The 57463-nt window shown below is 72.5% G+C and carries 51 protein-coding genes and 2 pseudogenes (1 of these 53 cut by a window edge); 25 read left to right on the plus strand and 28 right to left on the minus strand.

Going from position 1 to position 57463, the window contains the following annotated elements:
- Both LQ51_RS19760 and LQ51_RS19765 read left to right on the plus strand, forming a co-directional pair.
- Positions 1-356, plus strand: a pseudogene (locus tag LQ51_RS19760) (hypothetical protein); the annotation flags it as partial.
- A gap of 286 nt (positions 357-642) precedes the next feature.
- The gene (locus LQ51_RS19765) at positions 643-1119 is read left to right on the plus strand and encodes a hypothetical protein (RefSeq protein WP_046567940.1); all 477 of its coding nucleotides are present in this window, start codon (positions 643-645) and stop codon (positions 1117-1119) included.
- A gap of 25 nt (positions 1120-1144) precedes the next feature.
- Here LQ51_RS19765 and LQ51_RS19770 read toward each other — a convergent pair whose 3' ends face one another.
- Positions 1145-1651: a tetratricopeptide repeat protein gene (locus LQ51_RS19770; RefSeq protein ID WP_046567849.1), complete on the minus strand. Its 507-nt coding sequence runs from the start codon at positions 1649-1651 to the stop codon at positions 1145-1147.
- A 113-nt stretch (positions 1652-1764) separates the two neighbouring features.
- Between LQ51_RS19770 and LQ51_RS19775 the strand changes: the two genes are divergently transcribed.
- Positions 1765-2820, plus strand: coding sequence for an ArsR/SmtB family transcription factor (locus LQ51_RS19775; RefSeq protein WP_156313163.1), 1056 nt, complete (start codon positions 1765-1767; stop codon positions 2818-2820).
- On the opposite strand, the gene LQ51_RS19780 is transcribed toward LQ51_RS19775, so the two are convergent.
- Positions 2730-3758, minus strand: coding sequence for a GlxA family transcriptional regulator (locus LQ51_RS19780; RefSeq protein ID WP_052744982.1), 1029 nt, complete (start codon positions 3756-3758; stop codon positions 2730-2732). The two genes, LQ51_RS19775 and LQ51_RS19780, sit on opposite strands and share 91 nt — an antisense overlap.
- Before the next feature lie 71 nt (positions 3759-3829).
- Between LQ51_RS19780 and LQ51_RS19785 the strand changes: the two genes are divergently transcribed.
- Positions 3830-5128: an MFS transporter gene (locus tag LQ51_RS19785; RefSeq protein WP_046567850.1), complete on the plus strand. Its 1299-nt coding sequence runs from the start codon at positions 3830-3832 to the stop codon at positions 5126-5128.
- A 4-nt stretch (positions 5129-5132) separates the two neighbouring features.
- Here LQ51_RS19785 and LQ51_RS19790 read toward each other — a convergent pair whose 3' ends face one another.
- Both LQ51_RS19790 and LQ51_RS19795 read right to left on the minus strand, forming a co-directional pair.
- Positions 5133-5840 (minus strand): RICIN domain-containing protein, encoded by a 708-nt coding sequence (locus LQ51_RS19790; protein ID WP_046567851.1) that lies wholly within the window; start codon positions 5838-5840, stop codon positions 5133-5135.
- A gap of 139 nt (positions 5841-5979) precedes the next feature.
- A complete protein-coding gene (locus tag LQ51_RS19795) occupies positions 5980-6450 on the minus strand; it encodes an aminoacyl-tRNA deacylase (RefSeq protein ID WP_046567852.1) in 471 nt (156 codons plus the stop codon).
- Positions 6451-6542: 92 nt separating this feature from the next.
- Between LQ51_RS19795 and LQ51_RS19800 the strand changes: the two genes are divergently transcribed.
- The 4 genes from LQ51_RS19800 (at position 6543) to LQ51_RS19815 (ending at position 10763) form a co-directional block, all read left to right on the plus strand.
- Complete coding sequence (locus LQ51_RS19800; protein ID WP_046567854.1) at positions 6543-7928, plus strand: FAD-binding oxidoreductase; 1386 nt, start codon at positions 6543-6545, stop codon at positions 7926-7928.
- Positions 7925-9268, plus strand: a complete 1344-nt coding sequence (locus LQ51_RS19805) for a class I SAM-dependent methyltransferase (protein WP_046567856.1) — start codon at positions 7925-7927, stop codon at positions 9266-9268. The genes LQ51_RS19800 and LQ51_RS19805 overlap by 4 nt, the downstream gene beginning before the upstream one ends.
- A 93-nt stretch (positions 9269-9361) precedes the next feature.
- Positions 9362-9919 carry an ArsR/SmtB family transcription factor gene (locus LQ51_RS19810; RefSeq protein ID WP_046567858.1) on the plus strand — a complete coding sequence of 186 codons (558 nt, stop codon included), beginning with the start codon at positions 9362-9364 and terminating at the stop codon, positions 9917-9919.
- Positions 9912-10763, plus strand: coding sequence for an SRPBCC family protein (locus LQ51_RS19815; RefSeq protein ID WP_046567860.1), 852 nt, complete (start codon positions 9912-9914; stop codon positions 10761-10763). The genes LQ51_RS19810 and LQ51_RS19815 overlap by 8 nt, the downstream gene beginning before the upstream one ends.
- A gap of 251 nt (positions 10764-11014) precedes the next feature.
- Here the strand turns inward: LQ51_RS19815 and LQ51_RS19820 are convergent, their stop codons facing one another.
- The 4 genes from LQ51_RS19820 to LQ51_RS19835 form a co-directional block, all read right to left on the minus strand.
- Positions 11015-12247, minus strand: coding sequence for an RNA polymerase sigma factor (locus LQ51_RS19820; protein WP_046567863.1), 1233 nt, complete (start codon positions 12245-12247; stop codon positions 11015-11017).
- Between the two features lie 4 nt (positions 12248-12251).
- Positions 12252-12581, minus strand: a complete 330-nt coding sequence (locus LQ51_RS19825) for a YciI family protein (protein WP_046567865.1) — start codon at positions 12579-12581, stop codon at positions 12252-12254.
- Positions 12582-12689: 108 nt separating this feature from the next.
- Positions 12690-14147 (minus strand): hypothetical protein, encoded by a 1458-nt coding sequence (locus LQ51_RS19830; RefSeq protein ID WP_046567867.1) that lies wholly within the window; start codon positions 14145-14147, stop codon positions 12690-12692.
- Positions 14148-14169: 22 nt separating this feature from the next.
- Entirely contained in the window at positions 14170-14574 is a 405-nt protein-coding gene (locus LQ51_RS19835; protein WP_046567869.1) for an effector-associated constant component EACC1, read from the minus strand.
- 399 nt (positions 14575-14973) lie between these two features.
- Here LQ51_RS19835 and LQ51_RS19840 point away from each other — a divergent pair, with 399 nt between their 5' ends.
- The 6 genes from LQ51_RS19840 to LQ51_RS19865 all read left to right on the plus strand — a co-directional run bounded on the left by LQ51_RS19840 (position 14974) and on the right by LQ51_RS19865 (position 22202).
- Positions 14974-16053: a hypothetical protein gene (locus LQ51_RS19840; protein ID WP_046567871.1), complete on the plus strand. Its 1080-nt coding sequence runs from the start codon at positions 14974-14976 to the stop codon at positions 16051-16053.
- A complete protein-coding gene (locus tag LQ51_RS19845) occupies positions 16050-17555 on the plus strand; it encodes a hypothetical protein (protein WP_046567873.1) in 1506 nt (501 codons plus the stop codon). The genes LQ51_RS19840 and LQ51_RS19845 overlap by 4 nt, the downstream gene beginning before the upstream one ends.
- A 165-nt stretch (positions 17556-17720) precedes the next feature.
- On the plus strand, positions 17721-19997 hold the full coding sequence (locus LQ51_RS19850; RefSeq protein ID WP_082159537.1) for a putative bifunctional diguanylate cyclase/phosphodiesterase: 2277 nt from the start codon (positions 17721-17723) through the stop codon (positions 19995-19997).
- Between the two features lie 131 nt (positions 19998-20128).
- Complete coding sequence (locus LQ51_RS19855) at positions 20129-20761, plus strand: hypothetical protein (RefSeq protein WP_046567874.1); 633 nt, start codon at positions 20129-20131, stop codon at positions 20759-20761.
- 147 nt (positions 20762-20908) lie between these two features.
- Positions 20909-21667, plus strand: coding sequence for a MerR family transcriptional regulator (locus LQ51_RS19860; protein ID WP_046567876.1), 759 nt, complete (start codon positions 20909-20911; stop codon positions 21665-21667).
- Positions 21668-21722: 55 nt separating this feature from the next.
- A complete protein-coding gene (locus tag LQ51_RS19865) occupies positions 21723-22202 on the plus strand; it encodes a hypothetical protein (protein ID WP_046567878.1) in 480 nt (159 codons plus the stop codon).
- Here the strand turns inward: LQ51_RS19865 and LQ51_RS19870 are convergent.
- Positions 22092-23633 carry a gluconokinase gene (locus LQ51_RS19870; protein WP_046567881.1) on the minus strand — a complete coding sequence of 514 codons (1542 nt, stop codon included), beginning with the start codon at positions 23631-23633 and terminating at the stop codon, positions 22092-22094. The genes LQ51_RS19865 and LQ51_RS19870 overlap by 111 nt on opposite strands.
- 256 nt (positions 23634-23889) lie before the next feature.
- On the opposite strand from LQ51_RS19870, the gene LQ51_RS19875 reads away from it, so the two are divergent.
- A complete protein-coding gene (locus LQ51_RS19875; RefSeq protein WP_156313164.1) occupies positions 23890-25062 on the plus strand; it encodes a hypothetical protein in 1173 nt (390 codons plus the stop codon).
- A gap of 21 nt (positions 25063-25083) precedes the next feature.
- Here LQ51_RS19875 and LQ51_RS19880 read toward each other — a convergent pair whose 3' ends face one another.
- The 3 genes from LQ51_RS19880 to LQ51_RS19890 all read right to left on the minus strand — a co-directional run bounded on the left by LQ51_RS19880 (position 25084) and on the right by LQ51_RS19890 (position 27444).
- The gene (locus LQ51_RS19880) at positions 25084-25653 is read right to left on the minus strand and encodes a hypothetical protein (RefSeq protein WP_046567884.1); all 570 of its coding nucleotides are present in this window, start codon (positions 25651-25653) and stop codon (positions 25084-25086) included.
- Between the two features lie 232 nt (positions 25654-25885).
- Entirely contained in the window at positions 25886-27031 is a 1146-nt protein-coding gene (locus LQ51_RS19885) for an RNA polymerase sigma factor (RefSeq protein ID WP_046567946.1), read from the minus strand.
- Between the two features lie 5 nt (positions 27032-27036).
- Positions 27037-27444, minus strand: coding sequence for a YciI family protein (locus LQ51_RS19890; protein ID WP_046567886.1), 408 nt, complete (start codon positions 27442-27444; stop codon positions 27037-27039).
- A gap of 171 nt (positions 27445-27615) precedes the next feature.
- On the opposite strand from LQ51_RS19890, the gene LQ51_RS19895 reads away from it, so the two are divergent.
- A complete protein-coding gene (locus LQ51_RS19895) occupies positions 27616-28959 on the plus strand; it encodes a phosphotransferase family protein (protein ID WP_046567889.1) in 1344 nt (447 codons plus the stop codon).
- Positions 28960-28962: 3 nt separating this feature from the next.
- Here the strand turns inward: LQ51_RS19895 and LQ51_RS19900 are convergent, their stop codons facing one another.
- Positions 28963-29823 (minus strand): AraC family transcriptional regulator, encoded by an 861-nt coding sequence (locus LQ51_RS19900; protein ID WP_046567891.1) that lies wholly within the window; start codon positions 29821-29823, stop codon positions 28963-28965.
- Between the two features lie 111 nt (positions 29824-29934).
- On the opposite strand from LQ51_RS19900, the gene yidD reads away from it, so the two are divergent.
- Positions 29935-30318 carry a membrane protein insertion efficiency factor YidD gene (gene yidD, locus LQ51_RS19905; protein ID WP_231605802.1) on the plus strand — a complete coding sequence of 128 codons (384 nt, stop codon included), beginning with the start codon at positions 29935-29937 and terminating at the stop codon, positions 30316-30318.
- Between the two features lie 510 nt (positions 30319-30828).
- Here the strand turns inward: yidD and LQ51_RS19910 are convergent.
- The 4 genes and pseudogenes from LQ51_RS19910 to LQ51_RS19925 all read right to left on the minus strand — a co-directional run.
- Positions 30829-31557: pseudogene (locus LQ51_RS19910) on the minus strand (YqjF family protein); the annotation flags it as partial.
- Between the two features lie 74 nt (positions 31558-31631).
- A complete protein-coding gene (locus LQ51_RS19915) occupies positions 31632-32291 on the minus strand; it encodes a dihydrofolate reductase family protein (protein ID WP_046567895.1) in 660 nt (219 codons plus the stop codon).
- 58 nt (positions 32292-32349) lie between these two features.
- Positions 32350-33078 (minus strand): helix-turn-helix transcriptional regulator, encoded by a 729-nt coding sequence (locus LQ51_RS19920; RefSeq protein ID WP_046567897.1) that lies wholly within the window; start codon positions 33076-33078, stop codon positions 32350-32352.
- Positions 33079-33176: 98 nt separating this feature from the next.
- Positions 33177-33545 carry a VOC family protein gene (locus LQ51_RS19925; protein ID WP_046567900.1) on the minus strand — a complete coding sequence of 123 codons (369 nt, stop codon included), beginning with the start codon at positions 33543-33545 and terminating at the stop codon, positions 33177-33179.
- Between the two features lie 102 nt (positions 33546-33647).
- On the opposite strand from LQ51_RS19925, the gene LQ51_RS19930 reads away from it, so the two are divergent.
- The 3 genes from LQ51_RS19930 (at position 33648) to LQ51_RS19940 (ending at position 35995) form a co-directional block, all read left to right on the plus strand.
- Positions 33648-34904, plus strand: a complete 1257-nt coding sequence (locus LQ51_RS19930; protein ID WP_046567901.1) for an RNA polymerase sigma factor — start codon at positions 33648-33650, stop codon at positions 34902-34904.
- A gap of 67 nt (positions 34905-34971) precedes the next feature.
- Positions 34972-35622, plus strand: a complete 651-nt coding sequence (locus LQ51_RS19935) for a DUF998 domain-containing protein (protein WP_046567902.1) — start codon at positions 34972-34974, stop codon at positions 35620-35622.
- 1 nt (position 35623) lies between these two features.
- Entirely contained in the window at positions 35624-35995 is a 372-nt protein-coding gene (locus LQ51_RS19940) for a YciI family protein (RefSeq protein WP_046567905.1), read from the plus strand.
- A 134-nt stretch (positions 35996-36129) separates the two neighbouring features.
- On the opposite strand, the gene LQ51_RS19945 is transcribed toward LQ51_RS19940, so the two are convergent.
- A complete protein-coding gene (locus tag LQ51_RS19945) occupies positions 36130-36906 on the minus strand; it encodes a dienelactone hydrolase family protein (protein ID WP_046567910.1) in 777 nt (258 codons plus the stop codon).
- A 374-nt stretch (positions 36907-37280) separates the two neighbouring features.
- On the opposite strand from LQ51_RS19945, the gene LQ51_RS19950 reads away from it, so the two are divergent.
- Both LQ51_RS19950 and LQ51_RS19955 read left to right on the plus strand, forming a co-directional pair.
- Positions 37281-39434, plus strand: coding sequence for an MMPL family transporter (locus LQ51_RS19950; protein ID WP_046567912.1), 2154 nt, complete (start codon positions 37281-37283; stop codon positions 39432-39434).
- Between the two features lie 145 nt (positions 39435-39579).
- A complete protein-coding gene (locus LQ51_RS19955) occupies positions 39580-42021 on the plus strand; it encodes a M14 family zinc carboxypeptidase (protein ID WP_052744983.1) in 2442 nt (813 codons plus the stop codon).
- A 70-nt stretch (positions 42022-42091) separates the two neighbouring features.
- On the opposite strand, the gene LQ51_RS19960 is transcribed toward LQ51_RS19955, so the two are convergent.
- From LQ51_RS19960 to LQ51_RS19990, 7 genes are all read right to left on the minus strand, one after another.
- Positions 42092-42916, minus strand: a complete 825-nt coding sequence (locus tag LQ51_RS19960) for a hypothetical protein (RefSeq protein WP_231605803.1) — start codon at positions 42914-42916, stop codon at positions 42092-42094.
- Between the two features lie 11 nt (positions 42917-42927).
- A complete protein-coding gene (gene dgoD, locus LQ51_RS19965) occupies positions 42928-44073 on the minus strand; it encodes a galactonate dehydratase (RefSeq protein ID WP_046567915.1) in 1146 nt (381 codons plus the stop codon).
- A complete protein-coding gene (locus LQ51_RS19970) occupies positions 44070-44762 on the minus strand; it encodes a FadR/GntR family transcriptional regulator (protein ID WP_046567917.1) in 693 nt (230 codons plus the stop codon). Before LQ51_RS19970 ends, dgoD begins: the two co-directional genes overlap by 4 nt.
- Complete coding sequence (locus LQ51_RS19975) at positions 44759-45529, minus strand: SDR family NAD(P)-dependent oxidoreductase (protein WP_231605804.1); 771 nt, start codon at positions 45527-45529, stop codon at positions 44759-44761. The genes LQ51_RS19970 and LQ51_RS19975 overlap by 4 nt, the downstream gene beginning before the upstream one ends.
- Positions 45526-46572 carry an ABC transporter permease gene (locus LQ51_RS19980; RefSeq protein ID WP_082159539.1) on the minus strand — a complete coding sequence of 349 codons (1047 nt, stop codon included), beginning with the start codon at positions 46570-46572 and terminating at the stop codon, positions 45526-45528. Before LQ51_RS19980 ends, LQ51_RS19975 begins: the two co-directional genes overlap by 4 nt.
- Complete coding sequence (locus LQ51_RS19985) at positions 46572-48068, minus strand: sugar ABC transporter ATP-binding protein (RefSeq protein ID WP_197087842.1); 1497 nt, start codon at positions 48066-48068, stop codon at positions 46572-46574. Before LQ51_RS19985 ends, LQ51_RS19980 begins: the two co-directional genes overlap by 1 nt.
- Before the next feature lie 106 nt (positions 48069-48174).
- A complete protein-coding gene (locus tag LQ51_RS19990) occupies positions 48175-49197 on the minus strand; it encodes a substrate-binding domain-containing protein (protein WP_046567922.1) in 1023 nt (340 codons plus the stop codon).
- Positions 49198-49463: 266 nt separating this feature from the next.
- On the opposite strand from LQ51_RS19990, the gene LQ51_RS19995 reads away from it, so the two are divergent.
- Both LQ51_RS19995 and LQ51_RS20000 read left to right on the plus strand, forming a co-directional pair.
- Positions 49464-50333: an SMP-30/gluconolactonase/LRE family protein gene (locus LQ51_RS19995; protein WP_197087843.1), complete on the plus strand. Its 870-nt coding sequence runs from the start codon at positions 49464-49466 to the stop codon at positions 50331-50333.
- 127 nt (positions 50334-50460) lie between these two features.
- A complete protein-coding gene (locus LQ51_RS20000; protein ID WP_156313165.1) occupies positions 50461-51465 on the plus strand; it encodes a helix-turn-helix domain-containing protein in 1005 nt (334 codons plus the stop codon).
- A 471-nt stretch (positions 51466-51936) separates the two neighbouring features.
- Here LQ51_RS20000 and LQ51_RS20005 read toward each other — a convergent pair whose 3' ends face one another.
- Positions 51937-55005, minus strand: a complete 3069-nt coding sequence (locus LQ51_RS20005) for a DEAD/DEAH box helicase (RefSeq protein ID WP_046567924.1) — start codon at positions 55003-55005, stop codon at positions 51937-51939.
- Positions 55006-55253: 248 nt separating this feature from the next.
- Between LQ51_RS20005 and LQ51_RS32865 the strand changes: the two genes are divergently transcribed.
- On the plus strand, positions 55254-56471 hold the full coding sequence (locus tag LQ51_RS32865) for a hypothetical protein (protein WP_046567925.1): 1218 nt from the start codon (positions 55254-55256) through the stop codon (positions 56469-56471).
- A gap of 41 nt (positions 56472-56512) precedes the next feature.
- Here the strand turns inward: LQ51_RS32865 and LQ51_RS20015 are convergent, their stop codons facing one another.
- A complete protein-coding gene (locus LQ51_RS20015; protein ID WP_046567959.1) occupies positions 56513-57076 on the minus strand; it encodes a GNAT family N-acetyltransferase in 564 nt (187 codons plus the stop codon).
- Positions 57076-57463 carry the final stretch of a helix-turn-helix domain-containing protein gene (locus LQ51_RS34025; RefSeq protein ID WP_052744985.1) on the minus strand. 941 nt of this gene lie beyond the right edge of the window, so 388 of the gene's 1329 nt are visible here — the last part of the coding sequence; the start codon falls outside the window, past its right edge — the gene reads right to left on this strand; it ends in the stop codon at positions 57076-57078. The genes LQ51_RS20015 and LQ51_RS34025 overlap by 1 nt, the downstream gene beginning before the upstream one ends.

Genomic DNA, 57463 nt, shown 5'->3' on the forward strand with positions numbered 1-57463 from the left:
TCATCGCCGCCACGAAGAAGGCCGGGCTGCCGGAGCGGGCCGCGGTGATCTCGATCGCCACCGCGCTGCAGGAGTCGAAGCTGGAGAACCTGGGCCACCTCGGCGACCGCAATGACCACGACTCGCTGGGCCTGTTCCAGCAGCGCCCCTCCAGTGGTTGGGGCACGCCGGAGCAGATCACCGACCCCGAGTATTCGACCCTGGCGTTCGAGAAGGGTCTGAAGCAGGTCGACGGCTGGCAGGACATGCCGCTGACCGAGGCCGCCCAGACGGTGCAGGTCTCGGCCTACCCGGACGCCTACGCCCAGTGGGAGCAGCAGGCCGCCGACATCGTCGCCCACCACTGGAACAGCTGACCACCAGCACGAAGCGCAAAGCACCAGGCAGCAAGCACGCAACCGCTGGCCGGCACCCGACACCGGGTGCCGGCCAGCGGCGTCTCTCGACTTCGGCACCGTCGACCTCGGCGCCGCTTCATCCGGGCGGCAGGGGGTGGTCGGCGGCAGGGGGTGGTGGCCGGCGGCAGGGGGGTGGTCGGCGGCAGGGGGTGGTAGAGGGGGGGCGCGACTCGTCCGGGTGAACGGAGTCGGGTAGCTGCGGTGCGGCCGCCGGTGCCGGGGGTTGGATGCGGGAATGGACCAGGTGGACGCCGCGGCGCTGCGGCGGGCGTACGAGGCGGTGCTCGCGGAGGTGGACATGGGTGGGTTCGGTCCACCCGGGGACGGGGAACTCGATGCCGACCAGATCGTGGCGCACCTGGCCGCCAACGACGAGCTGATGAGCGAGGCGACCGAGGCGGTGCTGGCCGGCTCCCCGTTCGCCTACTACGACCTGGAGACGATCCACCGGCCGCAACTGGACGCGCTGGTCGCCGAGTGCGGTGGGCTGGACGGGCTGGGCACCCTGCTCCGGGCGACCAGCCAGAAGCTGTGCACCCTGGCCGAGCGGCTCGGCCCGGCCGCCGAGACGTCGGTCGACACCGTCCTGCGCGAGGGCTTCGACCTGGACGTGGACGAGTCGCTGCCCTGGGGCCGGGTGCTGGACCTGCACACCCGCGTCCACCTGCCCATGCACCTGGCCCAGCTTCGCGCCCTGCGCCGCCAGCCGCACCCCGCCTGAGCGCAGGCACCGACTGGTTGACGAATCAGTCGGGCTCGACCAGTAGCCGGGCGTAGTTGGCCATCGACCGCTGATAGCGCGGCAGGTGCTTCGCGAGCGCCCCGACGGCGATCGACACGGCCTCCAACTCCCGGCCGACGCTGGTGAGAGCCAGTGCGAGCGCCGCGCTGACCGCGTCGTCGAGCTCGTCGGAGCCACGCTCGCGTTCCTCGGTCAGCAGCCGGACGCTCTCCCCGGGCTGTCCGGTGTTCCGCAGCGAGCTGGACAGCTGGATCACCGAGCGCCGCCGGCGGATGCCGTCGATGCCCAGCTCCAGCGCGGTGCGGTAGAGCGGAACCGCCTTGTCCGAGTGACCGGTCGAGTCCCAGGCGCAGGCCCGCTCGAACGCCGCCACGGGATGATCCGGTCCCAATTCGTCGGCGAGGGCGCCAACCCGCTGGCGGAAGTCGGCTTCGTCCCAGTCGTCGGGCGCCGCGTCGAAGGCCGCCCACAGCTCCGCGCTGCGCTGCTCCCAGTCGGCGTTCGGGTTCATCGGTTCTCCTCATGATCCTCGGTTCGTCCGGGAGAACTCTGCGAGCCTCGGTATCGTGGTCGCCAGTGATTCGGCAGCCGCCGAATCTCTACCGGTCGAGGGAGGCGGCGCGAATGGCGGTCACGCTGCGGTTCAGCCCTGCCGACCTGCTGCGCTGCCGCTTCGCCATCTCGCCGATGCTCGAGACGCTGTCCGCGGTGCGCCTGCTCTCGCCGCGGGAGGGCGTCGGCCCGCACCGCCGCTGGCGCGACACCGTCGACCCGCGGGGCCTCGACCTGCGGCCGATCGCCCTGCTTCAGCCGCGTCGCGGCTACACCCCCGATTTCCTCTCGCCGCCTCCGGTCAGCCCGCATGCCCGGTTCGAGGACGAACTTGCGGCCGTGGCGGCCACTGACCACGATCGGGTACGCGCGGAGCTGCGACGGTCGCTGGCGGACACGCCGGGGGCGGCCGAGTCGGCGACCGGCCGGCTGCTGCTGGGCGACCCGGCCGGTGTTCTCCAGACGCTGGTCTCACTCGTGCGGCAGGCGTGGGAGGTCCTGGTCGAACCGGTCTGGCCGCAGGTACGCGGGCTGCTTGACGCCGATGTGAGCTTCCAGACCCGGCGTCTCGCCGAAGGCGGCCTGGACCGGTTGTTCGCCGAGTTGCATCCCCGTCTGCGCTGGAACAACGGCGTGCTGAGCCGCGAGTACGGCGACGACGAGCATCGCGAGCTGCGGGGCGAAGGGCTCGTCCTGGTGCCCAGCGCGTTCAAGTGGGATCAGGTTGTCGTCATCGTGGACCCGCCGTGGCAGCCCACGGTGATCTACCCGGCGCGCGGGCTCGGCACGCTCTGGCAGCCCCTTGCCGCCGATCGGCATGCGGCTCTGGGGCGGTTGATCGGCAAGACCCGGGCCGTGCTGCTGCTCAGCCTCGACGAGCCGGCCAGCACGACGACGTTGGCCCACCGGCACGCGCTGGCCACCGGGACGGTCTCCGAGCATCTGTCGGTGCTGCGCGACGCCGGATTCGTCACCGGGGAGCGACACCGGCACGAGATCCGCTATCGGCGTACGCCCGTCGGCGAGGCCGTGCTCGGTCAGGGCGAGCCGACCACGACCGATCCTGCGGCGGTTTCGCCGCCCGTCGACCCGGCAGGGTGCGGCGGCCGCCGGAAGGCGCGGCGGTAGGCCGTGGGAGCGACGCCGACCCGCGAGTGGAAGTGTTGGCGCAGGGCGGCGGTGGTGCCGAAGCCGGCGTGCCGGGCGACCCGGTCGACGGGCAGGTCGGTGGTCTCCAGCAGCAGCCGGGCGTGCTCGGTGCGCTGTTGCAGCAGCCACTGTGCCGGGCTGAGTCCGGTCTCGGAGCGGAAGTGCCGGGTGAAGGTCCGGACGCTCATCCGGGCGTGCGCGGCCAGGTCGCGCAGGGCGACCGGCTCGTGCAGCCGCTGCCGCGCCCACTCCCGGGTCGCCGCGGTGCCGGCCTCCACCGCCCGGGGCACCGGGCGCTCGATGTACTGGGCCTGGCCGCCCTCCCGCCAGGGCGGCACCACGCAGCGGCGGGCGGCCCGGTTGGCCACGTCGGTGCCGTGGTCGGTGCGGATGACGTGCAGGCAGAGGTCGATGCCGGCGGCCACGCCGGCCGAGGTGAGCACCCGGCCGCCGTCGACGAAGAGCACGTCGGGGTCGAGGTCCACGTGCGGGTGGAACCGGCGGAACCGGTCGGCGTACCCCCAGTGGGTGGTGGCCCGCCGGCCGTCGAGCAGGCCGGCGGCGGCCAGCACGAAGGCGCCCGTACAGATCGACATGATCCGGGCTCCCCGGTCGTGGGCGGCGCGCAGCGCGGCCGCCACCGGAGCGTCCAGCGTCCCGTCGGTCAGCGGCGGGCCGTCGTGGATGCCGGGAACGATCACCGTGTCGGCGGCGTCCAGCAGCTCGAGGCCGTGCTCGGGGAGCACCTGGAAGCCGGCGGTGCTGCGGACGGGTTGCCGGCCGGGCGTGCAGACCTCGACGGTGTAGAGCGGCGTGAGGTCGGCGGCGCGGGCGGTGCCGAAGACCTGGGCGGGGGTGCCGAGGTCGAGGCCGACCACCCCGTCGAGGGCGAGGACGGCGATCCGGTGCGGGGTCATGGCCCGATTATTGCGCAGGATGGCTTTCCGGCCACTCGTCGGGCCGCCGGACACCGTCGAGACTCGGAGCCGTGACCCGACACCGTCTGCATCCGGCCTGGCTCGTGGCCGGCGTCTCCTTCGTCGCGCTGGTCGGCGCGGCCGGCTTCCGCGCCACGCCCGGTGTGCTGCTGCACCCGCTGCACGCCGAGTTCGGCTGGCCCCTGGCGACCATCTCCGCCGCCGTGTCGGTCAACCTGCTGCTCTACGGGCTCACCGCCCCGTTCGCCGCGGCGCTGATGGACCGCTTCGGCATCCGCCGGGTGGTGGCCGGCGCGCTGGTGCTCGTCGCCCTCGGCAGCGGGCTGACCGTGCTGATGAGCGCCAGTTGGCAACTGATCCTCTGCTGGGGCGTGTTGGTGGGTCTGGGCACCGGCTCGATGGCGTTGGCCTTCGTGGCCACCGTCACCGGGCGCTGGTTCGTCGCGCGGCGGGGCCTGGTCACCGGCGTGCTCACCGCCGGCGGCGCGGCCGGGCAGTTGGTCTTCCTCCCACTGGTCGCGGTGCTGGTCCGTGACCACGGTTGGCGGCTGGCCGCGCTGGTCGTCGCCGGGGCCGCGCTGGCGGTCGTACCCCTGGTGGGGTGGCTGCTCCGCGAGCACCCGGCGGATCTCGGCCGGCCCGCCTACGGGGCCACCGAGGTGGTGGCCCCGGCGCCGCCGGCCGGCGGGGCGGCGGCCCGGGCGGTCGGTGCGCTGGCCGCCGCTGCGCGGACCCGGCCGTTCTGGCTGCTCGCCGGCGGCTTCGCGATCTGCGGCGCGACCACCAACGGCCTGGTCGGTACCCACTTCGTGCCGGCCGCGCACGACCACGGCATGGCGGAGACCTCCGCGGCCGGCCTGCTCGCCCTGGTCGGGCTCTTCGACATCGTCGGTACGGTGGCCTCCGGCTGGCTCACCGACCGGGTGGACAGCCGGCTGCTGCTGGGCGCCTACTACGCGCTGCGCGGCGCGTCGCTGCTGGTGCTGCCGAGCCTCTTCGCCGGTGGCAGCCGGCCGAGCATGCTGGTCTTCATCGTCTTCTACGGCCTGGACTGGGTGGCCACCGTGCCGCCGACCGTGGCGCTGTGCCGGGAGTGGTTCGGGTCCTCCGGCGCGGTGGTCTTCGGCTGGGTGTTCGCCGCCCACCAGGTCGGCGCGGCCGTCGCGGCGACCGGCGCCGGTCTGGTCCGCGACCAGCTCGGCGACTACGCCGCGGCCTGGTACGCGGCCGGCGCGCTCTCGATCGGGGCGGCCGGGCTCTCCCTGCTGCTGCGGCGCCGTCCCGACCGGGAGCCCGCGTTCGTGCTGCCGGTCGTGGCCGGCCGGCGGGCCTGGAGCTACCGCGGCTGACCGGTCAGCCGACCGCCCACCGCTGCTCGGCCGCGCCGGTGCACGGGACCTGTACGAGCGTGGCGCCGGGCTGCGGGTTGCCCCCCTCGGCCTGCGCGCACTTGCCGCTGTGCACGGCGACCAGCAGCACGGTGCCGTCCCCGGCGGGGTGCAACCGCCACTGCTGGTTGCCCTGCCCGTGGCAGGGGTACTGCTGGAGCTTCGCGCCGTCGCCGGTGTTGGCCCCCTCGACGTCGAGGCACTGGTGGTAGGCGGCCACGGTGAGCGCCACCGCGTCGGGGCCGAGCTGGCTGGCCACCCACTGCTGCTCCGGCCCGCCGGTGCAGGGGGCGAGCTGCGCCCTCGCCTGCTGCTGGTCGCTCTCCAGCCCGAGACAGAGCCCGGACGGCACCGACCGGAACACCTTCGGCCCGTTCGCCGGGGCCGCCGTGGTCGGCGCGGCGGTCGACGGCGACGCGGCCGGCGTGCTGGGGGCGGCCGCCGTGGTGGGTGGGTCCTCGCTCGCCGCCGCGGTGGGCACGGCCGCCGCGGGCACCACCGGCTGCGCGCCGCCGCCGCCGAGCACGCCGGTGGCGAAGAACACGCCCAGGAGTACGCCGACCACCGCCACGCCCAGCGCGACCCGCATCAGCGGGTCCTGTGGCAGGCCGGGCCGGCCGGTACGGGGGGCGCCGTAGACGGTGCCGGGCGGGTCGGGGCGCTGGTCGGCCATGAGGGCATCCTGACCCACCGCGACCGTCGATGGCCAGTCGCCGGGCCCGGGGGTGACCCGGTCGACGACCCGTACGGCTGGCCGGAGCGCCCTTCGCACCGCGGGCGACCGGCGGTCCGCCGGGCGGGCGGTGTGCCGGTCAGCGGTCGGGTTCCGGGTCGGTGACGTCGGCCACGGTCGCGGCGAGGGTGGCGAGGGCGGCGTCCGCGTCGACCGCCACGGCCGTCCCGTGCTCGCCCGCACCGAGGGTGATCTGCCGGCCGCGCAGCCGCTCGTCGGCGATCACCGGCCAGGCGGTGGTCGCGCCGAACGGGGTGATGGTGCCGCGCTCGTAGCCGGTGGCCGCCTTCGCCGCGGCCGCGTCCGGCATGGACAGCCGGCTCACCCCGAGCAGGGCGCGCAGCTTGGGCCAGGAGATGACCCGGTCGCCCGGGGTGAGCACGAACAGGTGATCGTTCTCGGCCCGGCGTACCACGATGGTCTTGACCACGTCGGGCACGGTGACGCCGCGTGCCCGGGCCGCCTCGTCGAGGCTGCGGACCGGTCCGTGCCGGATCACCCGGTACGGCAGGGCGGCGGCGTCCAGGGCGGCGAGGGCAGGCGACGGCATGCCGCCACGGTAGCCCGAGGGCCGTTCGGCCGATCAGGAACCGCCACTGTGGTCATCCCACGAATTGTCGTACCCGGGCGTAAGGTGATCTCATGCACGCTGTCCGTGATCATGAGCGGGCGGTGGACACGCTGCGGCGCTCGTACGCCGCGGTGCCCGCCGGGGAGCCCGTACGGCTGGCCAAACGCACCTCCAACCTGTTCCGTCCGAGATCCGCGCCGCGGGTGCCCGGGCTGGACGTCAGCGGCCTGACCGGGGTGCTCTCGGTCGACCCGGCCGCCCGGACCGCCGACGTGCAGGGCATGTGCACGTACGAGGACCTGGTCGATGCGACCCTGGCCCACGGCCTGATGCCGCTGGTGGTGCCGCAGCTGCGCACCATCACCCTGGGCGGCGCGGTGACCGGGCTGGGCATCGAGTCCACCTCGTTCCGCAACGGCCTGCCCCACGAGTCCGTGTCCGAGCTGGACATCCTCACCGGGGCCGGGGAGATCGTCACCGCCCGGCCGGTGGGCGAGCACGCCGAGCTGTTCCGGGCCTTCCCCAATTCGCTGGGCAGCCTCGGTTACGCCACCCGGCTGCGCATCGAACTCCAGCCGGTGCGCCGGTACGTGGCGCTGCGCAACATCCGGTTCAACCGGCTGGAGGAGTTGACCGACGCGATCGCCGAGGTGGTCGCCAAGGGCTCCTGGGAGGGCGACCCGGTCGACGCCATGGACGGGGTGATGTTCAGCCCCGGCGAGGCGTACCTGGTGCTCGGCACCTTCACCGACGACCCGGCCGGCCCGCCGAGCGACTACACCGGCCAGGACATCTACTACCGCTCGCTGCGCCGGCGCACCCGGGACGTGCTCTCCGCGTACGACTACATCTGGCGGTGGGACACCGACTGGTTCTGGTGTTCGGCGGCGTTCGGGGTGCAGCACCCGGTGGTCCGCCGGCTCTGGCCGCAGCGCTACCGGCGCAGCGACTTCTACCACCGGCTGGTCCGCCTGGAGCACCGGCACCAGGTGGCCGCCCGGATCGACCGCTGGCGGGGCCGCCCGGCCCGCGAGCGGGTGGTGCAGGACGTCGAGATCCCGCTCGACGGCACGGCGGAGTTCCTACGCTGGTTCGCCCAGCACGTGCGGATGACCCCGGTCTGGCTCTGCCCGCTGCGGCTGCGCGAGCCGGCCGGGCCGGGATCCGCCCGGGCGTGGCCGCTGTATCCCCTCCAGCCGGGCGAAACCTATGTGAACATCGGCTTCTGGGGGAGCGTGCCGATCGCCGAGGGCGCCGCCGACGGCGACGTCAACCGGGAGATCGAGCATGCGGTGTCGGAGGCGGGCGGGCACAAGTCGCTCTACTCCGACGCGTACTACGACCGGGAGGCGTTCGACCGGCTCTACGGCGGGGAGACCTGGCGTGCCGTGAAGGACCGCTACGACCCGGACCACCGGCTGACCGGACTGTACGAGAAGGCGGTAGCACGACAATGAGTCTGATCGATCGAGAGAAGGGCGCGGCGGGCGTCCCGCCGACTCCGCCGGCGGGAGGCCGGCGCGGCGGACCGACCGTGGCCGACGTGGTCCGGGCGGTCACCACGGGCGACCTGCCCATCCGCATCACCGGGTACGACGGCAGCGCGGTCGGCCCGGCCGACGCCGGGATCACCCTGGCGATCCACACCGAGCGGGGCCTGTCGTACCTGCTCACCGCCCCGGGTGACCTGGGCATGGCCCGGGCGTACGTGAGCGGCGACCTGGGTCTGGAGGGCGTCCATCCGGGCGACCCGTACGAGGCGTTGATCGTGCTCAAGGACCAGCTGCACCTGCGCCTGCCGTCGGTGGGCGAGGCGCTCTCCCTGGTCCGCGGGCTGGGCTGGGAGCGGCTGTTGCCGCCGCCGCCCCCGCCGCAGGAGTCCGCGCCGCGCTGGAAGCGGGTGGTGAACGGGCTGCGCCACTCGCGTACCCGGGACAGCAGCGCGATCTCGCACCACTACGACGTGTCGAACGCCTTCTACGAGAAGGTGCTGGGCCCGTCGATGACGTACACCTGTGCGGTCTTCCGCAGCCCGGAGGACACCCTGGAGGAGGCGCAGCGGGCCAAGTACGACCTGGTCGCCGGCAAGCTGGCGCTCAAGCCGGGGATGCGGCTGCTCGATGTCGGCTGCGGCTGGGGCGGCATGGTCCGGCACGCGGCCCGCGAGTACGGCGTCAAGGCGCTCGGCGTGACCCTGTCCAAGGCGCAGGCCGAGTGGGCGCAGGCGGCGATCGAGCGGGAGGGTCTCGGTGAGCTGGCCGAGGTGCGTCATCTGGACTACCGGGACGCCCCGCGTGAGCAGTTCGACGCCATCTCCTCGATCGGGCTGACCGAGCACATCGGGGTGCGCAACTACCCGGCCTACTTCGGCGCGCTGCGCAGTCGGCTCAAGCCCGGCGGGCGGCTGATGAACCACTGCATCACCCGGGCCAACAACCGTGCCCCGCACCGCTCGGGCGCGTTCATCGACCGGTACGTCTTCCCGGACGGTGAGCTGGCCGGGCCGGGCCGGCTGATCAGCGAGATCCACGACGCCGGGTTGGAGGTGCACCACGAGGAGAACCTGCGCCAGCACTACGCGCTGACCCTGGCCGGCTGGTGCCGGAACCTGGTCGAGCACTGGGACTTCTGCGTGAACGAGGTGGGGCCGGGCACCGCCCGGGTGTGGGGGCTCTACATGGCCGGCTCCCGGTTGGCCTTCGAGCGCAACGAGATCCAGCTGCACCAGGTGGTCGCCACGCAGAACGGGCCGCGGGGGGTCAATGGCTACCCGCTCCGTCCGGACTGGACGCCGTGATCCGCTGACGGTCGACGAAAGGCCGCGCGAGCGCGCGGCCTTTCGTCGAGCCTATTGACAAAGAAGTTTTGTACGTACAAACTGATTTTTGCCATGAGAGACGTCCTGTACCTGGAAGCACGCGAGCAGGCCGAGATCCTGCTCAAGCCGCAGCGCATCGAGGTGCTGCGGCAGCTTGCCGAGCCCCGCACCTGCACCGAGGTGGCCGCCCGGCTCGACCAGACGCCGCAGCGGGTCTACTACCACGTCAGGCAGCTGGTCGCCGCCGGCCTGGTCGAGCAGGTCTCGGCCCGCAAGGTGCGCGGCATCAGCGAGGGCATCTACCGGGCGGTGGCCCGGTCGTACTGGCTCTCGCCCCGCCTGGTCGGCCGGCTCGGCGACCGCCGGATCCGCGACGAGCTGAGCCTGGGCTACCTGCTCGATCTCGTCGAGGAGGTCCAGGCCGACATCGCCGGCCTCGACCGCAGCAGGCCGGAGCTGCCCTCGATCGGAGTGTCCGGCGAGATCAGAGTGCCGGCCGAGCGCCGGCAGGAGTTCCTGCGCGACCTGCAGTCGACGCTGCAGGACCTGTTCACGCGCTACGGCGGCGCCGAGGGGGACGCCTTCAAACTCGCCGTGGCCTGCTACCCGAAAGGTGACGACCGTGAGTGAACCGCTGACCGTCCGGGCCCGTCTCGCCGCCCCCGTGGACGCCGTGCGCCGCGCCCTGACCGACCCGGCCGAGCTGCGCGTCTGGCTGGCCGAGCAGGCCGAGGTCGAGCTGCCGCACCGGTACGCATTCTGGGGCCGCTACACCCCCGAGGGGAACGCCCCGCACCAGCGGCTGCTGCACGCCGACGAGCGCACCCTGCGGTTCGCCTGGACCCTCGACGGGGTGGAGACCACCACCGAGTTCGAGCTGGCGCCGGAGGGGGCGGGCACCCTGCTCACCCTGCGGCAGAGCCACTTCGACTTCGCCGAGGCGATGGACGGCAGCAGCATCCGGGGCACGTTGCAAACCTTCTGGGCCCTGTCGATCGCCAACCTGGCCGCCCACGTGGCGGGCGAGCCGCTGCTGCCGCGTACCGACTTCACCTCCACCGACCTGCGGGCCGAGGTGACCATCGACGCCCCGCTGGACCGGGTCTGGACCTCGCTGACCGATTCGGAGCAGGCCAGCGCCTGGTTCGGCTACCCGATCGGGATCGAGCCCTGGGTCGGCGGCCGCTACGCCATGGGCGGCTTTGACACCGGGTACGCGGCCAAGGTGGTCGACCTGGACCCCGGCCGCCTGCTCTCGGTGGACTGGGGCCCCTTCGGGGTCAGCACCTGGGAACTGGCCGAGTCGGCGGGGAAGACGAAGCTGACCATGGTGCAGAGCGGCTTCGACGAGAGCAACCCGCCGTACACGCCGTGGTCCGGCAACGTGGCCAGCCTCTACGAGCTGCGGCGCTTCAACGAGCTGGCCGAGTGGCAGTCGATCTGGGTCTCCGTGGAGCTGCCGGCGACCGCCTGACGCGGCACGCTCCCGTCCCTGCCGCCCGACACCGCCGGCGAGGCAGGGACGGGTTGCCGCCGGCTACCACCATGATGTCCTGGCTGACTCACCCGGTTCCGGCCCTCGGTACGTCCCGACTGATCCATCCACGCCATCACGTCGGTAGCGGCTCGGACGGTACCGGGGACCCGGCCGACCAGGCGCCAGCGCCAGCCGGCGGACGAGGTTCAGCTCGGTGCCGTCCGCCAGCGCCAGCCGGCGGACGAGGTTCAGCTCGGTGCCGACCGCCCACGCCGAGCCGGCCGGGTCAGCTCGGCGGCCCGGCGGAGCAGCGCCCGCCGCTCCGGCTCGGAGCGGACCGCGTCGGCCGCCGCCTGGAACAGCGCCATGGCCCGGCGCTGGTCGCCCAGCCGCGCGGTCAGCTCGGCCTCCACGGCCAGCGCCGGCGGATAGCCGTCCAGCGCGCCGCCCGCCCGCGCCTCGGCCAGCAGGTCCAGCCCGGGCCCGGGGCCGTACGCGTAGCCGTGCGCCACCGCCCGGTTCAGCCGGACGACCGGGGTGGGCGTGCGGCGGACCAGTTCGTCGTACCAGCCGGCGATGGCCGGCCAGTCGGTCTCGGCGGCGGTCGGGGCGGTGGCGTGGCCGGCGGCGATCCGGGCCTGGAGGGCGTACGGGCCGGAGCCGGCCCGGTCGAGCAGCGCGACGCCCTCGGCGATCTCCGCCTGGTTCCAGCGGGCGCGGTCCTGCTGGTCGAGGGTGAGCAGGTCGCCGTCGGCGTCCCGGCGGGCGGCCCGGCGGGAGTGGTGCAGCAGGAACAGGGCGAGCAGGCCGGCCGGCTCCGGCTGGTCCGGCAGGAGCGTGTGCAACAGCCGCGCCAGCCGGACCGCCTCGGTGGCGAACGCGGGTTCGCCGCTGGCGTCGTACCCCCGGGTGAAGAGCAGGTAGAGCACGGCCAGCACACCCGGCAGCCGCTCGACCAGCGCGGGCCCCGTCGGCACCCGGTACGGGACACCGGCCGCCGCGATCTTCGTCTTCGCCCGGGTGAGCCGGCGGGTCATCGTCGACTCGCTGACCAGGAACGCCCGGGCGATCTCGGCAGTGGGCACGCCGGCCACGGTGCGCAGGGTCAACGCCACCCGGGCCTCCAGGGCCAGCGCCGGGTGGCAGCAGGTGAAGATGAGCCGTAACCGGTCGTCCACCACGTCCCCCTCCGGCGGCGCCGGCTCCGGATCGGTGAGCAGCGCCAGCTCGCGCAGCTTGCGGCGTTCCACGGCGGCCCGGCGCAGCACGTCCACGGCCCGGTTCCGGGCGGCCGTCATCAGCCAGCCGCCCGGATTGGCCGGTACGCCGTCGCGGGGCCACCGCTCCAGCGCGGCGGCCAGCGCCTCCTGGGCGCAGTCCTCGGCGAGGGTCCAGTCACCGGTGACGCGGATCAGGGCGGCCACGATCCGCGGGTACGCCTCGGCACCCGCGTCGGCGACCGCCCCGGCCGCGTCGGTCACCGGCTCAGTCCTCCACCAGCGGGCGCAACTCGATCCGGCCCGCGTACGCCATCGGGTGGGCGCGGACCACCTCGATCGCCTCGTCCAGGTCGGCGCACTCCAGCAGGTCGAAGCCGACAATGACCTCCTGGGTCTCGGCGAACGGACCGTCGGTCAGCAGCAACTCCCCGTCCCGGACCCGGACCGTGGTGGCCGCCGACGGGGGCGCGAACCGGCTGCCGGTCACCCGCTGCCCGTTGGCGTCGCGCTCGGCCACCCACTGCTCGATGTCGGGAGCCGCGCTCGGGTCCTTGTCGGGCTCGGTGTCGGTGCAGACCAGCATCATGTACTTCATCGGTTCACTCCTCCAGGTTGTGCTTGCACCCAGCCTGACGAACGGGCAACCCCGATCCGGACAGCCGGCGCTGGGAATTTTTCCGGGCGCCCCGCCGGCCTCGACGGACTACGAGGAGGAGTCCCTGAGGATGGGGGGCATCGGCGTCCACGGGCTCGCGGACACGGCGGCCTCGACCAGTCTGACGAGTTCGTCGCCGAGCGGCCCGGCGCGGAAGATGGAGCGTAGCTGGGCGGTGATGACCGCAAGGCCGTGCTCCGTCCCGCCGATCGAGCGGGCGTAGCCGGCCAGGACCTGGGCGATCTCCGGCGCCGTGGACATGACCATGCGGCGGGTCAACTCGTACTCGACGCTGCTGGCCAGGAAGAACTCCAGCCAGCCGGGAATGGGGCGGGTGGGCGCCAGGCCCTGCTCGCCGTGCGCCAGCAGCGGTGGCTGCAAGCGGTCGAAGTAGGCCCGGAAGTCTTTCCGGTCGGCGCCGTACTGGGCGAACGGGAAGACGAACAGCTCCGGCGCCTCCCGCCGGATCTCGAACGCCCGGGCGGCGATCGAGAAGAGGTAACGGATCCGGGCACCCTTCATGGTCGGCTCGGGCAGCCGGTCCTCCTCCAGCCGGAAGATCTCGGTGGCCACGACGTCGGGGTCCTGTTCCCCGATGACCGACCCCACCGTGTCCGAGAGGAGGTCGCCCGACGGCCACCCGACGTGCGCCGTCAACTCGCCGATGAACTGCCGGACCGCGGCCGGGTCGAACGGATCCAGCTCGACGTCGAACCGGAACCCTTCGGCGAGTCGCACCAGCAGGGCGAACGAGACACCCGGGCTCCAACCCCGGCCCACGAACTTCCCGGCGGTCGGGGTCAGGGGCGGGTACGGCCCGTTCAACGCCAGGTCGCACAGGGCCGCCAGGCCGATCTCGCTCGCCACCGACACCGGCTTGCCGTCGTCGTAGAACAGGTCGTGGGCGACCCCGTAGATGCCGGACAGCAGCGGGGTGAAGTTGAACGGGCCACGACCGGCCCGGTTGAGGTCGCTGCCGACCTTGAACACCTCGGAGATGCGGGCGGCACACTCCATGAGATGCCGGGTGCCGACGAGCCACCCCCGGTGATCGAGGATGATCGGAACCTCGTCGATCGGTTGCAGGTCGGCCCACGTCCGCAGCGGCGAGCGGTCCGGATCGCCCCGACAGACCTGGGTGACGACCGGTCGTTGCAGGTCGGCGAGAAGATGGAAGGCCGGCGGCCGCCCGTTCTCGGCGAGCGCCGTGAAGTCACCCTTCCGGCAGCCGGCGAACATCCTCCTGGTTGCCTCCACCCGCTCCCACCCGATCACCGCCGGGCTGTCGCGGAACCGGCCGTCGCACAGCGGCAGGTCGTCGGCGGTCAGCTCCTGGACCGGCAGGTTGCCGGCGATCAGCCCTGCTTGCGTCTCCAGCAGGAGGCTGGTGCACAGCCCGGCCACCGTGCCGATCTGTTGCAGCCAGTGGTGCCGCTCGTGCAGGAGCGCCCCGAGCAGCGACACGATCGATTCGTAGTCGTCGTCCGCACCGGGAACGCGGGTCAACTCGATCGCGAGGCCGAGCGGATTAAGCGACCCCAGGCTGCTGTGGAACAGACTGGGACTCGCCTCGTTGCGGTGGCTCTGGAGGCGCGAGGAGTTCGACAAGCCGCTTCATCTCTTTCTGGCTGCTGAGCGGGCCCTCGAACGTGACCGTCATGCCGGCCCGGGTGGTGCGGACCTCGACGCTGGCCCGGCGCTGCTCCAGATAGGTCACGACGATGTCGCGCACCACCTTGAGCCCGCCGGCGGACGAGACGACGAGCACCACCGAGTGCAGCAGCGAGCTGCTCATCGCGGTGTTGTGCGGATCGGCCTCGTGACAGGTCACGCCGGGCAGATCGAGGTGAGCGAGGAGTCGTTCCGCCGTGGCGAAGTCCTCGCCGGCGGCGGTGATCTGGATGTAGACCTTCTCGGTCAGTGCATCGCCCACGAGCGCCCCTTGTCGGCTCCTGCGCTGGATCGGTGCCCAGCGTACTTCGTGGGTCAAGCGGGCACCGGCTCCACAAGATCGAAATTCCGGGGCCGAGGTGCCGGGGTGCGGCAGGTGCAAAAGGTCCGCCGACGGGGTAATGCCGGGCGATGTTCTTCATCTTCGGGCTCCGGGCCGAGGCCGAGCGCCTCCCGGTCGGCTGACGCGTGGCCCGCCTCCTCCGCTGGCTGATCGGTCGCCCGCCGGTCGCCGCGCCCCCGCCGGTGCACACCGTGTCCCGCCCGCCGTGCACGCCCGGCCGCCGGCACCGGCGCCGCAGCCGGCCGTCGGCGGGCGCCGAGTCGCCGCGCTCGCCCTGGAACCGCTCCGCCGGCCGCTGACCGCCTATCCTGGCGGATCATGACGGACATCGCGCACCGCCTGGCCGAGATCCGGGGCGGCCTGCCGCCCCGGCGGCACAACGCCCGGACCGTCGCCGCCCTGACCGGCAACCCGGGCTGCACCCGGCGGGCGGTGCTGGACGGCGCCGGGGTGGACAAGCCGAAGCTGGCCGAGCGGATCGGCTTCCCGGCCCGGTTCGGCCAGTCCCGCTTCGCGATCACCCGGGGCAACGCGTTCGAGGCGCAGGTCAAGGCCGGCGGCGGGGCCGAGCTGCTGCGGCTGGTCGCGGAGCGGCTGGGCGTACCGGTGCCGGCGACGGCGAGCTGGACGGACCTGGGCGGCGACGCGGACCGGCCGGAACGGTCCCGGACCGCGCTGACCGCGGCGGGCGAGGGAGCCGCGCTCTTCGACCACCCGCTGCTCGGCCTCGACGTGGCCGGCCGGCGGGTGCACCTCGAACCGGACCTGGTGGCCGCGCGGCTCGCCGGCCGGTTCCACGTCGTCGAGATCAAGTCCTTTCCGGTGATCGACGGCCAGGCCGACCCGGCCAAGGTCTCCGCCGCCGCGATCCAGTCCGCCGTCTACGTGCTGGCGCTGCGCGAGCTGCTCGCCGCCGGCGGGCGGGACCCGGAGCTGGTCTCCCACGAGGTGGTGCTGGTTTGCCCGCGCGACTTCACCAACCGGCCGGTGGCCAGCCTGCTGGACGTCCGCCGGCAACTGCTGGTGCTGCGCCGCCAGCTCGACCGGATGGACCGCCTCGACGACCTGCTCGCCACCGTGCCGGCCGGCTTCACCGCCGACGTCACCGCCGACCCGGCGACCCTGACCGCCGCGCTCGGCACCGTGCCGGCCCGCTACGCGCCGGAGTGCCTGGCCTCCTGCGAGCTGGCGTACTTCTGCCGGTGGGAGGCACACGGCCAGACCGCGGCGCTGGGCCGGTCGGTACGCGAGGCGCTGGGCGGCGTCGCCGAGATCGGCGAGGTGCTGGCGCTGGCCACCGGCGAGCGGACCCCGGAGCCGGGGCAGGACGAGGCCGCCGCGCTGCTCCGGGCCGCCGCGCGGCTGCGCGCCGACGCCCTCGCCGCGAGTTCCGGATGAGTACGCTGCGCGCGCTGGCGAAGGCGCAGGCGCTCGCCGCCGGGGTGGCCCAGCCGGTGGCCACCGTCCGGCACCTGCACCTGTCGGAGCGCCCGCTGGTGCTGGTGCCGCTGGCGATGGCCGGCGAGGCGAACGCCCCGCTGGCGGCGCTGGTCGGCACCGCCCCGGACCGGCCGCGGCTGCTGGTCGTGCCGCAGCCCCGCAACCGCGACCAGCGCTACCGGTTCGCCGCGGAGCTGGCCGAGGAGGTGCTGCCGTACCTGGACTCGTTCCGGGACGCCACCGAGGCGGTGCCGGTGGACCGGGGCCGGGACGTCCGGCACCGGTACCTGGACGCGCCGCAACTGCTGGTGCCGAACCCGGCCGGGATCACCTTCCTGCGCCTGTTCGGCCGCTCCACCCGGTTCCGCCGTAGCGACGGGGAGTACCCGGTGCACCCGTCGGTGCCGCTGCTCGGGCGCTGGCTGACCTTCTTCGCCGAGCGCGCCGAACAGCCCGGCTCGGCCGCGCTGGTGGCGCTGACCGAGGCGTTGACCCTGCACTGGGCCACCGGGCAGAGCGCGGTCGAGGACCTGCACCTGCCGGCGCTGCTCGGCTGGATCGACCCGCCACCCGGGTCGACCGGCGCCGCGGCGGCGGCCCGGGCCGAGGACCCGACCGGCTGCCCGCCCGCCGGCCCGGCCACCGACCCGGACTTCGACAACCGCCACCTCGCCCCGGCGATCGCCGCCTACGCGGCCGCGGCCGACGACCCGGAGGCTCGCGCCGGGGCGTACGCGGAGCTCGCAGCGCTGCTGCGCGACCAGCTCGCGCCCACCTGGGAGCTGATGTGGCGCGGCGTGGGGCTGTTGCGCGCGCTGCCGCCCGGGGCGCGGGTGGCGGGTCGGTGGGACGGCGACCGGGACGCCTTCACCGGGTACGCCGAGCACGTCGACCCCGGGGGCGGGCCGCAGCCGCGCCGCGACGGCGCGGTGGCCGCGGCGGTGCGCCTGCACCGGCTGGAACGTGCCGCCGCCTCGTACGCGGTGCAGCGCGCCTACGACGACCCGCTGGTGATGGCCGAGCACCGGCTGACCGGGGAGGCGTTCGTCGGCGAGGTGACCCTGGCCGACCCGACCCGGGTGGACGACAGCGGCAAGCGGCCGGTGCTGCGCCCCCGCATCCAGGTGGTCACCACCGAGCCGGTGCTGGTGCCGGTGGGCGCGAGTCTCCACTCGCCGGCCCGGCCGGGCCAGAAGGCAAAGGTGGTCTTCGTGACGCCGGGCGCGGACGGCAAGACGGAGGTGGTGCTGGAACTCTCCGGCGGCATGGGGCGCGGCCTGACCGCGCCGCAGGGCAGCGTGCCGGAGGTGGGGGAACGGCTCTGCCTGACCACCCTGTCGGACGCCTTCCTGCCGGCCGGCGCCTTCCCGGCCGCTGAGGAGACCCCGTGGACGCACGGCGGCCCGCCGGTCACGGCGGTCCCGGCCGCCGACGGCGACCCGGCGGAGGAGTGGTCCTGAACTCCACTGAGGACCGGGGCGGCCGGCCGGTCGCCCACCGTTCGGCTCTGGCGGTGACCTCCGGCGCTGGCTAGGCTTGCGCCGTTCGCCGTCCGACACCCGGTCCTCACCGTCGAGGGTGCGCGTCTCAGAGAGCCGGAGCGAATCGTTGTACCCCAGCAGGACGTGAACCGGGCCGCCACGGCGCGGGTCTGTGCCCCGCTCTCCGGCCGCGTCGGGCTCGTCGCGGCCGCGCTCGTCGTACTCGGGGAAGCCGGCTGGCTGGTCGCCGGCCTGCCCGGCGCGGCCCTGGCCAGCGACCTGGGCGCCCTGGTCGTGTCGGGTTGGGCGGCGGCGTGCTGCGTCCGGGCCGCCCGCCGGCATCCGGTGTCGCTGCGCTGGTTCTGGGGGCTGCTGGCCGCCACCATGGCGCTGGCCGCGCTCGGCCGGACGGTGTGGACGGTGGAGCGGCTCGGCGGCACCGCGCTGCCGCACACCGCCCTGGTCGGCGGGCTCTTCACCGCCGGCATCATCACCGGCACCGCCGCCCTGCTCTGCTCCCTGGCCGCCCCGCGCAGCGTGGTCGGGCAGGCCCGCACCCTCCTCGACGGGGTGATCGTGGCGCTGGCCCTCATCCCGATCGGCTGGGTGGTGGTGTTCCGCGACCTCGCCGCCGCCGACCTGGCTGACCCGCTGCGCACCTTCGGGCTGCTTTACCCGATGTTCGACCTGATGCAGCTCACCATCCTGGTGGCGGTCGCCGGGCCGGCCCGGCCGAGGTGGCCGGCGCTCTCCCTGATCGGGGCCAGCCTCGCCACCCGGGCCGCGGCCGACGCCGTCTACGTCTCCCTGGTCGCGCACGGCAGCTACGCACCGGGCCACCTGATCGACGTCTGCTGGCCGCTGAGCTACCTGCTGATCGGCGCGGCCACCGGGAGCCGGCCGCCGCAGGGCGGGGACGGTGAGGAGGAGGGCGAGTCACCGCTGCCGCCGTGGTGGCGGGTGGCCCTGCCGTACCTGCCGGTGGGCGGCGCGATCGTCGCCGTGGTGCTGTCCCGCCGGCCCAGCGGGCAGACCCCGCACCTGATCTTCGTGGGCATGATGACGCTGCTCGGGGTGCTGGCCGTGCGGCAGGGGCTGGCCGCCAACGAGAACCTGCGGCTGGTCGCCCGGCTGCGCCGGCTCGCCTACTCCGACCAGCTGACCGGCCTGCCCAACCGGCTCACCTTCACCCGGCGGCTGCGCCGAGCCCTGCGCCACGGCGGCCCGGTCGCCGTGCTGCTGCTCGACCTGGACGGCTTCAAGCAGGTCAACGACCGCTTCGGGCACGCCGCCGGTGACCGGCTGCTGGCCACCATCGCGGAACGGATGAGCGACGCGGTGCGCGGCGACGGGATGATCGCCCGGCTCGGCGGCGACGAGTTCGCGGTGCTGCTCGACCGGGACCGGCCGGTGTCACCCGAGCGGCTCGCCGCGCGGCTGCTCGCCGCCCTCGAGCCGCTGCCCGGCGAGGAGGACCTCGGCGTGCACCCGTCGGCCAGCATCGGCATCGCCGAGTACGGTCCGCAGCACACCTCCCACACGGACCTGCTCCGCGACGCCGACATCGCCATGTACGCGGCCAAGGCGGCCGGCAAGTCCGCGTACCGCAGCTGCACGGCGGAGCTGCGCGAGTCCGCGGTCACCCGGGCCGAGCTGATCGCCGACCTGCGCCGGGCCGTCGACGAGGCGCAGCTGCTCGTGGAGTTCCAACCGATCGTCGACCTGGCCAGCGGCGCGGTGCGCAGCGCCGAGGCGCTGGTCCGCTGGCGCCATCCCCGGCTCGGGGTACTCGCCCCGGCGGCGTTCCTGCCGCTGGCCGAGGAGACCGGGCTGATCCTGGCCATCGACCGGTGGGTGATCCGGCAGGCGTGCGAGGCCGCGGCGACCTGGCGGGCGTACGCCCCCGAGGTCAGCGTCGCGGTGAACATCGCCGCCGCTCACCTGCGCCATCCCGACCTGATCGCCACGGTCGCCGGCGCGGTCGGGGCGGCCGGCCTGCCACCACGCGCGCTGACCCTGGAACTCACCGAGTCCGCGCTGATCGAGCAGAGCGAGCCGGTGCTGGAACGCCTCGCCCAGCTCCGCGAGCTCGGCGTGCGGATCGCCATCGACGACTTCGGCACCGGCTACTCCTCGCTGAGCTACCTGCACCGCATCCCGGCCACCGAGCTGAAGATCGACCGGTCCTTCGTGGCCCGGCTCGACGCCGGCGACGTCCGGGCGTACGCCACGGTGGAGATGGTCAACCGGCTGGCCGGGGCGTTCGACCTGGCGGTGGTGGCCGAGGGCGTGGAGACCGGCGCGCAGCACGCGGCCGTGGCCGCGATCGGCTGCCTGCACGGGCAGGGCTGGCGCTACGGCCGCCCCGCCGACCTGCCCGAGCTGCTGGCGGCGCTGGCCCCGGTCGACGTGGCCCGCTGACCGGCCCGGGCCGGACGGGTCCAAGGTCCCGGTCCGGACAGGGGGTTCGGCCCTGCTGGCGGCTGCGACCCGGCGGCCATGATGGCATGGTCGAAAACGAAACATCCCCCTCATCGATACAGGAGCTCGACATGAAGCGACGGACGCTGGATCTGCTGTTCAGCATCGGCGGGCTTGGCCTCGCGGTTCTGCTGCTCGTCGTGGGCATCGTCCTCACCACGAACGCCAACTTCGCCAACTCGTACGTGCACGACCAGCTCGCCGCCCAGCACATCAGTTTCACGCCGGCCGACAAGCTCAGCGACGAGGAGAAGAAGTCCGACTGCCTGCGCGAGTACGCCGGCCAGCAGCTCACCTCCGGCAAGCAGGCCGAGTGCTACGCCAACGAGTACATCGGTCTGCACCTGCAGTCCATCGCCGGCGGCAAGACCTACGCCGACCTGGGCGCGCCGCAGACGGCGCTGCGTGAGCAGGTTGCCCAGGCCGAGCAGGCCAAGGCCGCCAACCTGCCCGACCTGCAGAAGCAGCTCGCCGACGTGACCGCCCAGCGGGAGACCGTGTTCAAGGGCGAGACGCTGCGCGGCCTGCTGCTCACCTCGTACGGCTTCAGCGAGTTCGGTCGCAAGGCCGAGCAGGGCGCCCTGGCCATGTACCTCGGTGCCGCGCTGCTCCTGCTGCTCTCCGTCGCCGGCCTGGTGCACGCCTTCCGCACCCCGCCCAACGAGGCGTTCGCCGCCCCGGCGAAGGAGCGGGTCACCGCCTGACCCCTCCCGACCGCCCCGGCCGCCATCCCCCTCGGCGGCCGGGGCGGTCGTCGTTGTGCCCCCGGCCGGCCGGGACGGGGGCGCAGAATCGGGCTTGACCCTCACGCAACGGGAGGCGGGAGCCTTGGTCGCGGAAGGGAGGGAACCATGGCGTACACGGTGGGCCAGGTGGCCCGGGCCGCCCGGGTGACGGTGCGGACCCTGCACCACTACGACGAGATCGGGCTGCTGTCGCCGAGCGGGCGGACGCCGGCCGGCTACCGGCGCTACGACGACGCCGACCTGGAGCGGTTGCAGCTCATCCGGGCCTACCGGGAGCTGGGGTTCCCACTGGAGGAGATCGCCGTGATCCTCGACGACCCGGAGGGCGACCCGCTGCCGCACCTGCGCCGCCAGCACGAGCTGCTGACCGGACGGATCGGGAAGTTGCGGGACATGGTCGCGGCGATCGAGCTCGCGATGGAGGCGAGAAAGTTGGACATTCAGCTCACCCCGGAGGAGCGGTTCGAGGTGTTCGGAGACTTCGACCCGGACGAGCATGCCGAGGAGGCGGAGCGGCGCTGGGGCGGCACCGACGCGTACCGGCAGTCGACCGAGCGGGCGGCCCGCTACTCGAAGGAGGACTGGCTGCGCAACAAGGCCGAGAACGAGGACTGGGGGCGGCGGATCACCGCGCTGATGGACGCCGGCGCCCCGGCCGACGGGCCGGAGGCCAGGGCGCTGGCCGAGGAGCACCGGCAGCTCGTCAGCCGGTGGTTCTACGACTGCTCGTACGAGCTGCACACCGGGCTGGCCGACATGTACCTGGCCGACCCGCGGTTCACGGCGTACTTCGAGCAGATCCGGCCCGGGCTGGCGGGCTATCTGAACGAGGCGATCCACGCCAACGCGATCGACCGGGCCTGACCGGGCGGGCCGCCCGGCGTTACCGTGACGGTCCGGACCTGCCTGAGGAGGCGGCATGGTGGTGCTGGGGCCGTACCCGTTGTGTGCCGCGTGCCGGGAGGTCAACGGCGGTCTGCTGGCGGCGCGGCATCCTCAGGTGCACGTCCGGGCGCACGGCCGGGAGGCGTGCGTCGACCGGGGGCTGGCCGGCCTGATCGTGCACCTGTGGGCGGTGTGCGAGACCCGCAGTTGCTGCGAGGACGAGAACGGTGCCGCGTACGTGGTGCCGACGCCGGACACCCGGGCGGCCGCCGAGGAGTTGTTGACCCGCCTCGGCCTGCGGGTCACGACCCGTGCGGACATCCTGCACTTCCCGGTCCCGGCCGGGTTCCGGCTGGGTGACGCCGAGTTCGTGCGCCGTGCCCTGGCGGGCGGACGCCGGTGGTCACGGTGGTGGCGCGGTGGGCGGCGGTTCCGGCGGCAGGCCCGGCGCCAGCCGCCGCAGCGAGGCGAACGTCGGCACGAGCGCGTCGTACAGCTCGGAGAAGAGCGGTAGCAGGGCGGCGTAGGTGGCGGCGGCGGCCGGGTCGGGACGTACCGTCTCGTCGATCCGCACCAGGTCGGCGGCGACCTCGATCGACTCGATCAGGCCGAGGGCCTGCATGCCGAGCAGCGCCGCGCCGAAGCTCGATCCCTCGTGCCCGGCCGGGAAACGCACCGGCAGGCCGAGGGCGTCGGCGAGGATCTGCCGCCAGAGCGGGCTGCGGGCGAAGCCACCGCTGGCCCGGATCTCGCGTACCTCGTTGCCGGCGGCGCGCACCGAGGCCAGGACCAGGGCGAGCTGCTGGCAGACCCCCTCCAGGGCGGCCCGCACCAGGTGCTCGCGCCGGTGGCCGTGGGTCAGCCCCACGTACGCGCCGCGCGGCAGCGCGCTCCAGTGCGGCGCCCGCTCGCTGAGCAGGTACGGCAGCATGATCAGCCCGCCCGAGCCGACGGGTGCCCGGGCGGCCAGGTCGAGCAGTTCCTCCTCGGGGTGTGCGCCGAGTTCCGGGGCGAGCGCCTCGCCGGCCCACTGCAGCACGATGCCGCCGTTGTTGATCGCGCCGCCGACCACCCAGCGGTCTGTGGTGAGGGCGTAGCAGAAGACGCCACCGAGCGGGTCGACGCCGGGGTGTTCCACCATCACCCGCATGGCGCCGCTGGTGCCGATGGAGCAGGCCACCACGCCGGGGCGTACCGCGCCGAGCCCCAGGTTGGCCAGCGGTCCGTCCCCGGCGCCCAGCACGATCGGGGTGTCGGCGGGCAGGCCGGCGGCCCGCGCGACCGGTGCGCGGAGCCCGGGCAGCACGTGGGTGGTGGGTACGAGCCGCGGCAGCCGCTGCGCGGTGATGCCGGCGATGCGGAGCGCTTCGGCGTCCCAGGCCAGCCGGTGGATGTCCAGCAGCCCGGTGGCCGAGGCGACCGAGTGGTCGGTGACCAGCGTGCCGGTCAGCCGCAGCAGCACGTAGTCCTTGATGCCGACCCAGTGCGCGACCCGCTCGTGCAGCTTCGGCTCCTGCTCGGCGAACCAGACCAGCTTGGGCAGCGGCGCCATCGGGTGGATCGGGGTGCCGGTACGCCGGTGCAGGGCCAGCCCGGAGGGGACCGCGCGCAGCCGCTCGGCCTGCGCGCTGGCCCGCGAGTCGGCCCAGGTGACCGAGGGGGTGAGCGGGGTGCCGTCGGCGTCCAGCCCGATCAGGCTGTGCATGGCGGTGCTGAAGCAGAGCCCGGCCACCGGTGCGTGGAGCCGCTCGACCACGGCCCGGATCGCGCCGATAACCGCGTCGACGATGCGTTGCGGGTCCTGCTGGGCGTAGCCGGGCTGCGGCTCGTCGAGGGGGTAGCCGATCGAGTGGGCGGCGAGCTGGCGGCCGCCGGTGTCGTACGCGACGGCCTTGGTGCTGGTGGTGCCGATGTCCACGCCCAGCACGACGGCCGTGCCGCCCACCGGACCACCTCCTCGTCAGGCCAGGCTGCCCCGTCCGGATGACGTTACCGACGCCGGCATCCACCCGCATGGCGATGCGGCCCGCCGCGCTCGCCGCGCCGGCACCGCCGATCACCGATTGATTCCGGTTCCGCCTAACGTGCGGGTCAATCAGCCGATCGGTCAGATTGGCGACTTTCGCGTGTCTTGTTGGCCCTCTGCCGCCGTTACGTGAATGACACCCCGGTTGGTGGGCTCGCGCGACGGAGGAGTCGGCGTGGCGATGACTGATTCGACGGGTTCCACATGGCGCTACCGGTGGGCGCACCGGCAGAACGAACGGCGGCAGCGGACGTTCCGCGCGGCCGACGAGGCCTGGCGGCAGCGCGACGAAGAGCTGCGCCGGCTGCGTACCCTCGCCGGGTCCTTCCACGGCTCGGCCGAGGCGGGCGCCGGACTGCCGATGGAGCTGGCCCCCGGCGAAGTGGTCTTCTGGACCCTGCCCGCCGCGCAACTCGTCGAGGTCCGGCACACCGCCGTGCTGCCCGCCCCCGAACTGGCCGTCGACCCCGACCCGCCGGTGCTGCGCCCCCGCCGCCCGGAAGGGGTCAAGGTCGTCGACGCCGGGCTGGCCGTGCTCACCAACCGCCGGCTGGTGCTGCTCGGCGGGCGGGGCCGCCGCGACTGGGCGTACGGGCGGATGACCGGGCTGTCCCACGACCCGGCCGCCCCGGTGACGCTGATCCAGGTCCTCGACCGGCGGCGCACCTCCGGGCTGCTGCTGCCCACCGGCGCGGTCGCCGACTTCCGGTTCAAGCTGACCCTGGCCTTCGCCGACGCGATCGAGCAGCGGGCCGCCGTCATCGCCCAGCTCGACGCGCTGATCGAGGAACACACCGCGGCCCAGCCGGTCCGCCCCGCCGTGCTCACCCCGGCCCAGGCCCGCGTCTCGGCGGCGCTCCCCGGCGGCCGGCGGACCGTCGCGGTCGGCATCGCCCTCGCCCTGGTCGTGCCGGCCATGCTCTTCGAGTCCGACCCCCCGGTGCGTCCCGGCTCCGAGATGGCCGCCGCGGCCACCCCGGGTACCAGCGCCACTCCCGCGCCGCCCTCGGTGGCCCCCGCCGTGCGCAACGCGACCGCCAGCACCCCGAAACCCGGCCGCGCCCGGCCCACCCGGCCGGCCGCCCCCACCACCCGGCACCCGACGCCGCAACCGCGCGGCGAACGCCGCTGCGGCGCACCGGCCAACCCGTTCGGGTACGACTTCTGCGGCGGTGACCGGATCCGCCGGCCGGACCGGGACGTCTGCGACTGGTTCGACTGCGTGCCCGGCTTCTGGTCCGGGCGCGGCTGGCTGGTGCAGTGCCGCGACGGCTCGGTCAGCCTCAGCGGCGGGCAGCGCGACTCCTGCGCGCGGAACGACGGCTACCGCCGTACCTTCTGGACCTGACCGGTCGGCTCGGCGCGCCCGTCACCGCCGGGCGGGGCGGGTGCGCAGCGGCAGCAGCCCACCGAAGACCAGCGCGGCGCCGACCGGCAGCAGGTCCAGGTTCACCGCGATCGCCACGAACCCGGCCAGCACCAGCACCGGTCCCCACGCCGGCAGCAGCCGCGGCCCGACCGCCCGGACCAGCAGCACCAGCAGGCCCAGCTCGAACAGGACCGGTCCACCCAGCAGCACGGCGTCCGGCGGTGGCACCGCCTCGGCGAACCGCGGGAACAGGTCACCGAGGATCACCCAGACGAAACAGACCCCGCCGACCAGGCCGGCCACCGCGGCCACGTCGTCCACCGTGCGCGGCCGGGGCGAGACGGTACGCAGCAGGCCGTGCAGCCCGACGATCAGCGCCCCGAACGTCACGATCCCGAGCAGGAACAGGGTGTGCCCGGTGTTCCACGCCCAGGCGCCCTTGTCGCTGTGCCCGTCGAGGCGGTCGATCAGCCGCAGTATGCCGTAGCCGAGCAGCAGCAGGGAGGCAGTCACGGCGGTCGGCCGCAGCCAGGGGTACGCGGGCCGCGCCGGCGCATCGGTGAGAGTCATGCCCTCAGCCTCGCCGTCGGGTGGGGTGTGGACATCCGGGGACGACCCGTACCCGTCCCGGATCGCCCGACCCCGGCCCCGCTCAGGGGCGCCGGCCCGGTGCCGGTCCGGTCGGGTCGGGTGACCGTGCGCCGCTCAACCCGGCGTGCGTCCGCTCCACCCGGCGCTGGCCGCTCAACCCCGGCGCGGGGCCCGACGCCGGGCCCGGGCCGGGGCGGCCGGCGTCCGCCGCTCAACCCCGCAGCCGCGCGTTGAGCCGGGCGGCCTGCCGGGTCAGGTGGTCGCGTTCGGCCAGGTAGGGCGCCGATCGGGCGGCCTCGGCGTAGCGCCGGGCCGCGACGGCCAGATCGCCGTCCCGCTCGTGCAGGTACGCGGCCACGGCGGCGTACCGGGGCAGCGCGGGGTCGAGCCCGGCCAGGGCGGCCAGGCCGGCCCGCGGGCCGTCCGCCTCGCCGACCGCGACGGCCCGGTTGAGGCGGGCCACCGGGCTGTCGGTGAGCCGGACCAGTTCGTCGTACCACTCGACGATCTGCACCCAGTCGGTCTCCTCGGCCGTCGGGGCGTCGGCGTGCAGCGCGGCGATGGCGGCCTGGGCCTGGAACTCGCCCAACCGGTCCTGGGCGAGGGCGGCCTGGAGCACGTCGACGCCCTCGGCGATCAGCCGGGTGTCCCACCGGCCGCGGTCCTGCTCGGCGAGGGGCACCAGGGTGCCGCCGGGGCCGGTCCGGGCCGGGCGGCGCGCGTGGTGCAGCAGCATGAGCGCGAGCAGGCCCGCCACCTCCTCGTCCCGGGTCATGGCCGCCAGTTGGCGGGTGAGCCGGATCGCCTCGGCGGCGAGGTCCACGTCGCCCGAATAGCCCTCGTTGAAGACCAGGTAGAGCACGCGCAGCACGGTGCCCAGGTCACCGGGCTGGCTGAACCGGACGCCCGAGACGGTCCGCTTGGCCCGACTGATCCGCTGGGCCATGGTCGCCTCCGGCACCAGGTAGGCGCGGGCGATCTGCCGCGTGGTCAGGCCGCCGATCGCGCGCAGCGTCAGCGCGACCGCCGAGGCCGGGGTCAGCGACGGGTGCGCGCACAGGAAGTACAGCTGGAGCGTGTCGTCGACCGCCTCGCCGGGGCCGGGCGGGGGCTCGGCGTCGACGAGCACCTCGCGCCGCCGCCGGGAGGTCTCGGCGCGGGCGGCGTCGAGGAACTTGCGCCAGGCCACCGCGACCAGCCAGCCCTTGGGGTCGCGCGGCACCTCGTCCGGCCACACCCGTACCGCCTCGACCAGGGCGTCCTGCACGGCATCCTCGGCCGCCGCGAAGTCCGCTCCGCGGCGGACCAGGATCCCGATCACGGTGGGGGTGAGGGTCCGCAGCAGGACCTCGTCCACCGTGCTCACTCCGTGATGGTCGGCGGCCCGGTCAGGAACGGCCGCACCTCGAGCCACTCGTGGATCGGCTTGCCGCCCGCGCCCGGCGCCGCGGACAGCTCGCCGGCCAGCTCCACCGCCCGCTCGTAGGAGTCGACGTCGATCACCATCCAGCCGGCGATCAGGTCCTTGGTCTCCGCGAACGGGCCGTCGGTGACCGGCGGGCGCCCCTCGCCGTCGTAGCGGACGAACGTGCCCTCCGGGGAGAGCGCCTGCCCGTCGACGAACTCCCCGGTGCCCTCCAGCCGGGCGGCAAAGTCCGCCATGTACTGCATGTGGGCCGAGATCTCCTCCGGCGCCCACTGGTCCATCGGCACGTTGTTGACCGGCGCGGGCGCGCCCCGGTAGTGCTTCAGCAGCAGGTACTTGGCCATGGTGTGCTCCTTCGTGCGGTACGGCCATTGTCGCCGTGTGCGCTGCGGGGACGGAGCCGCCGGGCGGTTCTCGACATCCGGCCCGGGATTTTTCCCGACGATTTTTCCGCGCACCCCGGGCCGGACCGATAACCGCTCGCGGCCGACCGGCCGCGACGTTAGGGTCCGGCGGTGTCCCGCACCGTGACCCTGGTCCTGGTCGACCCCACCGGCCGGCCGCTGGGCGCCCTGCCCCGCTACGAGGTGCCGGAGCCGTGGTGGCAGCAGGTCGGCTCGATCGTCGACGGGGCCCGCCACCGGTACGGCGTCGACGTCGCGGTGCTGCGGCTGCTCGCCGCCGACCGTCCGGAACCGCCCGGCGGCCACCTCACCTACCTCGCCGAGGTGTCCGACCCGCCGCCGGTGCCGCTGGCGCCGGTACCCGTCGGCGCGGACCACGGCGCGTCACACCGGGTGGGCCCGGATCTCGGCCGCCGCTCACCGCCGGAGCCCGGGCACCTCGCGCCGCACCCGCTGCGCGCCCCCTGGGCCGAGCCGGGCGGCCCGGCCCGCAGCCTCGCCTGGGCAACCGCCGAACTGGACCGGCTCGGCCGCCCGGTGACCGCCGTCCGCCAGCACCGCACCTGGAACCTCTCCGCCATCTGGCAGCTCGACACCGAGAGCCGGGCCGCCGGTGCGGGCAGGGCGGGCAGTGCCGACGCCGCGGGCCGGGCCGCCGGTGCGGGCAGCGCCGACGCCGCGAGCCGGGCCGCCGGTGCGGGCGCGGCCGGCAGCGTCTGGCTCAAGCAGGTGCCGGCGTTCTTCCGGCACGAGGCCGCCGTGCTGCGCTGGCTCGCCGGCGCCGCGCCCGACCTCGCCCCGACCCTGCTCGCCGCCGACGGCACCGGCCGGCTCCTGCTCGACCACGCGCCGGGCGAGGACCGCTACGCCGCCGACCCGGCCGAGCGGGCCGCCATCGCCGCCGACCACCACCCCGTCCAGCGTCGCGCCGCCGGCGACGTTCCGGCGCTGCTCGCCGCCGGCGTACCGGACCTGCGCGGCCCGGCGCTGGCCGGCTGGATCCGGGACCGGCTCGCCCCGCACGACGTCGCGGTCGTGGCCGACCTGCTCGCCGGCCTCGACGACCGGCTCGCCCGGCTGGCCGACTGCGGCCTGCCCGACACCCTCGTCCACGGCGACCTGCACCCCGGCAACGTGCGCGGCGACGGCCGGCGACGCACCCTCATCGACTGGGGTGACGCCTTCGTCGGGCACCCCGCCTTCGACATCCTGCGGCTCACCGACACCCTCGACGAGGCCACCGCCGCGCCGCTGCGCGCCGCCTGGGCCGCCCGCTGGCAGGCCGACGTGCCCGGCAGCGACCCGTACCGGGCCGTCGACCTGCTCCGCCCGGTCGCCCCGCTGCGGATGGCCGCCGTGTACGCGATGTTCCTCGCCGGCATCGAGCCCGCCGAACACCCCTACCACCGCAACGACGTGCCGGCCTGCCTGAAGCAGGCGGCCGCCGCGGCGTGACGGTCAGACCTGCCGCACCGGGATCCACAGCTCCGCCTCGGCGGTCTCCCCGCCCGGCGCCACCCGGACCTTCGAGATCTCCGGCCCCGGCCGGCTCTCGTACGGGTTCGACGGGAACCACTGGGTGAACACGTCCCGCCACAGCTGCTGCACCGCCTGCGGAAACGCCCCCGAGACGCGGAACACCGCCCACGACCCGGCCGCCACCGGCAGGCTGTCCAGGTCCTCCGGCGCGTCCGCGCCGGTCACCACCCCGTGCCAGTAGTCCAGCTCGGTGCCCTCCGCCCGGGAGCCGGCCAGGTCGTCGCTGACGTTGACGATCCCGTGCGGCTCCTGGTCCGACAGCGCCTCGATCCGGCGTACGGTCTCCTGGTCGATGCCCCGGACGAACGCCACGATGTGCGGGTTCATGCCCTCGTGCACCAGCGGCACCCGGGCCTTCCGCCCGACCAGGTGGAAGGCCTCCTTCGCCACGATCCGGTATTCCATGCTGGCGCTCCCTTCGACGACGAGCCGGAAGGACATCCGGGGCTGCACGCGCAGCGCTGCGCCGGTACGCCGGGCCTCCTGCGGGCCGACCCCGTGCATCGCCCGGAACGCCCGGGCGAACGCCTCGTTCGAGCCGTACCCCCAGCGGACCGCGATGTCGAGCAGCGGCGCCTCGCCGGCCAGCACCTCCGCCCCCGCCACGGTGAGCCGCCGGCGCCGCACGTACTCCGACAGCGGAAGCCCGGCGAGGGCCGAGAAGAGCCGCCGGAAATGGTGCTCCGACACGGCGGCGCTCCGGGCCAGCGCGGCCACGTCGAGCGGCCGGTCGAGGTGCCGTTCGAGCTGGTCCATCGCCTGGTTGAGCCGCTCCAGCACCCGATGCCCCTTCCTGGTTGACGCCTTCGACGCTAGGCGCCGCCACCTGCGCCGACCCGATCCCGCGCGACCCGATCCGATCGGCTGGCGCGGGTGCCCCATCATGGCGTCGTGATCAAGCTGAAGCGGAAGCGCCGCAAGAAGGACCGGGGCGGGTGCGACTGCGACGTGCCCGACTGCCGATTCTGCGACTGTGACGGTCCGGGCGGCTGCGACTTCGGCCTCTTCTCGACGCTGCTCACCCTCGGCGCGCTCCTCGCCGGTGCGACCCGCGTCCCGGTCGTCGACCGCGCCGGCCGGGCCGCCATCCTCGGCTACCGGCGCTGGTTGTCGCACCGCTGGCCCGGCCGGTGCCGCTACACCCCGACGTGCAGCGCCTACGGCCTGGCCGCCGTGGAGAGGTACGGCCTCGCGGTGGGCGGGCGGCTGGCCGCCGACCGGGTACGCCGCTGCCGCCCGCCGGTCCCGCGTGGCACCCACGACCCGCTGCGCTGAACGACCCGGCTGCGGCCGGGCGGGGTGCGCCGGGCGGGTGGTTCGCGGCCGGTTGCGGTCAGTGTGGCAGCGGCTGCGGCTGCGGCGCGGCTGCGGCGCGGCTGCGGCTCGGCGGACGGAGCGCCGTCGGCCAGGTGCGGCCCGGCGACGCCGTTCCCGAGGCGAGCGACGACCAGTGAGTCGAGACGATGTTGTCGCAGGCGTCCCCGGCTCAACCAGGCATCCCGGCTCGACGGCGATATGCCTCTGCGGCATCTTTATGCCCCAGAGGCATATCGCTCCGAAGCGGTGCGTTCTCCGGACGGACGTTGGGGAGGTGGCATCGACGCCGCGCGGCGTGGTCGGTGTGGGGCGGCATCCGGAGTCGGTGCTGGTTCAGCGTGCCGGCGGGTCCGCGCCAGGGCTGCCGGGCTGCGGGTGCGGCGCCGCCGGGCTGCCGGGCCCAGGGCGCGGCGCCACCGGGTCGCCGGGCTGCGGATGCGGCGGCACGGGTCCGCCGGGCTGCGGGCGCAACGCCACCGGGCCGCCGAACACCACCGGCACGCCGGGGGAGTGGAGCACGCTCACCGGCGGCCCCGGCATCGGCGGCAGCCCGGCGGCGGTGACCAGCTCGTCGTCCAGGTGCAGCAGCTCCGCCCGGTGCAACGGCCAGCGCGGATGCCAGTTCGGCAGGTGCAGGGTGCGCCCGTACGCCCCGGTGTGCAGGCCCCAACGGGCGGTGAGGAAGTGGTCCAGCGGCGTCGGCTCGGCAATCGGGTCGCCGACCCGTACCGTCATCCGGCTGGCGGCGCCGCGCGGGCCGGGCCAGCGGCGCCGGCAGTGATAGGTCAGCCGGTCCCCGTCCCGGTCCAGCCGCATCGCCGACCATTTGTACGGCAACCGCAGACTCAGCTGCGCGACCAGCACCGGCACCAGCCGGGACGCGTCGAGTGAGCGGAACACCACCGCCCGCCGGCCGGTGCCGTCGACCGAGTACAGCCGGACGTTGGTCTCCCAGAAGGTGCCGAAGTAGGGCACCCCGGGGCCGCGCCCGAGGCCCAGCCCGACCATCCGGAACCCGATCAGGCCGACGTAGCTGAGCCCGTCGACGGTGTCCGGGCGGGTGCCGGCGGGCAGCAGCGGCGCCACGATCTCCGGCGCGACCGCCCAGTGCAGGAAGGTGAGATCCTGCCAGCGCTGCCGCAGCGAGGCCCACGGGAACGTCCGGGTCGGCGCGACCTCGACCGGCTCGATGTCCACCGCATCATCGTGCCGGACGGACGGCGGGTTGTCCCAGCCGGCGCCCGACGCCGTGCAGCGGGCCGGGCCGCGAGTCAGTCGAGGACCGTCGCCGAGCGGCCGTCCTGCACCGCGTACGCGCCCGCGGCGATCGCGCCGAGGCTCGTGGGCGCGAGGGTCAGCGAGACGACGCCGCCGGGCAGGACGCGCGAGTTCTCGTCGACGGTGGTGAACGTCGCGGGCGCCGATCCGTCCGGGAAGAGGCGCTTCCCCGTGCCGACGACGACCGGGTACTGGAGCAGGCGGTAGACATCGACGAGCCCGGCCTGGTGCAACGCCTGCACGAGTTGCCAGCTCCCGTGGACCTGGAGTTCCCGGCCGGGAAGCTCCTTGAGGCGGCGCACCTGGTCAGCCACGTCACCGCGGAGGACCGTCGTCGGGCGCCAGTCGGCTTCGTCGTCGGTCAGCGTGGAGCTGACCACAAACTTCGGCAGCGTGTTGAGCTTGGTGGCGATCAGGTTGTCCGGTTCGGTGACCTTCGGCCAGTACCCGCCGAGCAGGCCGAAGCTGGTACGGCCGAAGAGGAACGCGTCGGCCTCCCGGAACCACCCCTCGACGACCTCGTTGGTGTGGGTCGAGGCGTGCGGAACGAGCCACCCGCCGCGGTCGAAGCCGCCGGAGCGGTCCTCGTCGGGGGCGCCGGGTCCCTGCATGACGCCGTCGAGACTGACGAAGGTGTTGACGCTGAGCAGCACGGTTCTCCTCGGAACTCGGGTCGCGGACAGCCGGCCGGGGTTGGCCGGCAGCCGGACGCTAACTGCCCGGACCGGGGTGGGTCTTGTACAGGAACGACATCGAGGCGACGTGACCCGCCCGCAGCTCGCGCGCGGTGTGCCCGACGTAGCGACGCAGCGCGTGCCCGAGGTGGGCCTGGTCGAAGTACCCCAACGTGTCGACGACGGTGCGCCAGTCACGGCCGTCGCGCAGCAGCGTGGCCGCGGCGTTCGCGCGGTCGATCTGCCCCACGGTGGTTCGCGACAGCCCGGTGAGCGCCCGGTAGCGGCGCTGCCGGGTGCGCTCGGTCGGGCCGGCTTCGGGATGCTCGGCGACCGGCTCCTCGTCCCCGAGACGCGATCGCACGAGCAGACCCGCGTCCTGCAGTCGGCGGACGAACTGCTCGACGTTCTCGAACGTCGGTGCCTCCCAACCCGTCCCGCCGATGATGATCCGGCCGGATTCCGTCACCGGGAACGGCACGTACCCGTCGACGACCGAGGCGGCACGATGCGGCCGAAGAACCGCGCCGAACGCGAACCGGACGCCGAGGAACTCGGTGCCCGGTGGGACCGGTGCCGTGGTCGCCCTCGTCTCGGGCCCGCGCAGGCCGGCGAGGAGGCGTCCGCGCGCCCGCGCGAAGATCAGATGCCAGCAGGTGCGTGCCGCGGACGTCATCGTCTCCTCCGTGTCGGAGCGGGTGCGCCACACCCGGTCGACGAGGCTCACGTCGATCTCGGTGTCGCGATGCTCGAACCGCAGCGCCACGGCCTCCTCCGTCTTCAGTCGCCAAGGTTGCCTGCTCAGGCTATCGACGTCGACGGTCCGGGCACGGTGAGGCGAGCAACGGCAGCAGGTGCGGTGCCTCACTCGGGCCGGTGGCAGACCGCCTCGACATTGTTGCCGTCGGGGTCGCGGACGAACGCGCCGTAGTAGGTCGGGTGGTATTCCGGCCAGACCCGGGGCGCGTGCAGCACCTCCGCCCCGGCGGCCACCGCGGCGTCGTGGAACGCCCGCACGGCGGCCCGGTCCGGGGCGGTGAACGCGATGTGCGCCTCCAGCGGCGCGCCGGCCTCCGGGGCCGCGGGCACCAGCCAGAAGTCGGGGCGGTCGACGCCGTAACCGATCGGGCCGGGCTCCATGATCCGGCGGCCGCCCAGCGGGGCGAGCACCGCGTCGTAGAACGCCGCGCTGGTCGCCAGGTCACGCACCATGACGGAGAAATGGTCGAGCATGTCGCCTCCCTGCGGTCGTCGGGGACCGCGTCAGGCTACGAGCCGGCTACGACACCTTCCCCCGGTCCGGTCCGCGTCGCACCGACCTGCTGTGATGTGCCCATGCGGGAGTCCGAGGCGCGGCGCACCGTCGAGGCGGTGTGGCGGATGGAGTCGGGCCGGGTGGTCGCCGGCCTCGCGGGGCTGGTCCGCGACGTCGGCCTGGCCGAGGAGCTGGCCCAGGACGCGCTGGTCGCCGCGCTGGAGCAGTGGCCGCGCGACGGCGTACCGGACAATCCCGGCGCGTGGCTGATGACCGTCGGCAAGCGCCGGGCCGTCGACCTGCTGCGCCGCAGGCAGACCCAGCAGCGTACGCTCGCCGAGCTCGGGCGGGACCTGGACGAGCAGCACATTCCGGACTTCGACGCCGCCCTCGAGGACCGGATCGAGGACGACCTGCTCCGGTTGATCTTCGTGGCCTGCCACCCGGTGCTGTCGCCGATCGCCCGCGCCGCGCTCACCCTGCGCCTGGTCGGCGGCCTCACCACCGGCGAGATCGCCCGCGCCTTCCTCACCACCGAACCGACCGTCGGCCAGCGGATCACCCGGGCCAAGCAGACCCTGGCCGCGGCCAACGTCCCGTTCGAGGTGCCCGGCCCCGCCGAGCGCGCCGAACGCCTCGACTCGGTCCTCGAAGTGGTCTACCTGATCTTCAACGAGGGCTACTCGGCCACCGCCGGCGACGACTGGATGCGCCCCGGCCTGGTCGAGGACGCGCTGCGGCTGGCCCGGCTGTTGCAGGGGCTGATGCCCGGCGAGCCCGAGGTGCACGGCCTGGCCGCGCTGCTGGAGATCCAGGCGTCGCGCATCCGCGCCCGCACCGGCCCGGACGGCGAGCCGATCCTCCTCAACGACCAGGACCGCGGCCGCTGGGACCAGTGGCTCATCCGCCGCGGTCTGGCCGCCCTGGACCGGGCCCGCACCGACCACCCCGGCCCGTACGCCGTCCAGGCGGAGATCGCGGCCTGCCACGCGCGGGCGCGTACCCCCGAGGAGACGGACTGGGCGCGGATCGCGACGCTCTACGCGGAGCTGGCCCGGCTGGTGCCCTCACCCGTGGTCGAGCTGAACCGGGCCGTCGCGGTGGCCCAGGCCGACGGCCCCGCCGCCGGCCTGGACCTGGCCCGGAAGCTGGCCGCGGAGCCGGCGCTGGCCGGCTACCACCTGCTCCCCAGCGTGCTCGGTGACCTGTTGGCCAAGCTCGGCCGGCACGACGAGGCGCGGGCCGAGTTCGAGCGGGCCGCCGCCCTCACCGGCAACGCCCGGGAGCGCGCCCTGCTGCTGTCCCGGGCCGCGCAGGGTGGCCCGAAAAAATCTTGAGAAGTCATGTCGGATTCCGGTCGGTCCGTGCGACGCGTCAGCGAGACCAACCGATGAGGAGATCGAGATGACCAGTACGACGCTGACGCGAGCCACCTCAGGGTCGGCGGTCCGGACCGCCACGCTGCTGCGGGCCGGTGCCACCGCCGGGCCGCTGTTCGTCGGGCTGGGCCTGGCCCAGGCGTTCACCCGCGACGGCTTCGACCTCGGCCAGCAGCCACTCAGCCTGCTCACCCTCGGCGAGTACGGCTGGCTCCAGATCGGCAACTTCGTCGTCTCCGGGCTGCTGGCCCTGGCCGGGGCCGCCGGCCTCCGGCGGGCGCTGCGCGGCCAGCGGGCCGGCACGTGGGGGCCGGCGCTGGTGGCCGTCCTCGGCGTCGGCCTGATCATCGCCGGGGTGCTCCGCCCCGACCCGAGCATGGGCTGGCCGGCCGGCGCCCCGGCGGGCAATCCCCCGACGATGAGCTGGCACTCCTATGGCCACGGCGTCGGGGCGATGCTCTCGTTCGGGTCGCTCACCATCGCCTGCCTGGTGTTCGCGCGGCGCTTCGGCCGGCTGGGCGCGCTGCTGTCGGTGCTGGTCGCGCTGGCCACGGTCGTGGTGATGGCCTGGCCGGACCAGGGCAGTATCAGCGTCCGGATGGTCCTCGGCTCGGCCCTGGTCTTCGGCTGGCTCACCGCCGTCTCCCTGCACACCATCAACGAGAGGAAGCACTGAGATGCGCTACATGATGATGCACAAGCTCGACGAGTCCGTTCCGGGCAACTTCGAGCCCACCCCGGAGTTCATGAAGACGATGGGGGCCTACTTCGAGGAGGTCGGCAGGGCCGGCATCCTGGTCGCCGCCGAAGGGCTCTGCAAGAGCAGCGAGGAGTCGGCGCGGATCACCGCCACCAAGGGCAAGAAGATCATCACCGACGGGCCGTTCACCGAGACCAAGGAGCTGATCGCCGGCTTCGGCCTGGTGGAGGTGCGGTCGAAGGAGGAGGCCGTCGAGTGGGCCAAGCGCTTCGTCGACGTCTTCGTCGAGCACGGCATCGACGTGGAGGTCGACGTGCGGCGGGTCAGCGAGGGCCCGCACGAGGGCTGAGCGGTCCGCCGGCGGCGCGGCGGGTGGCACCGGGGGCACGGCCCCGGTGCCACCCGCCCGCCTGTGGGCGCCCGTCGGGAACGACCTGAGCATCCGTTCGCTCCGTCGGTGGGAGCGCCGTCGGTGGGAGCGCCTCAGGCCGACGGGGGCAGCCGGTCGAGGAAGTCGAGAACCTGATGCCAGGCGTCGGCGCACGCGGGCGCGTGGTCGGCGGAGGAACGGTCGAAGAACGAGTGCGGGGCGTTCGGGTAGGTGACGAGCTCGTGGCGTACCCCGGCCCGCTGCAGAGCGGCGCCGAACTCTTCGACCTCCTCGGCGGGGATGGCGGGGTCGTCGCCACCGAAGAGCCCGAGCAGCGGGACGCCGATGCCGTTCGCCTGCTCCGCGGGCCGGGGCAGCCGGCCGGGGCTGAGCCGGCCGTAGAAGCCGATCACCCCGTCGAGACCGAGTTCCTGGTTCGCCCCGGCGAGGAAGGCGTGGGTGCCACCGAAACAGAAACCGACGACCACCACGGGCTGCGTGCTGACCTGGCCGTTCAGCGCGGCCACGGCGGCGGCGAGGTCGGCCTGCACCTGCTCCAGGGTGGTCGCGGAAAGGTGGGGTTGGAAATCAAAGTCCGCGCCGCGCGGCACGGCACCAGCGGTGCGGGCGAAGTAGTCCAGGACGATCGCGCTGTGACCGGCCTGGGCGAAACGTTCGGCGAGTCGTTCGTAGAACGGGTGCAGGCCGCGGACGTCGGGCAGGATGACCACGCCGGGCCCGGACCGGGGCGCCGGGGCCAGCGCGGCGGACACCGGGGTGCCGTCGGCGGAGATCAGCTCCAGGCGTCCAGCCGGCGCGAGGTCATCCGCGTCGACCCGGATCCGCTCCCGCGGTAGTTCCGGTGGGCAGGCATCGACGGCGAAACACATCACGACTCCTTGCACGAGGGACAGTGCGCGAACCGACGGTGGGGCGGGCGCGCACGGGCGCGCCGAGTTCCGGCCACCGCTGCGCCCCGGGGAAACCACCGTTGTGCCCTGGGGAAATGAGCCGCCAAGGGCTGAGCGCGACCCTACCAATCCGCCCGTACGGGGGTGGGGTAGGGCCGGAGCGGCCTGCCCGGTGCCCACGTCCGGAAACGGCGGGACACGCGGACATCGATGGAGCCGTCCGAAAAGGATTGGCAGCGGCCGGTAGCATGCACCGGGGGTAGCGGAGGCTTCCCCGCACCGTGACGGGGCGGAGCAGCGGCGCTTACCGCCCCTGACGTCGGTGAAGCCCTACACACGGGGGGAAACAACACATGTTCGAGCGGCTGGGCCGGTTCGTGGTGCGCAGGGCGTGGTGGGTGATCGTCGGCTGGTTGGTCGCGGCCGCGGCCATCATCGGCACCACACCGTCGCTGAGCGACATCACCTCGGCCGACCAGGGCAGCTTCCTGCCCCACTCCTATGAGGCGGTGCAGGCCGCCGAGCTGGCCAAGAAGGTCTTCCCGCAGCAGGTCGCCGCGACCGCGGCCATCGTGGTCAAGCGCGCCGACGGCAAGCCGCTCACCCCGGCCGACGAGGCGAAGGTGGGCGAGGTCGCCCAGACGCTCAAGGCCAAGAACATCCCCAGCACCTCCGGCTACCTGACCGGCCCGCAGGCGGTGGCGCCGGACAAGTCGGTGCAGGTGGTCAACGTCGGGCTCGACGCGAAGACACCGGACGACCCGGCCCTGCTGCAGGCCGTACGCGATCTGCGGGCCGACCTCGGCCCGGCGCTGGCCGGCAGCGGCCTGACCGCGGGCGTGGCCGGCGACGTGGCGAGCTTCGTCGACAACGAGGACACCTTCAACCAGGCCTTCGCCGTGGTCGGCGTCGCCACGATCGTCCTGATCATCGGGCTGATTCTGATTATCTTCCGCAGCCCCATCGCCGCGCTGCTGCCCGTGGTGGTCGTCGGCCTGGTGCTGATGGTCACCACCGGGCTGGTCGCGGCCGCCGGTAAGGTGTTCGACCTGAACGTCAGCCAGGACCTGCAGACGATCCTGCTGATCGTCCTCTTCGGCATCGGCACCGACTACATCCTGTTCCTGCTCTTCCGCTACCGGGAGCGGCTGCGCGCCGGCGACGACAAGCGCACCGCCATGGTGGTCTCCGTCCAGCGGGTCGGCGAGGTCATCACCTCGGCCGCCGGCGCCGTCATCGTCGCGTTCCTCGTGCTGCTGCTGGCGTCCCTGGGCTTCTTCGGCTCGCTCGGCCCGGCGCTCGCGATCGCCGTCGGGGTCATGCTGGTCACCTCGCTCACCCTGGTCCCGGCGCTGGTCTCGCTGCTCGGCCGGTACGTCTTCTGGCCGTCGAAGGCGTGGCAGCGTACCCCCGAGGCCAACCTGTCCCGCCGCCTCGGCAAGGCGATCGGACGCCGCCCGGCGCTCGTCGCCGCCGCCTCCGGCGCGCTGCTCGTGGCGCTCGCCGCCGGCTCGCTGGCCTACCAGGCCGACTACGACTTCAGCTCCGGCTTCCCGCAGGACACCGAGTCGGCGAAGGCCGCGACCGACCTGCAGCGCGGGTTCGCCGCCGGCGCGCTCGCCCCCACCGAGGTCTACCTGAGGACCGACAACGGCGCGCCCCTGACCGACCAGCAGCTCAACGAGTTCGCGGCGGCCGCCGCGAAGGCCCCCGGGGTGGGCCAGGCGCAGCCGCCGGAGCGCAGCAACGACCCGAGCGTGGCCCGGGTCAACCTGCTGCTGAACGAGAATCCGGTCTCCAACGAGGCCATCACGCTGGTCCGCGACAGCCTGCGTGCCGACCTGCACGAGGCGGCCCCGCCCGGCACCAAGGCGCTGGTCGGCGGGACCACCTCGATCTTCGCGGACATCAACTCGGCCAACAACCGGGACCTGTCGGTCATCCTGCCGGTGGCGGCCGCCCTCATCGCGCTCATCCTCGCGCTGCTGCTGCGCAGCCTGGTCGCGCCGATCTACCTGGTCATCGCGGTGCTGCTCAACTTCGCGGCCACGCTCGGCGCCACCGTCTACCTCTTCCAGGGATTGCAGGGCAAGCCGGGCATCACCTTCCAGCTGCCGATCATCCTCTACCTCTTCGTGGTGGCGATCGGCACCGACTACAACATCCTCATGATCGCCCGGCTGCGGGAGGAGGCACGGGAGGGCAACGAGCCCCACGAGGCCGCGGCTATCGGCGTGGAACACGCCGGACCCACGGTCGCCGCGGCCGGCCTGATCCTCGCCGGCACGTTCGCGGTGCTGATGCTCGCGCCGATCTCGTTCCTGCAGCAGATGGGCTTCGCGGTGGCGATCGGCATCGTGCTCTCCGCGTTCGTCATGTCGATGTTCCTCGTACCGTCGCTGACCGCGCTGATCGGACACAAGGCCTGGTGGCCCGGGCACGGCGACGAGCGGCCCGGCGGCAAGCCGCAGACGCCGCCGGAGCCGGCCAGCATGGCGAACGTGTAACGCGCGACGCGGAGCGAATTCCTTACCCATCGATCTTGACTGATGGTGTGACGGCGACGACGCTGTGCGTAGCCGGTGCGGTTGGGGTGGTCCATCGGCCACCCCGACCGCACGGCCTTCTGGATCGCTCGCCGGAAGGACTCTCATGAGGAGTACAGGAAGATCCAACGGACCGCGCCGATTCCTCGCCCTGCTAGCCCTGCCCCTGGCGCTCGCCGTCAGCGCCCCCGGCTTCGCCAACCCGACCACCGACCGCGCCGTCGCCCCCGACCGCGCCTCCACCGGCAGCCAGGACGGCGTCGGGCTGATGCGGATCGTCGTCGCCGACAGGTCCGGCATCGACCGCCTCACGGACCTCGGCGTCGACCTCGCCGAATACGTCAAGCCGGTCGACGACGGCATCGAGGTGCACGCCGTCCTCAGCCCCGACGAGAGCCAGGCCCTGCGCGACCAGGGCTTCGACGTGCGGGACGCGATCTCCGACCAGAGCGACCACGCCCGGAACCTGGCCGAACGGTCCGCCGCCATCCGCGCCGCGACCGCCGCCACGGCCAGCACCGACACCCTCACCGTGCTGCGGGCCGAATGGTTCACCAGCCTCGACAACCAGCTCTTCCTGAACATCGAGGTGAAGTCGAGCGCCGGCACCGACGCCACGACCGTGCTCACGGCGAGCTGGGACAGCGGGCCCGGCACGGCGATCGGCTCCGGCGGCACCGCCACCATGTCCCGGTTCACCGACGCCGGCCAGTACCTGTACCACCGGTTCAGCAATCCGGTCCCGATCACCGCGAGGCCGGCCCGGGCCACCATCACCAGCAGCCAGGGCGGCTCGGCCACCGTCGACGTCACCAGGTGGCTGGGCAGCCCGCGCAAGAACCCCGGCAAACATCCGTACGTGTCGGACTTCGTCGACCACTACCTGGACCCGACCGAGGTCACCGCCCGGATCACCGGCCTGGCCGCCGAGTTCCCCACGCTCACCGAGCTGATCGACCTGCCATACAAGACCAACGGCTACCGGCGCAAGGCCCAGGCCCAGTTCGGCACCGCCGCCGCCAGCACCCTCTACGTCACCTCCACCGCGTACGGGCACCAGGGCGGCAACGACATCACCATGGCCCTGGTCGACCCGGGCACGGCCAACGCCCCGTTGACCGTCAGCGTGGCCGGCAAGGCGGTCACGGTCAGCCTGGCCACCGACGGCTCCGGGACCATCACCAGCACGGCGGCGCAGGTCGTCGTCGCGGTCAACGGCAACACCGGCGCGGCCGGGCTGCTCACCGCCAGCACGTACCGGGGCAACGCCGGCGCCGGCGTGGTGGCCGCCGCCCCGGTGACCAGCCTCACCGACAACCTGAAGGCCCCGGCGAGCGTCTCCCGGGAGCCGTTCCAGGTGAAGGCGCTGCGCATCGGCAAGCACCGCGACGGCTCCAAGGTCGGCGTCTTCCTCTACTGCCAGGAGCACGCCCGGGAATGGGTGACCCCGCTGGTCTGCGTGGAGTCCGCCGAGCGGCTGCTGCGCAACTACGCGCGGGACCCGGACACCCGCAAGATCGTCGACGGCCTGGACATCTTCATCCTGCCGGTCGTCAACCCCGACGGCGCGCACTACAGCATGTACGACTTCAACATGCAGCGGCGCAACATGACCAACCATTGCCCGGAGTCCAACGCCGACCCCGGCCGCCGCAACTCGTGGGGCGTCGACGTCAACCGGAACTTCTCGGTCGGCTCCGTCTTCGACGGCTACGTCGGCGCGTCCGCCACCAACTGCGTCAGCGACACGTACGCCGGCTCCGCGGAGCTGTCGGAGCCGGAGGCGCGCAACGAGGTGTGGCTGGTCGACACCTTCCCGAACATCAAGCTCTCCATGAACACCCACTCCTACGGCGGTTACTTCATGTGGCCGCCGGGGGCGTACAAGGCCGAAGGACGCGAGGTGCTGCCGCGGGTCGACCAGGGCACCGAGGCATACTTCTGGACCTCGTCGGACTACATCCTGTCCCGGGTGCAGGAATACCGGGGCACGGCGATCTGGCCGGGCCGCACCGGACCGGTGACCGACGTGCTCTACTCGGCGGCCGGCAACAGCGCCGACGAGCACTGGTACAACCGGGGCATCATCGGCTGGGACTTCGAGGTCGGCGCCGACATCTACGACCCGGCGACCGGGCGGTTCAACGCCGTGGGGTTCCAGCCGCCGTTCGCGGAGGGGCACGAGGAGGCGATGGAGTTCGCCAACGGCAACATCGCCATTCTCGAGGTGGCCCGGGCGTACGCGACGGACAAGAAGCAGCCCAAGACGTCGCTGGAGGTCGTGAGGCGGGAGCCGGGGGCGACGGCGTTCACGTTCCGTACCAGTGAGCCGGCGAACGTGTACTACACGCTGGACGGGAGCCGGCCTACCTATGCGTCGCCGAAGTTGGCGCTCGCCGGGATGCGGGAGGGGGTTGAGAGCATCACGGTGAACCGGGACACGACGGTGAACTGGTTCTCGATCGACATCGCCGGGAACGTCGAGGGCAACTACAAGCCGGACGGAAACGGTAGGAACTACCACAAGCAGCGGGTGGCCGTTCAGTAGCCGTCATCGCTTGAACGCTGGTGGCCGCCGACCACGTGTCGGCGGCCACCAGCCGCCCGGGACAGCGGGGTCATCGGCCGGTCCGTTCGGCGGAAATGACGAGCCGCCACGCGACTTCACCGGACGCCGGCACCGTCGCCGCTTCGTGCGGTGCGGCCTCGGCCAGGTCGAAGACACTGCCGAGCATCGGTTCGACGCCGATACTGCGGTACGGCGCCCGTGGCGGAAAACCGCCGAGATTGCGCCACAGCGCCGTACCCACCGGCTGGTTGTCCACCTCAAGCAGCATCCGGAGCGTGTCAGCCCCGTCGGTGATGCGTACGTCGGCGCAGCTGAGGATCGCCCCCACCGCTGAGCCGTCGGCCGGTCCGAGCCGCGACAGTGGCAACCCCAGCGGCTCCGGCCACGCTCCCGTCATCGTCGTGGCGCCGGCCGTCCACGCATCGCCGGCGATGGCCGCGGCCTCGGCATAGACCAGCGTCGGTGTGCCAGCGGGGGCGACGAGTCGGGCCGAATCCGACACGGCCAGCAATGCGTGGCCTGCCCACAGGAACCGGTAGCCCGGGTCCGCTGACACTCGATAGGACGCGACAACGGCCCCGTCGATGTGCTCGATCCGGCGGCGCAGCACGAAATCGGCGCAGTCGACGACGGCATCTCCCTCCTCGTGCCGCCAGGGCCGCGACCACGCACTTCCGTGGTCCGGCCGGCCGCGTACGGTCGGGATGCACTCCTCGAGCCCACCCACATCGACAAATTCCGCGCCTGGTCGAACGTGCCCGCGCGCCGGATCCGCGCGGGACCACAGCCATTCGCGGCCGCCGCCACGGAGCGAGGTCCAGCGACCGCCCATGGCGAGGTCGACGTCCGTGGTCAGCGGGACCGGCCTGGTCACCGGGGTGTCGCCTACCATTCGGCGAACGAGCCGTCGTCGTGTCGCCAGATGGGGTTGCGCCACGCGTGGCCGGCCTGGTCGGCGTGCCGTACGGCGGTCTCGTCCACCTCGATACCCAGGCCGGGCCGGTCGAGTCGCCGGGCGTACCCGTCGACGAACGTGAACACCGAGGGGTCGACCAGGTAGTCGAGCAGCCCGACCTCCTTGTTGTAGTGGATGCCGATGCTGTGCTCCTGAATGAGGTGGTTCGGCGTCGCGAACGCGACCTGCAGGCTGGCTGCCAGCGCGATGGGCCCGAGCGGGCAGTGCGGCGCGAGATGCACGCCGTACGTCTCGGCCAGCGCCGCGATGCGCCGCGTCTCGGAGATGCCACCGGCGTGCGAGAGGTCAGGTTGGACGACGGCCACGCCGGCCTGCAGGACCGGCAGGAATTCCGACCGCGAATAGAGGCGTTCCCCGGTCGCGATCGGGATCGTCGTGGCTGCCACGACGTCCCGCAGTCGATGTGAGTGCTCGGGCACCACCGGTTCCTCGGCGAACAGCGGGCCCAGCTCCTCGAGCAACGGGAGCACGCGGCGGGCGTCGGCCGCCGTGACCCGGCCGTGGAAGTCGAGGGCGAAATCCCGGGACGGTCCGAGCACGTCGCGGGCGAGTGTCGCGCGTTCGACGACGGCGCGGATGTCGCCGAGGGATCCGCTCCTCGGGAACCGGCCGGTGGCGTTCATCTTGACCGCGGTGAAGCCGGCCTCGACCTGTGCCGTGATCGCCTCCGCGAGCTCGGTGGGCTCATCGCCGCCGACCCAGGCGTACATGCGGACCCGGTCACGTACGGGGCCACCGAGCAGTGCGTGGACGGGGGCGCCGTAGGTCTTGCCGGCGATGTCCCACAGGGCCTGGTCGATCCCGGCGACGGCGGACGACAGCACGGGCCCGCCACGATAGAAACCACCCTTGGTCAGCACCTGCCAGTGGTCCTCGATCCGCAGCGGATCCTCCCCGACGAGCTGCTCGGCGAGCACCTCGACAGCGGCCCGTACGGGCTCGGCGCGCCCTTCGACGACCGGTTCACCCCAGCCGACCACGCCGTCGTCGGTCTCGATGCGGCAGAACAGCCAACGCGGTGGCACGAGGAAGGTCTCGATGCGGGTGATCTTCATGGGCGCAGCTGGCGCTCGTCGCGCGCGGCCTGCTCCAGCAGTGCCCGCATGGCCTGCTCGGCGCGGTCGCCGTCGGCGGCCCGTACCGCGTCCAGCACCGCTCGGTGGGGTGGTAGGAAGTCGTCGCGGTGGCCCTGGGCGTGCACGATGAGATCCCGCGTGCGCAGTCCGATCTCGATGATGTGTTCCATCCGGACGAGCAGCTCGTTGTGGGTCGCGGCGAGCAGGGCGCGGTGAAACGCGAGGTCGGCGTCGATGATGCTCTCGGTGCTGGTTTCGGCCGTCACGGAGGCGAGTGCGGCCTCGAGCGCGTCCAGGTCGGCCTCGGTCCGGCGGGCCGCGGCGAGGCGGGCTCCCTGCGGTTCGACGATGAGCCGTACCTCCGCCAGGTTGGCGAGGAACGCGTCGTTGTCGGTGCCCTCGAACTGCCACTGCAGGACGTCCGGGTCGAGGAGACTCCAGTCCGTGCGGGGCCGGACGAAGGTGCCGCGCTTCGGCCGGGCGTCGACGAGGCCCTTCGCGGCGAGGACGCGCAGCGCCTCGCGCACCACGGTGAGGCTCACGTCGTACTCCCGCTCCAGGCGGTCGATCTCGATGGTCGCGGCGGGTGGGAACTCGCCGGAGATGATGCGGCGTCCGACCTCCCGCACGAGGTGCCCGTGGAGGCCACGGTCCGGGTAGTTGCTCACGCCGAGTCCTTCTTCGCCGACCAGCCGCCGTCGACGGTGATCGTAGTGCCGGTGATGTACGAGCTCTCGTCGCTGGCGAGGAACGCGACCGCGGCCGCGACCTCGTCGGGACGGCCGAACCGCTGCGCCGCGGTAGCCGCGATGCTGCGGTCCCGGGCGACCTGGTCGACATCGTCCCAGAGCTGCGTGAGGATCGGCCCGGGCACGACGGCGTTGACCCGGACGTCCGGTCCGTACTCGACCGCGAGCTGACGGGCCAGCGCGAGGAGGCCTCCCTTTGATGCCGCGTACGCGGGATGGCCGGGCAGCCCGTGGGTGGCGTGCACCGAGGAGGTGAGCACGACCGACCCGTGGCCGCTGGCGCGCAGGAGCCCGAGGCACGAGCGCAGACCGAGGTAGGCGGCCTTGAGGTTGACCGCGAGCTGCCGGTCCCAGTCGGCCTCGTCCAGCTCGTGCGCCGGGGCCGTCACGATCGTGGCGGCGTTGGAGAACAGGACGTCGAGCCGCCCGAACTCGGCTTGCGCGAGGTCGGCGACGGCCTCCCACGTCGCGGCCTGGGACACGTCGCCGACCAGCCTCCGGACCGACGCGGCGCCGGAGCGGGTCGCGTCGGGTACCCGGTCCACGGCGATCACTGCCGCGCCCTCGGCGGTGAATCGGTCCACGACGGCGGCACCGATCCCCGAGGCCGCGCCGGTGACGACCGCGACCCGACCGGCGAGGAGGCCCCGGACGCCGGGCCCGCTGGGCATGGGTTGCTGGCTCACCGCGGCAGGCCGATCCGTCGTTCGCCGGAGCGCCGCTGCTGGATCACGACGGCGGCGACGAGGAGGGTCCCCTTGGCGACGTTCTGCCAGAAGGAGTTGACGCCGAGGATGTTGAGCCCGTTCTCGAGTACGCCGAGCAGGACGAGGGCGAGGACGGTGCCGGGGATCGTGCCGCGACCGCCCTGCATCGCGCACCCACCGAGGGCGGCGGCGGTGATGGAGTACAGCTCGAGTCCTTCGCTGCCGGACACCGGCTGCCCCGAGCCGGTCTTGGCGGTCAGCAGGATGCCCGCGAAGCCGGCGACGGCGCCGGTGAGGCAGTAGGCGGCGATGATGTAGCGGTTCAGGTTGACGCCGGCGAGCCGGGCAGCCTTGTCGTTGCCGCCGATGGCGTAGAGGTTACGGCCGATGTCGGTGTACTTGAGCAGTACGTGTGCGGCCACCGCGATCAGAGCGAACACCCAGATGAGCGTGGGGATGCCGGCGATCGAGCCGCGCGCGATGAAGATGAAGATGGGGTCGGCACCGACGTAGCCCTGCGCCCGGCCGTCCGAGATCAACTGCGCGATGCCCTTGTAGGCGGCGAGCGTGGCGAGCGTGGCGATCACCGGGTTGACTCGGCCGTACACGATGATGAGCCCGTTGACGAGCCCGCACGCGAGGCCGGCGGCCAGCGCGGACAGCAGGCCGGGGAACGGACCACCGGCGGAGGTGAAGACCATCGCGCAGGTCACCGACGTGAGGCCGGTGATCGAGCCGACCGAGATGTCCAGGCCACCGATGATGATCACGATGGTCTGGGCGACCGCGAGGACACCGGCGATGGCGATCGTGGTGCCGATCGTGCGCAGGTTGGCCGAGCCGAAGAACTCGGGCGCCTGAACCCCGATGATCGTGACGAGCACGGCGAGCGCGATCAGCAGCGACGTGTTCTGGTTGAAGGGAACCCGGAGCCGGGCGAACCGGGCGGCGGCCCCGTTCGTACTCACGGCTCCGGGCTCGGCCGCGTGGTCCAGTCGTTGGTCGTTCTGTGTCTGGGTCATCAGGAAGCTCCGGTCAGGTGGTCGGCCATGGCGAGGGCGAGGACGCGTTCCTCGGTCGCCTCGCCGCGGGTCAGCTCGCCCGTGATTCGGCCGTTCTGCATGACGACAATTCGGTCCGAGAGGCCGAGGACCTCCGGCAGCTCGGAGGAGACGACGAGCACGGCGACGCCCTCGGCGGCAAGCGCGTCGATGGTCGCGTAGATCTCCGCCTTCGCGCCCACGTCCACGCCACGGGTCGGTTCGTCGAGGATGAGCACCTTCGGCTTGCGGGCCAGCCAGCGGACCAGCACCGTCTTCTGCTGGTTACCGCCGGACAGCTTCCTGACCTCGTGCTCGATCGAGGGGGTACGCACGCGGAGCCGCGTGGCGAGACCCTCGACGAGCTCGCGTTCCGCGCCGCGGCGGACGAAGCGGAATCGGCTGAGGCGGTCGAGGACGGCCAGCGACGCGTTGTCCCGCACGGAGCGCTCGAGCAGCAGCGCGTCCGCCTTGCGTTCCTCCGGGGCGAGCCCGATCCCGGCATTGATGGCATCGCGCGGCGAGCGCAGCTCGATCGGCTGTCCGTCGACGAGCACCCGACCAGCACGCAGGGGAACGTCGCCGAAGACGGCTCGGGCCAGTTCCGAGCGTCCGGCGCCGACGAGCCCGGCGAGGCCGACGACCTCACCGGCCCGGACCTGGAGGCTGATCCCGCTGACGTCGTCGGTGGTGACGTCCTCGAGCGTGAGCACCACCCGTTCGTCGGCGGCGTGCTCGCGCACGAACATGCCGGACAGGTCGCGGCCGACCATGAGCCGGACGACCTCGTGCTCCGCTGTCGCGGCGGTGGACCTCTCGCCGACCAGCGCACCGTCGCGGAGGACGGCGATCCGGTCGGCGAGCTGGAAGATCTCGGCCATCCGGTGGGACACGTAGATCACCGCGACGCCACTGTCCCGCAATTGCCGGACCAGCGTGAACAGGGCGTCGGCCTCGCGGTCGGTCAGCGACGAGGTCGGCTCATCGAGGGCGAGCACCTTGGGCGTGTCCACGAGCGCACGAGCGATCTCGACCAGTTGGCGCTGTGCCGGGGAGAGGTCCTGACCCCGCGCCTCCGGCTGGAGCAGGCCGTCAAGGCCGAGCCGGCGCAGATGTTCGTGGGCCGCGGCGGTCAGCCTCTTCCGGTCGAACCGGCGTCCACCGCCCGTGGACACGTTGCCGACGAAGATGTTCTCGGCCACGGAGACATCGCGGATGATCTCCGGCTCCTGGCTGATGATCCGGATGCCGGCGCGCCGGGCCTTGGTCGGGGAGCCCAGCGGCAGCGGCTCGTTGTCGAGTTCGACGGTTCCGCTGTCCGGCACATGTTCGCCGGCCAGGATCTTCAGCAGGGTCGACTTGCCGGCGCCGTTCTCGCCCATGAGCGCGAGCACCTCGCCGGGGTTGCAGTCGATGCTGACGTCGCGCAGGGCAGGCAGGCCCGCGAAGCTCTTCGAGAGACCGCGAAGACGCAGCACAGGGACACCTCCTCTCGGGTAGGTCGGCAGGGAGATCAGTTGCTGTCGAACAGGGCGGTGCCGGGGTGGGAGACCGGGTCTCCCGCCCCAGCACCGGCTCCCGGCGCTAGCTGCACTTGACTCCGGCGGACTGCCACGTGTCCTTGTTCACGATCGCGGTGTTGGCCACGGTCTTCGCCGGCAGGTCGACACCGTCGCGCACCTTCTTGACCAGGGCCTGCACCGCGGACGCACCGACCTCGCGCCCGTCGATGAACAGCGCCGACTTGAAGCCGGTCGCGGTGCCGGCCTGCCAGTCCTTGCAGGCGAGGTAGGCGCCGAGGCCGACACCGATCACGTCGGTGGCGCCGAAGCGGGCGTTCGCCAGCGCGGTCACCACGCCGGAGACGTTCTCGTCGTTGCAGCCGTAGACGATCCAGTGCTTGACGCCGGCGTTCGCGGTGACCAGCGCGCCGGTCTTGTTCTGCGCGTCGACGGCGGAGTTGTCGGTGCCGAGCTTGATCACCTTGACCTCGGCGCCCGCGGCCGCCGCGAAGGCCTTGTCCGCGGCGTTGACCCGGTCCTGGCACACCGACAGGTCCTGCTTGTAGGCACTGATGATCCGGGTGTCGGCCGCCGACCAGCCGGACTGCTTGAACAGCGTGCCCGCCTCGGTCCCGACCTTCTCGCCCATGGCGGCGCCGTCGAAGCCGGCGAACGGCGCCTCGGCGCCGGCCGCGTCCTTGATCACGTCGTCCGAGGCGATCAGGGGGATGCCGGCCTGCTTCGCCTTGTCGATGACCTGAGGGCCGATGAGCTGGTCGGGTACGACGATGGCGATCGCGTCGAACTTCTGTGCGATGACCTGGTCGAGCGCGTTGATCGCCTTGTCCGAGTCGGTGCCCAGGTCGAACATGCTGACCTCGACGTCACCCAGCTCGGCCGCCTTGGCCTTGGCCCCGGCGCCTTCGTCCACGAAGTACTGCTGGTCGCCCTGCTTCTGCAGGTAGGCGATCTTGATCTTGCCGGATTTCGGCTTGCTGTCGCCGCTGCCGGCGGCGGTGTCGGCCTGCCCGGACGAACACGCGGTGAGCATCGAGGCGAGGGCGAGGGCGGCGGCGGAGGCCGCCGCCCAACGGGTGCGCTTCATGACGCACGAGCTCCTTTCAGTACGGCGACCGAGTTGCCCCCGCCACCTCGCGGTGCCGTGGCCCACATCGACCCCATCTGGCCGGCGCCCTGCGCGCCGAGGCGTTGATCACCCTGGCAGCCGGTAACAGGCCCGTCAAGAAGTCTTCATAAAAAAACAATTATCGGTGCCGCCTGCCTGACGCCTGGTCCGCAGCCGGCTATCGTTTCCGCCCACTGACACCGGTGCGGAGGGCCAGCAGGGCCGGACGGAAACGAGGGCAAGCCGTGACGATCAGCAAGCTTGATGTCGCCCAGCAGATCGAGGCGGACCTGGGCGAGGGGCCGACCTGGGACCCGGCGGCAAGCCGCCTGATCTGGGTGGACGTCCTCGCCGGTGCGGTGCACCAGCTCGATCCCGCCACCGGAGCGGACCGCGTGCTCCGGGCGGATCAACACGTCGGCGCCGCCAAGCCGCGATCCGCCGGTGGCCTCGTCGTCAACCTGCGTGACGGCATCGGCCGGTACGACTCAGCCGGCAGCTTCGACTGGCTCGTCACCTGGCCGGAGGACGGCGTGCGGGGCAACGACGCCGCCGTCGACCCGGCGGGTCTGCTGTGGGCCGGGACGATGCGCTACGACGCCGCGCCGGGAGGCGGGACGCTGCGGCGGGTGAACGCCGCCGGTGACACGGTTGTCGTCCTCGACGGCGTCACCATCAGCAACGGCCTCGGCTGGAGCCCCGACGGGCACCGGATGTACTACGTGGACACCGCGACCAACCGCATCGACGTCTTCGATGTCGACGTCCACACCGGCCTGGTCCACGGCCGCCGACCGCTGGCTACGGTGGACGCCGCTGACGGCGCGCCGGACGGGCTGACGGTCGATGCCGACGGCTGTGTCTGGGTGGCGCTGTGGGGCGGTGCGGCCGTGCACCGGTACACCCCCGACGGCACGCTCGACCGAATCATCCGAGTGCCGGTCAGCCAACCGACCGCCTGCGCGTTCGGCGGGCCGGCCCTGACGGATCTTTTCATCACCACCGCACGCCACGGACTCGACGACGCGTCGCTGGCCGGTCAACCCCTCGCCGGCTCCGTGCTGGTGCACCCGGACGCCGGTGTCGGCCTTCCGTCGCAGCCGTTTGCGGGGTGACGAGCAGGCGATCCGACGCATAGATGCGGCGGCGCACCCAGGTCGGGAACGATGACGGCCCGCCGCGCCTGTTCAGCCACGAGGCCGGCTACCAGGGTGTATAAGCATTACCCAAGGAGGCCGGGTAATGCTTATATCGACGACCGCCTGGCGGGCGCTGACGGAAGCCGGGGTCGTGCTCATTCCGCGCGACGCGGACCGCATCGAGCTGACGTACGGCACGAGCCGGGCCACGCTGACCGTCATCGCGTCCCCAACCCCCCTGCGCCCTCGTGACATCGCTGCCCTGGTCAGCCGCCATGCAGAACCATGCCTGGTCATCGTTCCGGCGGCCACGCCCGGCGTACGAGAAGCAGTGGAGGCGGCGGGCTGGTCCTGGCTCGCAGAGGACGGGCAGCGGATTACGGGTGTGCTGCGCATCGGCAGGCAACGGATCGGACTGCAGCCGCCAGCAGCAGCGGCTGGGCGGTCCGCCAAGCCCGGCCGGGTGCCGTGGGGGACCTTCACCCTGGTTCGGCGCATGATCCAGCGTCCGTACGCCACCCAGCAGGAACTGGCCGTGCTCGTCGGCGTCTCCCAGCCTCGGGTCTCCCAGGCCCTGCGCTCGCTCGCCGAGGAGGAAATCGTGCGCCGTACGCCGAGCGGGTGGACGATCCGGGACATCGATGCCGCGATCCGGTGGTGGTTGGCGACCTATCCGGGTCCGGGCGGGATCAGCACGTACTGGTACAGCTTGCCGCCACCCGTTGAGCAGGCCCGGGCGGTCGTCGAGCGGGTCGGCACAGCTGATCGGCACGGCGTCGCGGTATCCGGAGACGTCGCGGCTGACATCATCGCTCCCTGGCGTGCCCCGAATCGCGCCATCCTCTACGCCCGTACCGGCGTGGACCTGGCCGGTGCGGGCTTTGTCCCTGCCGGCGAGGAGGAGGCAACGCTCGAATTCACCGTGCCGAAGGACCCCGGGCTGTGGCCGCCGTCCGTCGAGGAGGTAACGGTCGATCTTCCGCTTGCCGACCCACTGCAGATCCTCTGGGACGTGCAGCGTTCGCCGGGCCCGGACAGCGAGGAGGCGGCGCAGCGCGTGTGGGACGCGCTCCGCCGCCGTCACCGTGACCGGGGGTACGCGGCATGACCGGGCAGATGCCCGCGCGTCAGGTCCCGGCCGAGCCTCGACCTGTCTCCCTCGTCTCCACCAGCCGGGCCGCGAGGCCGTCGCCTACCGGGGCCGATTCGCAGCCAAGGACGCGGTCGACCTGTGGCGGCTCATCCATGCGGCGTACGCCGCCGGGTTGCGAGCCGCTGACTGGCCGACCAGCGTCACCGGACGCCAGGCCGCTGACGTACTCCACCGCTTCTTCGGCACACCAGCCGCGGCCGGTCTCAAACAGATGTCCGCCAACTCCGCGGACCGAACGCGGATGCAGGCCCTGGTCCGGCAGGTGGTGCCGGCGACTGGCGCTAAAGGAGCGGGCGACGTGAAGCACCGGGCATAGACACCGGAAGCCGCAGGGATAGGACAGTTCCGTCCTTGGACTTCCTCGGCTGGGAACAGGCGGGGCGGACGAAGCGAAGCGCCTTTCGGACTCACCAGTGTTCCTCAGCGCTAAGCGGCGATAGCGCGCGCGGCGGCGTAGACGTCGGCCGGAAGTGCGTGTGTCAGCTTCCAGATGATGCGCATCGGTCGGTCGCCGGTGTGCTCCTGGTACGTCATCGGCCCCGCATACACGTATGGCGGCGCACCCAGGTTGCCGTCGGCGACCTTCGTCTCCCGTACGAAGAGGTGCACCGCAGAGCCTTGCTTCTCGTGGTTGATGTAGCGCTGCCCGGTCGTCGACGCCGACGAGGTGGTGCTTTGTGACTCCCACTGAAAGAGCGTCTCGGTGACGGCACGGTCGGCGTACATGGTGGTGGGGGAGTAGTGCTCCTCGGACTTGACCAGGGTGACGAAGAACAGGTCGGCCTGGGCGTCCGGTAGCCACTTCACGCCTTCGCGCAGCGAGCCCGGGTTCGGCATACCGAAGGCAGCGCACGCCTCGTTGCGGCTGTACCGCGCGTGCACCCGTAGCGGCAGCCCGTCAACCGGCACCGTGACCCGGTGGATCCGGTCCCGCAGCACCTCGACCACCTGTCGCAGCTCCGCGCAGCGCTCCGGCTCGGCCAATAACCGCGCCAACCGCTCCTCCCGTTCGGTCAACTGCACATTCGGGCCCCAGAGGTCGAAGTGCAGCATGTCCCACAGCCGCCCGGGTTCCGGCTGCTCGCCGGCCGCCGCCCGGGCCAGCAGGTCGAGCCGATCCGGGTCATCGAGGTGCAGCATCCGCCCGATCGCTCTGCCCAACTCACGGTCGTCCGGCCCGGGTGGCGAGGTTTCCAGCCCAGCCAACCGCCGCAGCCCGGTCCACCCGCCGATGCTCGCCGATCGGTAGATGTCCTCGATTTCCACGCCGGCCTCGCGCAGAAAGTCGGCCAGGCGCACGTCTCCGAGCAGTCGCAGCTCCCGGGTGAGGCCGGTCTTTGAGGTCGGCATCGCCGACTTCACGTTGGCCAGCACGATGTCCTTCGCAACTCGATCGAGTTGGATGTGGCAGCCGCTTGGCAGAGACGGGAAGTCATCCCGTACCGCTTCGGCGATTGCTCGCCGACTTACCCCGGTCAGGGCCCGCCAGCGCAGGTCGAAGCGGAAGTTGGCGTGCTGTCCACCGATGAAGTCGAGGACGGTCAGGCACGGCTTGTGGTCGTCCAGGCGCAGGCCGCGGCCGAGCTGTTGCAGGAAGATCGTGGCGCTCTCGGTGGGCCGCAGCATCAGGATTGTGTCGACCATTGGCAGGTCGACGCCCTCGTTGAATAGGTCGACGGTGAACAACACGCGCAGCGTGCCGTCCCGAAAGTCCTTGAGGAGGGCTCGCCGGCCGGGGGCGTCGACCCGCGCTGTGATCGCAGCCGACGGTACGCCGTGTTTGGTGAACCAGTCCGCCATGAACTCGGCGTGGCCGATGCTCACGCAGAATCCCAACGCCCGCATTCGCCCGACGTCGACGGTGTCTCGCACCGCCCGCAACACCATCCGTGCCCGCACATGGTTGCCGGTGTAGACGCCGTCCAGCTCCGTCGGGTCATACCCCTGCCCGCGCTTCCACCGCAGCTGCGACAGGTCGACGTCATCGTGCAGCCCGAAGTACTGGAACGGCGCCAGCAACTGCCGCTCCAGGGCCTCCCACAGGTGCAGCTCCACAGCGGCGTGGCCGTCGAACCACCGCCGCACGTCGCCGCCGTCACTGCGGTCGGGGGTTGCGGTCAAGCCCAGGAGTACGCGCGGCCGCAGCCGCTCCAGCAGCCGGCCGTACGTCGGCGCCTCCGCGTGGTGGAACTCATCAACGATGACCATGTCGTACGCCTCGGGGGCGATCTCCCGCCGATGCAGCGACTGAATGGAGGCGAAGACGTGTCGCCAGCGCTGTGGCTCTCGACCGCCGACGAGCGTCTCGCCGAAGCTGCCGTCGCCCATCACCTGCCGGAACGTCGCCAAGCTCTGCCGCAGGATCTGCTCCTGATGAGCGACGAAGAGCAGCGAGTCCACGGCCTTTTCGCGACGGAGCCGGCGGTAATCGAGCGCCGCGACCACCGTCTTGCCGGTGCCGGTGGCCATGACGACGAGGTTGCGCCAGCGGCCGTGGAATTTGCGTTCGGCATCGAGGTCGGCCAGGATCTCGGCCTGGTACGGATAAGGCCGCACGTCCAGGTTCGCGATTTCCGTCGGCGCCTGGTCGGGGCGCTCCCCGCGCAGCGCGATCCTGAGCCGGTCGGCGTCCTTGCCCGGCTCGTAGGGCTCGAAGGCTGGGTCGTTCCAGTAGTCCTCGAACGTCGCGGTGAACGTGTTGATCACGTGCGGTTGCTCAATGTTGGAGATGCGGACGTTCCACTCGACGCCGTCGACCAGCGCCGCCCTCGACAGGTTCGACGAGCCGACGTACGCGGTGGTGGTGCCGTTGCGGCGGCGGAACAGCCACGCCTTGGCGTGCAGGCGGGTGGTGCGGGTTTCGTAGGAGATCTTGATGTCGGCGCCAAGCTCGGCGAGCCGGTCGAGGGCTCGCTGATCGGTCGCCCCGAGGTAGGTCGTCGTGATGACGCGGAGGCGACCGCCGCGGTCGATCAAGTCGCGGATCGCCGGCTCGATGATGCGCAGGCCGTGCCATTTGATGAACGCGCAGAGCAGGTCGACCTGGTCGGCGGAGGCCATCTCATGGTTGACCTCGTGGCCGATGCGGGGTTGGTGACGGCCGTTGACCAGCAGAGCGCCGGTGGAGAGTGGGGTGGTGGGGCGTGGTGGGAACGTGGGCGCTGCCGGTGAAGGTGGCGGCGCGGCGATGGCGTGGAGCAAACGTTGGGCGTCTGCGATCTGGTCGACGGTGCCGACCGCACGTGGCTCGGCCTGGGCGATGCTCTCGGCAATCTGGTTGGCTAGGTCGACCTGCCGGGCGAGCTTGTCGTCGCCACCGCCAACGGCAAGCAGTGCTCGCCGGGCCAGAACCGCGATGTGGCGGGTGAGTACGTCATGCGCGTCGGCCGGTTCCAGCTTGTCGTACTGAACCAGAACAGGGTCGAGGAGGTTCAGCCGCTCGGCGAGCTGCTGGGTGACCAATTCCTCGTAGATACCCTGCTCAAGTTCGCTCACTTCCCAGAGCTAACCAGCCGACGGCCGCTCGCGCTGCCCCCGATCGGCCTATTCAAGTCGCTGGCCGACGGCCAGCCAACCGTCTGATTGACGGGACCGCGACGGACAGCGATGCCTGACCGAACCAACAGGCCGCTATTCGGGCCGTTCGGAGGGATCGCTGCTCACTCAAGTTCCGGCATGGTGCGAAGAGCCGTCACGAACGTGGGACTTGGGCGGGCGGCCACAGTGGGGAGAGGCAGCGGCCGGTGACAGAGAACCCGAAGGTAGCCCCGGCATGGCGAGTGCGCTGGGCAAGCCGGGAGAACGACAAGCGGCAGCGGGCATTTCAGGTCGCCGCCGACGCGTGGCGCCGGCAAAGCAACGATCTTGGGAGCATGCACACGGCGGCCACCGAGTTCCGTGGTGCGTTGCGGGCTCCGCTGGGAGTGGCGATCGACCTGCGCAGGGGTGAGACGGTCTACGTCACGCTACCGGCGGCGCAGATGATTGAGGCACCGCACATGACCGCGCTTCCGGGGGTGCGTTTCGATCTCGCACCCATTCCAGCGGAATCCCTCGGACGGCCGCTTCCTGATGCATTCAAGGTCATGGATGCTGGCACTGTCGTCGTTACCGATAGGCGAGTGGTTCTTCTCGGCGGTAGGGGCAAGCGGGAATGGGCGTACGCGAAGCTGGTTGGGCTACTGCACGATCAGTCGTCTCCATTTACGTTGATGCACGTCGTCAACCGGCAAAAGATCTCAGGGCTGTATTTTCCATCGGCCAGCGCGCCCGGCTTTCGGTTCAACCTCACGCTTGCCATCGCTGACGCAAACCAGCAGCGTCAGGCGCTGGTGACTCACCTTGGCAGCATGTTGGCGGCTCATCAGCGAACGCAGCCTGTACCTCCGACCCTCGTTACGCCTGCGGAGGCGCCGGCAACGGCACGGGTGCCGGGGGGCAAGGTGAGCATCGGTGTGGTCCTGCTCTTCGCGCTGTGCGCGTTCGCCGGGATCGTCGCGGGCCCGCCAGCGCAAACGTCGCCCACGTCGTCCAGCGCGACCCGGGCAGTCGCCCCCGCTGATGCCATAACACCTCCGGTGGTTGCCCAGGAGGTGCCGAGTCTGGCGACTACATCATCCTCGGTGTCACCGAGCCCGAAACCATCGCCGACGATGGCTATCGTCAAGCCGAAGCCGAGAACAAGTCCCACCCCGCGGCCAAAACGCACCACCGCCTCACCGGCTCCAAAGAGGGTGAACCTCTGTGGGGCACCCCAGAACCCGTACGGCTACAACTTCTGTGGTGGCTCGCTCATCTACTCACCGGCCTCCGGAGTGTGCGGCTACTTCGACTGCATCGACTACTTCGACAACGGTGTTGGCTACATGATTCAGTGCAACGACCGCATGGTGAGCATGTCCGGCGGCCGTCGCGGCTCCTGCTCGCACCACGGCGGAAACCGGCGGCCGGTGTACAAGTGAGTAGCCGCGGGTCGTGGCCTACCTGCGCGGTGAGGCGGTCGTTAAGGCGCGGTGTTCGGTTGCTGGACCGTCATATCGCGAACGAGGACGAAGAACGTTGGGGCGCCGTCCCACGCCGGCTTAAGTCGTGCGGCGCGATGCCAGCCCCACGATTCATAGGCACGCCGCGCGATGGTGTTGTCGGGACGTACCAGCAGGGTGGCGCGCTCCTCCGTCCGGCTGCTCATCAACTCGTCGTGCAGGGCTCGGGCTATGCCTCGTCGCTGCCACGCGCGCCGCACCAGCAACTCGCTGACGGCAAAGGTTCGCCTGCCGGTCTCCTCCGTGAAGCCTTCCGGAACCGGTTCCTGGATGCCGTCCCACCACCGGGTGTCCGGCGCCAGCGGAAACCCGTAGATGTATCCGACCAGCTCGCAGTCGACCGCCGCCGCCACCAGCTCCCAGCCGGGCCGAGGCATGTGCGCGGCAAGCTGCTTCCGATACCGCTCCGCGTTGTAGAGCGGCCCGTCATTCGCATGGGCGTCCAGGTAGATGTCGACGAGATGGTCGACCAACAGCTGTGCTTCCTCAGCCGTAGAGTGCTGCAACCGCAGGTCTTTCTGCATCACGCCAGCGTTCCGTCGTAAGCGTCGATGAACTCCTGAACGCGGGGTAGGGAGGCCCTTGCGCCCGCAAGATCGGATCGTACTTCGGCCAGCAGTGCGCTTACTCGTCCCGACCGCACCCGCCCCACTTCCGGCAGCGCGCTGAGGCCCGCCCGTGCTGCGCTGTCGACGTCACCCTGCCGGTTCGCTGCCCGAGCGAACTGCACTGTGTAGTAGAGCCGGTTCCGGCGGTGGTTTTCAGCCGGCGCAGCCGCGACGGACCTGAAGCATCTGGCCGCACGATCGGCCTGGCCAAGGGCGAGTAACGAGAGCCCTTGGATGCCGGTGACCTCCTGCGCTGTCACGAAGGAGATGAACGGCAGGTCGTCTTCGTGCTCACCCCCGTCG

The organism is Micromonospora sp. HK10 (genome assembly GCF_000982955.1).
Classification (GTDB): domain Bacteria; phylum Actinomycetota; class Actinomycetes; order Mycobacteriales; family Micromonosporaceae; genus Micromonospora.

Coding starts and splice junctions, on each gene's coding strand:
- LQ51_RS19890 (WP_046567886.1), bottom strand. CDS start 27,444: ATGGCCAAGTACCTGCTGCTGAAGCACTACCGGGGCGCGCCCGCGCCG.
- LQ51_RS19950 (WP_046567912.1), top strand. CDS start 37,281: ATGTTCGAGCGGCTGGGCCGGTTCGTGGTGCGCAGGGCGTGGTGGGTG.
- LQ51_RS19800 (WP_046567854.1), top strand. CDS start 6,543: ATGCACGCTGTCCGTGATCATGAGCGGGCGGTGGACACGCTGCGGCGC.
- LQ51_RS20000 (WP_156313165.1), top strand. CDS start 50,461: ATGCTTATATCGACGACCGCCTGGCGGGCGCTGACGGAAGCCGGGGTC.
- LQ51_RS19855 (WP_046567874.1), top strand. CDS start 20,129: ATGAAGCGACGGACGCTGGATCTGCTGTTCAGCATCGGCGGGCTTGGC.
- LQ51_RS19805 (WP_046567856.1), top strand. CDS start 7,925: ATGAGTCTGATCGATCGAGAGAAGGGCGCGGCGGGCGTCCCGCCGACT.
- LQ51_RS19845 (WP_046567873.1), top strand. CDS start 16,050: ATGAGTACGCTGCGCGCGCTGGCGAAGGCGCAGGCGCTCGCCGCCGGG.
- LQ51_RS19770 (WP_046567849.1), bottom strand. CDS start 1,651: ATGAACCCGAACGCCGACTGGGAGCAGCGCAGCGCGGAGCTGTGGGCG.
- LQ51_RS19795 (WP_046567852.1), bottom strand. CDS start 6,450: ATGCCGTCGCCTGCCCTCGCCGCCCTGGACGCCGCCGCCCTGCCGTAC.
- LQ51_RS19990 (WP_046567922.1), bottom strand. CDS start 49,197: ATGAAGCGCACCCGTTGGGCGGCGGCCTCCGCCGCCGCCCTCGCCCTC.
- dgoD (WP_046567915.1), bottom strand. CDS start 44,073: ATGAAGATCACCCGCATCGAGACCTTCCTCGTGCCACCGCGTTGGCTG.
- LQ51_RS19935 (WP_046567902.1), top strand. CDS start 34,972: ATGACCAGTACGACGCTGACGCGAGCCACCTCAGGGTCGGCGGTCCGG.
- LQ51_RS19925 (WP_046567900.1), bottom strand. CDS start 33,545: ATGCTCGACCATTTCTCCGTCATGGTGCGTGACCTGGCGACCAGCGCG.
- LQ51_RS19825 (WP_046567865.1), bottom strand. CDS start 12,581: ATGAAGTACATGATGCTGGTCTGCACCGACACCGAGCCCGACAAGGAC.
- LQ51_RS19860 (WP_046567876.1), top strand. CDS start 20,909: ATGGCGTACACGGTGGGCCAGGTGGCCCGGGCCGCCCGGGTGACGGTG.
- LQ51_RS19930 (WP_046567901.1), top strand. CDS start 33,648: ATGCGGGAGTCCGAGGCGCGGCGCACCGTCGAGGCGGTGTGGCGGATG.
- LQ51_RS19840 (WP_046567871.1), top strand. CDS start 14,974: ATGACGGACATCGCGCACCGCCTGGCCGAGATCCGGGGCGGCCTGCCG.
- LQ51_RS19880 (WP_046567884.1), bottom strand. CDS start 25,653: ATGACTCTCACCGATGCGCCGGCGCGGCCCGCGTACCCCTGGCTGCGG.
- LQ51_RS19955 (WP_052744983.1), top strand. CDS start 39,580: ATGAGGAGTACAGGAAGATCCAACGGACCGCGCCGATTCCTCGCCCTG.
- LQ51_RS20015 (WP_046567959.1), bottom strand. CDS start 57,076: ATGCAGAAAGACCTGCGGTTGCAGCACTCTACGGCTGAGGAAGCACAG.
- LQ51_RS19945 (WP_046567910.1), bottom strand. CDS start 36,906: ATGTGTTTCGCCGTCGATGCCTGCCCACCGGAACTACCGCGGGAGCGG.
- LQ51_RS19865 (WP_046567878.1), top strand. CDS start 21,723: ATGGTGGTGCTGGGGCCGTACCCGTTGTGTGCCGCGTGCCGGGAGGTC.
- LQ51_RS19980 (WP_082159539.1), bottom strand. CDS start 46,572: ATGACCCAGACACAGAACGACCAACGACTGGACCACGCGGCCGAGCCC.
- LQ51_RS19810 (WP_046567858.1), top strand. CDS start 9,362: ATGAGAGACGTCCTGTACCTGGAAGCACGCGAGCAGGCCGAGATCCTG.
- LQ51_RS19790 (WP_046567851.1), bottom strand. CDS start 5,840: ATGGCCGACCAGCGCCCCGACCCGCCCGGCACCGTCTACGGCGCCCCC.
- LQ51_RS19940 (WP_046567905.1), top strand. CDS start 35,624: ATGCGCTACATGATGATGCACAAGCTCGACGAGTCCGTTCCGGGCAAC.
- LQ51_RS19775 (WP_156313163.1), top strand. CDS start 1,765: ATGGCGGTCACGCTGCGGTTCAGCCCTGCCGACCTGCTGCGCTGCCGC.
- LQ51_RS19780 (WP_052744982.1), bottom strand. CDS start 3,758: ATGACCCCGCACCGGATCGCCGTCCTCGCCCTCGACGGGGTGGTCGGC.